This is a genomic window from Bizionia gelidisalsuginis, from assembly GCF_008086185.1.
Classification (GTDB): domain Bacteria; phylum Bacteroidota; class Bacteroidia; order Flavobacteriales; family Flavobacteriaceae; genus Bizionia; species Bizionia saleffrena.
Window position 1 is genome coordinate 1 of sequence record NZ_VSKN01000022.1, and the last position, 40,578, is coordinate 40,578.

At 36.8% G+C, this 40,578-nt stretch carries 40 protein-coding genes and 1 pseudogene; 29 read left to right on the top strand and 12 right to left on the bottom strand.

Annotated elements, in window-relative coordinates:
- Window positions 1-120, top strand: a pseudogene (locus ES677_RS15960) (IS30 family transposase); the annotation flags it as partial.
- Window positions 121-712: 592 nt separating this feature from the next.
- Here ES677_RS15960 and ES677_RS12780 read toward each other — a convergent pair.
- From ES677_RS12780 to ES677_RS12800, 5 genes are read right to left on the bottom strand one after another with little or no spacing between them, the layout of a single operon-like run.
- Entirely contained in the window at window positions 713-1,555 is an 843-nt protein-coding gene (locus ES677_RS12780; RefSeq protein ID WP_148381446.1) for a TPM domain-containing protein, read from the bottom strand.
- An 8-nt stretch (window positions 1,556-1,563) separates the two neighbouring features.
- Entirely contained in the window at window positions 1,564-2,004 is a 441-nt protein-coding gene (locus ES677_RS12785; RefSeq protein ID WP_148370431.1) for a TPM domain-containing protein, read from the bottom strand.
- A gap of 3 nt (window positions 2,005-2,007) precedes the next feature.
- Window positions 2,008-2,607 carry a LemA family protein gene (locus ES677_RS12790; protein WP_148370430.1) on the bottom strand — a complete coding sequence of 200 codons (600 nt, stop codon included), beginning with the start codon at window positions 2,605-2,607 and terminating at the stop codon, window positions 2,008-2,010.
- An 11-nt stretch (window positions 2,608-2,618) separates the two neighbouring features.
- The gene (locus ES677_RS12795) at window positions 2,619-2,948 is read right to left on the bottom strand and encodes a MerR family transcriptional regulator (RefSeq protein WP_148370429.1); all 330 of its coding nucleotides are present in this window, start codon (window positions 2,946-2,948) and stop codon (window positions 2,619-2,621) included.
- Entirely contained in the window at window positions 2,948-3,919 is a 972-nt protein-coding gene (locus ES677_RS12800; RefSeq protein ID WP_148370428.1) for a M23 family metallopeptidase, read from the bottom strand. The genes ES677_RS12795 and ES677_RS12800 overlap by 1 nt, the downstream gene beginning before the upstream one ends.
- A gap of 221 nt (window positions 3,920-4,140) precedes the next feature.
- Between ES677_RS12800 and alaS the strand changes: the two genes are divergently transcribed.
- From alaS to ES677_RS12815, 3 genes are all read left to right on the top strand, one after another.
- Complete coding sequence (alaS, locus tag ES677_RS12805) at window positions 4,141-6,756, top strand: alanine--tRNA ligase (protein WP_148370427.1); 2,616 nt, start codon at window positions 4,141-4,143, stop codon at window positions 6,754-6,756.
- A gap of 18 nt (window positions 6,757-6,774) precedes the next feature.
- Window positions 6,775-7,728: a GSCFA domain-containing protein gene (locus tag ES677_RS12810; protein WP_148381447.1), complete on the top strand. Its 954-nt coding sequence runs from the start codon at window positions 6,775-6,777 to the stop codon at window positions 7,726-7,728.
- 378 nt (window positions 7,729-8,106) lie between these two features.
- A complete protein-coding gene (locus ES677_RS12815; RefSeq protein WP_148370425.1) occupies window positions 8,107-8,733 on the top strand; it encodes a DUF4230 domain-containing protein in 627 nt (208 codons plus the stop codon).
- Here the strand turns inward: ES677_RS12815 and ES677_RS12820 are convergent.
- Window positions 8,728-9,033, bottom strand: coding sequence for a rhodanese-like domain-containing protein (locus ES677_RS12820; protein ID WP_148370424.1), 306 nt, complete (start codon window positions 9,031-9,033; stop codon window positions 8,728-8,730). The two genes, ES677_RS12815 and ES677_RS12820, sit on opposite strands and share 6 nt — an antisense overlap.
- Before the next feature lie 9 nt (window positions 9,034-9,042).
- Entirely contained in the window at window positions 9,043-10,794 is a 1,752-nt protein-coding gene (locus ES677_RS12825) for an aromatic amino acid hydroxylase (protein ID WP_148381459.1), read from the bottom strand.
- Between the two features lie 116 nt (window positions 10,795-10,910).
- Here ES677_RS12825 and ES677_RS12830 point away from each other — a divergent pair, with 116 nt between their 5' ends.
- From ES677_RS12830 to ES677_RS12895, 14 genes are all read left to right on the top strand, one after another.
- Window positions 10,911-11,480 carry a TetR/AcrR family transcriptional regulator gene (locus tag ES677_RS12830; protein WP_148370423.1) on the top strand — a complete coding sequence of 190 codons (570 nt, stop codon included), beginning with the start codon at window positions 10,911-10,913 and terminating at the stop codon, window positions 11,478-11,480.
- Between the two features lie 80 nt (window positions 11,481-11,560).
- Complete coding sequence (paaE, locus tag ES677_RS12835) at window positions 11,561-12,634, top strand: 1,2-phenylacetyl-CoA epoxidase subunit PaaE (protein WP_148370422.1); 1,074 nt, start codon at window positions 11,561-11,563, stop codon at window positions 12,632-12,634.
- Between the two features lie 181 nt (window positions 12,635-12,815).
- On the top strand, window positions 12,816-13,772 hold the full coding sequence (paaA, locus tag ES677_RS12840) for a 1,2-phenylacetyl-CoA epoxidase subunit PaaA (protein WP_148370421.1): 957 nt from the start codon (window positions 12,816-12,818) through the stop codon (window positions 13,770-13,772).
- A gap of 56 nt (window positions 13,773-13,828) precedes the next feature.
- Window positions 13,829-14,116: a 1,2-phenylacetyl-CoA epoxidase subunit PaaB gene (gene paaB, locus ES677_RS12845; protein WP_148370420.1), complete on the top strand. Its 288-nt coding sequence runs from the start codon at window positions 13,829-13,831 to the stop codon at window positions 14,114-14,116.
- A gap of 231 nt (window positions 14,117-14,347) precedes the next feature.
- On the top strand, window positions 14,348-15,103 hold the full coding sequence (paaC, locus tag ES677_RS12850) for a 1,2-phenylacetyl-CoA epoxidase subunit PaaC (RefSeq protein WP_148381448.1): 756 nt from the start codon (window positions 14,348-14,350) through the stop codon (window positions 15,101-15,103).
- A 200-nt stretch (window positions 15,104-15,303) separates the two neighbouring features.
- On the top strand, window positions 15,304-15,801 hold the full coding sequence (paaD, locus tag ES677_RS12855; RefSeq protein WP_148381449.1) for a 1,2-phenylacetyl-CoA epoxidase subunit PaaD: 498 nt from the start codon (window positions 15,304-15,306) through the stop codon (window positions 15,799-15,801).
- 127 nt (window positions 15,802-15,928) lie between these two features.
- On the top strand, window positions 15,929-16,711 hold the full coding sequence (locus tag ES677_RS12860; protein ID WP_148381450.1) for an enoyl-CoA hydratase-related protein: 783 nt from the start codon (window positions 15,929-15,931) through the stop codon (window positions 16,709-16,711).
- Between the two features lie 127 nt (window positions 16,712-16,838).
- Complete coding sequence (locus tag ES677_RS12865) at window positions 16,839-17,993, top strand: 3-hydroxyacyl-CoA dehydrogenase NAD-binding domain-containing protein (RefSeq protein WP_148381451.1); 1,155 nt, start codon at window positions 16,839-16,841, stop codon at window positions 17,991-17,993.
- Between the two features lie 147 nt (window positions 17,994-18,140).
- Window positions 18,141-18,551, top strand: a complete 411-nt coding sequence (locus ES677_RS12870; RefSeq protein WP_148370415.1) for a hotdog fold thioesterase — start codon at window positions 18,141-18,143, stop codon at window positions 18,549-18,551.
- Window positions 18,552-18,695: 144 nt separating this feature from the next.
- Window positions 18,696-19,907: a 3-oxoadipyl-CoA thiolase gene (pcaF, locus tag ES677_RS12875; RefSeq protein ID WP_148370414.1), complete on the top strand. Its 1,212-nt coding sequence runs from the start codon at window positions 18,696-18,698 to the stop codon at window positions 19,905-19,907.
- Between the two features lie 207 nt (window positions 19,908-20,114).
- A complete protein-coding gene (gene paaZ, locus ES677_RS12880) occupies window positions 20,115-22,613 on the top strand; it encodes a phenylacetic acid degradation bifunctional protein PaaZ (RefSeq protein ID WP_148370413.1) in 2,499 nt (832 codons plus the stop codon).
- A 499-nt stretch (window positions 22,614-23,112) separates the two neighbouring features.
- A complete protein-coding gene (locus tag ES677_RS12885) occupies window positions 23,113-23,865 on the top strand; it encodes an enoyl-CoA hydratase/isomerase family protein (protein WP_148370412.1) in 753 nt (250 codons plus the stop codon).
- A 44-nt stretch (window positions 23,866-23,909) separates the two neighbouring features.
- Window positions 23,910-24,509 (top strand): acyltransferase, encoded by a 600-nt coding sequence (locus ES677_RS12890; protein ID WP_148381452.1) that lies wholly within the window; start codon window positions 23,910-23,912, stop codon window positions 24,507-24,509.
- Between the two features lie 11 nt (window positions 24,510-24,520).
- Window positions 24,521-25,861 carry a phenylacetate--CoA ligase family protein gene (locus tag ES677_RS12895; protein WP_148370410.1) on the top strand — a complete coding sequence of 447 codons (1,341 nt, stop codon included), beginning with the start codon at window positions 24,521-24,523 and terminating at the stop codon, window positions 25,859-25,861.
- Window positions 25,862-26,015: 154 nt separating this feature from the next.
- Here ES677_RS12895 and ES677_RS12900 read toward each other — a convergent pair whose 3' ends face one another.
- Complete coding sequence (locus tag ES677_RS12900) at window positions 26,016-26,492, bottom strand: Lrp/AsnC family transcriptional regulator (RefSeq protein WP_148370409.1); 477 nt, start codon at window positions 26,490-26,492, stop codon at window positions 26,016-26,018.
- 200 nt (window positions 26,493-26,692) lie between these two features.
- Between ES677_RS12900 and ES677_RS12905 the strand changes: the two genes are divergently transcribed.
- The 3 genes from ES677_RS12905 to ES677_RS12915 all read left to right on the top strand — a co-directional run bounded on the left by ES677_RS12905 (window position 26,693) and on the right by ES677_RS12915 (window position 31,435).
- Window positions 26,693-27,982: a dihydrolipoamide acetyltransferase family protein gene (locus tag ES677_RS12905; protein ID WP_148381460.1), complete on the top strand. Its 1,290-nt coding sequence runs from the start codon at window positions 26,693-26,695 to the stop codon at window positions 27,980-27,982.
- A 46-nt stretch (window positions 27,983-28,028) separates the two neighbouring features.
- On the top strand, window positions 28,029-29,096 hold the full coding sequence (locus ES677_RS12910) for a branched-chain amino acid aminotransferase (RefSeq protein WP_148381453.1): 1,068 nt from the start codon (window positions 28,029-28,031) through the stop codon (window positions 29,094-29,096).
- A 260-nt stretch (window positions 29,097-29,356) separates the two neighbouring features.
- Complete coding sequence (locus ES677_RS12915) at window positions 29,357-31,435, top strand: alpha-ketoacid dehydrogenase subunit alpha/beta (protein ID WP_148381454.1); 2,079 nt, start codon at window positions 29,357-29,359, stop codon at window positions 31,433-31,435.
- 117 nt (window positions 31,436-31,552) lie between these two features.
- Here the strand turns inward: ES677_RS12915 and ES677_RS12920 are convergent, their stop codons facing one another.
- Window positions 31,553-32,806: a DNA cytosine methyltransferase gene (locus ES677_RS12920; protein WP_148370406.1), complete on the bottom strand. Its 1,254-nt coding sequence runs from the start codon at window positions 32,804-32,806 to the stop codon at window positions 31,553-31,555.
- A 98-nt stretch (window positions 32,807-32,904) separates the two neighbouring features.
- Between ES677_RS12920 and ES677_RS12925 the strand changes: the two genes are divergently transcribed.
- Together ES677_RS12925 and ES677_RS12930 are read left to right on the top strand one after the other, a co-directional pair.
- Window positions 32,905-33,231 (top strand): thermonuclease family protein, encoded by a 327-nt coding sequence (locus tag ES677_RS12925; RefSeq protein WP_211357882.1) that lies wholly within the window; start codon window positions 32,905-32,907, stop codon window positions 33,229-33,231.
- Between the two features lie 58 nt (window positions 33,232-33,289).
- Complete coding sequence (locus ES677_RS12930) at window positions 33,290-33,529, top strand: hypothetical protein (RefSeq protein WP_148370405.1); 240 nt, start codon at window positions 33,290-33,292, stop codon at window positions 33,527-33,529.
- Between the two features lie 62 nt (window positions 33,530-33,591).
- Here the strand turns inward: ES677_RS12930 and ES677_RS12935 are convergent, their stop codons facing one another.
- The 3 genes from ES677_RS12935 to ES677_RS15340 form a co-directional block, all read right to left on the bottom strand.
- Window positions 33,592-34,131: a DUF4136 domain-containing protein gene (locus ES677_RS12935; RefSeq protein WP_148381455.1), complete on the bottom strand. Its 540-nt coding sequence runs from the start codon at window positions 34,129-34,131 to the stop codon at window positions 33,592-33,594.
- Between the two features lie 24 nt (window positions 34,132-34,155).
- A complete protein-coding gene (locus tag ES677_RS12940; RefSeq protein WP_148381456.1) occupies window positions 34,156-36,141 on the bottom strand; it encodes a urocanate hydratase in 1,986 nt (661 codons plus the stop codon).
- A 94-nt stretch (window positions 36,142-36,235) separates the two neighbouring features.
- On the bottom strand, window positions 36,236-36,400 hold the full coding sequence (locus ES677_RS15340) for a DUF5522 domain-containing protein (protein WP_170234451.1): 165 nt from the start codon (window positions 36,398-36,400) through the stop codon (window positions 36,236-36,238).
- Window positions 36,401-36,449: 49 nt separating this feature from the next.
- On the opposite strand from ES677_RS15340, the gene ES677_RS12945 reads away from it, so the two are divergent.
- From ES677_RS12945 to ES677_RS15505, 6 genes are all read left to right on the top strand, one after another.
- Window positions 36,450-36,788: a hypothetical protein gene (locus ES677_RS12945; RefSeq protein WP_148381457.1), complete on the top strand. Its 339-nt coding sequence runs from the start codon at window positions 36,450-36,452 to the stop codon at window positions 36,786-36,788.
- Window positions 36,778-37,689: a 1-aminocyclopropane-1-carboxylate deaminase/D-cysteine desulfhydrase gene (locus ES677_RS12950; RefSeq protein WP_148370401.1), complete on the top strand. Its 912-nt coding sequence runs from the start codon at window positions 36,778-36,780 to the stop codon at window positions 37,687-37,689. Before ES677_RS12945 ends, ES677_RS12950 begins: the two co-directional genes overlap by 11 nt.
- 5 nt (window positions 37,690-37,694) lie before the next feature.
- Window positions 37,695-38,513, top strand: a complete 819-nt coding sequence (locus tag ES677_RS12955; RefSeq protein WP_148370400.1) for a glucosaminidase domain-containing protein — start codon at window positions 37,695-37,697, stop codon at window positions 38,511-38,513.
- A gap of 16 nt (window positions 38,514-38,529) precedes the next feature.
- Window positions 38,530-39,810, top strand: coding sequence for a glutamate-1-semialdehyde 2,1-aminomutase (gene hemL / locus ES677_RS12960; protein WP_148381458.1), 1,281 nt, complete (start codon window positions 38,530-38,532; stop codon window positions 39,808-39,810).
- 101 nt (window positions 39,811-39,911) lie between these two features.
- Complete coding sequence (locus ES677_RS15500; protein ID WP_211357883.1) at window positions 39,912-40,085, top strand: transposase; 174 nt, start codon at window positions 39,912-39,914, stop codon at window positions 40,083-40,085.
- 36 nt (window positions 40,086-40,121) lie between these two features.
- A complete protein-coding gene (locus tag ES677_RS15505) occupies window positions 40,122-40,346 on the top strand; it encodes a hypothetical protein (protein WP_211357884.1) in 225 nt (74 codons plus the stop codon).
- Window positions 40,347-40,578: the final 232 nt, after the last annotated feature.

The window sequence follows — 40,578 nt, forward strand, 5'->3', positions numbered from 1 at the left end:
GTCTCAGTCAAGAGAATAAAAGAAGTAGAAAAATTGCTAAATTACAGACCAATTAGAAAGTTTAATTATAATAACCCTATTGAAGTCCTAAATAATAAGTGTGTTGCACTTATGGGTTGAACTCAGCAACTCTAGAAATATTGAAATTGGAACAAAAAGAATAGACCAGAGACTAACGTTATAAATAATTGATTTTAAGTTTAATATAATTCTTCTTCTGTTTTTTATAAACAATAAAAGCGATTAAAGAGAAGAATATTATGTTTAGAAACAGAAAAGTAAAATGTACAGAAATCGTATTGGTTACTGTAATTCTTAGAAAATCGTCCACCAACAAAAAAGGTAACAAAAAGAATAATGCAGCGACAGTTAAGAATTTAATAGGACTATAGTATTAGCCTCTAAATCCATTCCAGTAATCTGAATGGTAAGATGCTAGGATTTAGTAACTCTACTTTAATGTTTTAAGAAAAGATTGCTCTAATGAAAATATATTATTAATTAAGGCCTCTAAAATTGAAACACTCGAAAGTCTTTTAGTATGGTAAGTTTGTCCGCAATTTGGACAGTGTTTTAATGTTATCTCATAAGAGATAAAGAGCATTTCCTATAATTTGTAATTGGCTTCGTTGCTAAAAGGCTAAATTTTATAGAGCTTTTATTACGCTAAAGAAGTTGAAATAGTGAAATTATTTCTAAAAGGCAATAAGTTTTACCAGCCGCCCGAAGCTCCACCACCACCAAAACCACCACCACCAAAACCGCCACCAAAGCCGCCTCCGCCACCAAGGCCTCCGCCGGAGCTACCACCGAAGCCACCACCGCCAAAGCCGCCGCGTCCAGCGCTGCTTAAAATAATAGCATCGAGAATACTAGGTCTGTTAGAATGGTTTCCACCGCCACCGCCTCTTTTATTTTTAGAAATAGAAGCTATGATGACAATAAATACAATGAATAAGAAAAACATTAAACCAACAGGGAATCCCTCTTTTGAGGCGGTTTCTCGCGTTCCAGTATACTCGCCTTGCATAACCTCAAAAATAGCATCGGCACCGCGGTTTAATCCGCCGTAATAATCGTTGCGTTTAAAGAAGGGTATAATATCTATTTCTATAATACGTCTGGACATTGCATCGGTCATTAAATGCTCTGTCCCTTTTCCTGTACTTATTCCTATTTTACGGTCGTCTCGTGCTAGTAAAATAAAAATTCCATTATCTTTTTTAGCATCTCCAATACCCCATTCTTGAGCCCAATTAGCGCCGAGATAATTAATATATTCGCCTTCAGTAGAGGCAATTATAGCAACCACGATTTGTGTTGATGTGCTATCAGAATATTTAATAAGTTTAGTTTCTAAAGTGCTTTTCTCATTTGGTGATAGTAAATCGGAATAGTCGTAAACACTCGTTTGTCCGCCGTCTTTTAAAGGGGGCTTTTCTGGAATGTCGAACTGTCCAAAAGTGAGTGAGATTGAACATAAAGCAAAGACTAAGAATAGTGCGCTTTTTTTCAATGATTTTAAATGAAATCTACGGGATAGAGAATCGAACATAGTGTTTTTTAACCTTTAGAAATAGAATCTGAGAGTTCGTTTTTATCGGTATCATCCCAAGGGAAATACCCTTGTAACTGCTCTCCTGCTTTTAAAATACCGTCGATTAAACCTTGTTTAAACTTACCATTCTTAAAATGTGTTTGTATACTGTATATGGTATCGTCCCAAAACGTTTCTGTAACGACTGCATTAATACCTTGGTCACCGTAAATCGCAAAGTTTCTATCGTCTACAGCAACATAAATTAGCACGCCGTTACGTTGTGCTGTATTGTGCATTTTTAGTTCGGAAAACACTTCTAAAGCGCGATCTTCAATGGCGCCTTTAGAGGTCTTCTCTATATGTACTCTAATTTCTCCAGAGGTTTGTTTTTCTGCAACCCGAATAGCGGCTACAATTTCTTTTTCTTCACTTGGTGTTAAAAAAGCTTCAGTTGTATTTGGCATATTTTATTTAAAATCAAAATCTACGTCCGGAGCCTTCTCACTTCCTGCTTCAGCTTTGTAGTAATCCATTGGTTCGAAGTTAAAAATTCCCGCTAAAATAGAATTAGGGAAACGTTTAACATGCTTGTTATACGGTTCGATTGCTTCGTTAAAACGATCTCTCGCTACATTAATTCTATTTTCGGTTCCTTCTAATTGCGACTGTAATTCTAAAAAGTTTTGGTTCGCTTTAATATCGGGATAACGCTCTACAGTGACTAATAAGCGCGATAATGCACTACTTACTCCGCTTTGCGCTTGGTTAAATTTTTGCAATTGTTCTGGTGTAATATTCGAAGGGTCGATTGTTACAGAGGTTGCTTTAGAACGTGCATTAATAACAGCTTCTAAAGTGCTTTTCTCGAAATCTGCAGCACCTTGCACTGTTTTTATTAAACTCCCTATAAGGTCGTTTCTACGTTGGTAACTACTCTCTACATTACCCCAAGATTTGGTAGCCGATTCTTTTAAATCGATAGCTGTGTTATTAAAGTTTTTTCCCCAAGAATAGAATACTACAACAAGTACTCCTAAAATAATTACAGGGATAAGCCATTTTTTCATAATAGTTAGTTTTAAAGTTGGTTTTTTAGTTTAATAAGTTCGTTTTTTACACCTTCTAATTTACTAATTATTTCATAAGTCGAAAGTGTTTGTCTGCGTTCATCTTTTATGTGTGTTTTGGCACCTTCAAGCGTAAAACCTCTTTCTTTTACAAGATGATAAATAAATTTTAAATGCTCTATATCTTCGGGTGTAAACTTACGATTTCCTTTGGCATTTTTCTTTGGTTTTAACACATCAAATTCTTTCTCCCAAAACCGAATTAATGAGGTGTTCACCTTAAATGCTTTGGCTACTTCGCCAATGGCGTAATAGCGTTTTTCTGAGAGTTCTATATGCATTAATCTAAAGATTGATTTTCTAATGAAGCGTGCTCGAGAAGTTTATCAAACTCTTCGGCTGTTAAACTGCCATAATAAAAATGAATAGGGTTGATGCGTTCATCATCCTTAAAAATTTCATAGTGTAAGTGTGGGCCTTCAGAGCGACCAGTGCTGCCTACAAATCCAATAATATCGCCGCGTTGTACTTTCTGGTTCTTTCTTACATTGTACTTATACATATGCGCATACAAAGAGACGTATCCATAACCGTGATCTATTCTAATATGATTACCGTAACCTGTTGAGTTATTATCGGCTCTAATCACGACACCATCTCCAGACGCATAAATAGGAGTCCCTCGAGAGGCGGTGAAATCCATACCATAATGAAATTTTCTTGCTTTTGTAAAAGGATCAGTTCTATAACCATAACCTGAAGCTACGCGTGCTAAATCTTCGTTTTTTACCGGTTGAATAGCAGGAATAGTAGCCAGGAATTTTTCTTTTTCTTCGGCTAAAAGTACAATTTCGTCTAAAGACTTGGACTGCACTACAATCTGTTTTTGTAAGACATCTAAACGTTTACTTGTTTCTGTAATTATTTTAGAATTATCGTAACCTTGTAATTTCGAATATCGATTTACACCTCCAAAACCGGCTCTTCGCTGCTCTTCAGGGATGGGGTTAGCTTCAAAATATAATCTGTAAATATTATTATCTCTATCTTCTACGTTAGCGAGAACAGTTTCTGCGTCGTCCATTTTTTTATTCAGTAAATTAAACTGAATCTGCATATTACTTAATTCGCGTTTTAAGGCTTTTTCTTTGGGTGATTCTAAGTACTGACTTCCTATAAAAACAACCACAAAACCGAACAGTGCAGCGGCAAATAAAAAAAACAAGGCATACTTAATTGTACGTCTTTTTTTACGTTCTATTTTGCGATACGATAATGTATCTGAATCATAATAATATTTTACCTTACTCATTATCTAATTTATGCTATTTTTGCAATGCTAATCAATTAAAAAAAAGAGTTTAATTGATTAGTTAACGAACAAACCTACAAAAATATTATCGTAATATTTTTGATATTAGTATAATTGTAGGTTAGCTCCCTTGAAATTTAAGAGATAAATTTAAGGGATAAAAATTAAAAACAATTTACTGTTAATAGTAATTTAACAGAAGTAAGAATACTAAATACATTATGAAATCTCAAGACGTTCGCTCTACCTATTTACGTTTTTTCGAAGATAAAAAACACAGTATTGTGCCATCTGCACCAATGGTTTTAAAAGATGACCCTACCTTAATGTTTGTTAATTCGGGAATGGCGCCTTTTAAAGAATATTTTTTAGGAAATGCAAAACCAAAAAACACCCGCTTAACCGATTCGCAAAAATGTTTACGTGTTTCGGGTAAGCATAACGATTTAGAGGAAGTAGGTTACGATACCTACCACCATACGTTATTTGAAATGCTGGGGAATTGGAGTTTTGGTGATTATTTTAAAAAAGAAGCGATTGCGTGGGCTTGGGAGCTTTTAATAGACGTTTACAAAATAGATCCAGACATACTATATGTTACCGTTTTTGAAGGTAGCAACGATGGCGATGCTCTAGAAATGGACCAAGAGGCGTACGATTTATGGAAAGAAATTATTCCTGAAGACCGTATTTTAATGGGGGATAAAAAGGATAACTTCTGGGAAATGGGCGATCAAGGCCCTTGCGGCCCGTGTAGCGAAATTCACGTCGATATTCGTACCCCAGAAGAAAAAGTATTAGTTTCAGGTAAAGACCTTGTAAATCAAGATCATCCACAAGTGGTAGAAATCTGGAATTTGGTATTTATGCAATACAACCGTAAAGCCAATGGTTCTCTAGAGGTGTTACCAAATAAACATATCGATACAGGAATGGGATTCGAGCGTTTGTGTATGGTGTTACAAGACGTGAAATCTAATTACGATACCGATGTTTTTACGCCTATTATTCGTGAGATTGAAACTATTACTGATACAGAGTATGGTAAAGACGCGGAAATCGATATTGCAATTCGTGTAATTTCTGATCACGTTCGTGCTGTGGCGTTTTCTATTGCCGACGGGCAGTTACCTAGTAATACGGGGGCTGGTTATGTCATTCGTAGAATTTTACGTCGTGCTATACGTTACGGGTTTACCTTTTTAGATAAAAAAGAACCGTTTATCTACAGATTAGTAAGCGTTTTAAGTAAAAAAATGGGCGACGCGTTCCCCGAAATTAAAAGCCAAAGACAGTTAATAGAAAATGTAATAAAGGAAGAGGAAACGTCTTTTTTAAGAACGTTAGATCAAGGCTTAGTGTTGCTAGATAGAATTATTGAGACCACAAAAGGAAAGGAAGTTTCTGGAGATAAAGCGTTCCAATTATACGATACTTATGGTTTTCCGATAGATTTAACCGCTCTAATTTTATCTGAAAAAGGATTGGAATTAGACGAAAAAGGATTTAACGAAGAATTACAAAAACAAAAACAACGGTCGCGTGCTGCCAGTGAAATGTCTACCGAAGATTGGATCATTTTAATAGAAGATGCCGTTGAAGAATTTGTAGGATACGACCACTTAGAAGCCCAAGTTAAACTTACACGATACAGAAAAGTAACCTCTAAAAAAGAGGGAGAGATGTATCAGTTAGTGTTTAATTTAACCCCTTTTTATGCTGAAGGTGGTGGCCAAGTCGGTGATAAAGGATATTTAGAAGACGCCAAAGGTGATGTTGTTTATATTCTTGATACTAAAAAGGAAAATAACGTAATCATTCATTTTTCTAAAAATTTGCCTTCTAATTTAAACGCAGCGTTTACGGCGGCAGTAGATACAAAACAACGCTCTCGCACCGAATGTAATCACACAGCAACACACTTACTACATCAAGGTTTAAGAGAAGTTTTAGGCCTGCACGTAGAGCAAAAGGGGAGTGCAGTACACTCAAAATATTTACGCTTCGACTTTTCTCATTTTTCAAAAGTAACACCAGAGCAATTACGCGATGTTGAAGATTTTGTGAATGCAAGAATTGAAGGTAAATTGGATTTAGAAGAACACCGATCGGTACCAATGGAAAAAGCATTGGAACAAGGAGCAGTAGCTTTGTTTGGTGAAAAATATGGCGATACAGTGCGTACTATTCGTTTCGGACAATCTATGGAGCTTTGTGGTGGGACACACGTAAAAAACACTGCCGATATTTGGCATTTTAAAATAGTATCAGAAGGTGCCGTCGCATCTGGAATAAGACGTATAGAAGCCATTACCAACGATGCGGTGAAAGACTTTTATTCTGAAAATAATCGTGCGTTTTTTGAAATGAAAGATTTGCTTAACAACGCCAAAAAGCCTGTAAAAGCTTTAGAATCTTTGAAAGATGAAAACACGGCGTTAAAAAAACAAATTGAAAGCTTACTAAAAGATAAAGCGAAGAATTTAAAAGGTGAATTAGCGAATGAACTTACAGAAATTAACGGGATTCAGTTCTTGGCAAAAAAAATAGATTTAGATGCCTCGGGAATTAAAGATGTTGCTTTTGAATTAGGAAGTAAACATAAAAATTTATTCTTATTATTCGCAACTGCCGAAGCGGATAAAGCGATGTTAACCTGTTATATTTCTAAAGAATTGGTTAAAGAACGCAACCTTAACGCGGGGCAAGTGGTTCGCGAATTAGGAAAGCTTATTCAAGGTGGTGGTGGTGGCCAGCCGTTCTTTGCAACTGCTGGAGGTAAAAACCCTGCAGGAATTGAGCAAGCGCTTTACCAAGCTAAAAACTATATTCAATAGTTATCATAAAATTAAAAAGTGAAACTTCAAACCCAAATACCAATACAAAAAGCCGATAATCCTATCGATTACGAGTCTAACGTTGTGCTATTTGGGTCTTGTTTTGCCGAAAATATTTCAGAGAAATTTAGTTATTTTAAATTTCAAAATACGTCCAATCCCTTCGGGATTTTATTTCATCCCAAAGCGATTGAAAATCTCATAGTTAACGCACTTCAGCAAAAAGTATATACAAAAGACGATGTTTTTTATTACAATGAACGTTGGCAATGCTACGATGCGCATTCAAAATTAAGTTGCACTTCGGAAGAAGGGGTATTAGCCACTTTAAATGCTAAATTGGAGTTAACCAATTATCAGCTTAAAAAAGCCTCTCATATTATAATCACGCTAGGAACGGCTTGGGTATATGCGTTAAAAGAAAGCAGTTTAATTGTCGCTAATTGTCATAAAGTGCCACAAAAGGAGTTTGAGAAGTGCTTATTAACCATCGCCGAAATCACTAAGAGTTTAGAAACTATTATTAGTAAGGTGAAGGCGATTAATCCTAAAGTTCAGTTTGTTTTTACCGTATCTCCCGTGCGCCATATAAAGGATGGTTTTATTGAAAATACATTAAGCAAATCGCACTTAATTGCTGCTATTCATCACCTTCTAAAAACGGAGTCTAACAGCGATAAAAGAGTCTCTTATTTCCCGTCTTTCGAAATTATGATGGACGAACTTCGCGATTACCGCTTTTATAATGAAGACCTTTTGCATCCTAATATGACGGCTGTGCATTATATTTGGGAGCAATTTCAATCCGCTTGGATTGTACCAAAAGCGACACCTATTATGAAAGAGATTGACGCGGTTCAAAAAGGACTCATTCACAAACCTTTTAACCCGTCCTCTCAAGCTCATTTAAAATTTTTTGAAGATTTACAGCGTAAAATAGCTCATTTACAGTCCTTAAACATTAATTTCTAATGCGTTTTATGAGACTTCGATGTTTATCAATTTAATTAACCGTTTGTCGAATAATTATGGATTGTGCTAATATAAAGTGTACCTTTAAAAGGCTATTAATCAATTAGGAACATCAACACTTAGAGTTTTAATTACTTTTGTATTGATGTTTTTTTTATGTCTTTTTAGTTTTTCTTAATTATAGCCTTTCAACAACTTTTACTGCTGCTTATCGATTTTTTCGTGAGCGGAAATCATAATTTTGTATGTTTATACTGCTATTAATCATATTTATATTTAGGACATCAGTAACTTGCAAGTTTTTAATTGCTTCGTGTTGCTGATGTTTTTTTAGGTCTAATTTATAATGGAAGCTAGAAGTTTTCTTATATTGGTTTTATGCGAAATTTAATTTTTGGCGTTGTTATAACGCTAGTAGTCGTGCTCACCTTTAAATATTGTGGCGACCAGAATGAAGATAAAATTATTTTAAAAGAACATTCTGCACTTATACAAGAGCAACTTAAAAATGTGGGCAAATTGGTGGTTACCGAAGGGTATTTTAGTCAGGTTTTTAATTACAACAAATCTGAAGCATTATTTGGGAACTTTATTAATGTTGAAAAGAAAGCACTCGTTGTTGTAAATGCAGAAGTTACGGTTGCGTACGATTTAAGCAAAATTGAATATAAAATAGATGAAGAAAATAAAACGCTGTACATTTTAAATATTCCCGAAGAAGAAATTAAAATCTATCCCGATTTTGAATATTATGATATTCAAGCCGATTTTTTAAGCCCGTTTGCAGCAAAAGATTATAACGCCATTAAAGATAAAGTAAATAGAGCTTTGATGAAAAAGATTGAAAATTCTGATTTAAAAGCGAATGCTAAAAACAGACTCATTAGCGAACTCTCTAAGTTTTATATTTTAACGCATTCTTTGGGCTGGACGTTGCAATACAACGAAACAATTATTGAAACGCCCGAAAAATTACAAGAAACGTTAAAGGATTTAAAATTATAATTTACTTTTTAAACCGAGCCAACCACCACCATTTGTAGCGCTAATATTATTTAAGTTTAAAAACTTTGCAGCTTTCGACGAGCGCACACCACTAGCACAACACGTAATTATAGGTTTGTTTAGAGCTTTTACTTCTTGGACGCGCGTATTTAACTCGTCTAAAGGAATATGCACCGAATTTGCGATGTGCCCATTATCCCACTCGCGCTGTGAGCGGACATCTAATATTACCGCGTTGTTATCCAGAAAAGCGTGTACTTCTCTTTTTTTTGCTCCAAAAATAAAATCTAAAAGTCCCATAGTGTTTTATTATTTTTTAATTAATGCTACCCCATCTTCAATTAAATGAGTGGCCTTAGGCTTAGCTAATTTAATCATTTCTAAGTGCCCTATAATATTTTCTTTTAATTCTGCGGCTTCAGTTTTATGGAGAAGTTCGTACAATTCAATAGGTAATAGCCAATCTAATGGATGGTTGTCTTTAAGTGTGTTAAATACTGTTTTAATAGTATCTAAGCTAAATGAGTTTTCAGCTCTTAACGTTTTGATTGTAGAATATAAGCTTTCTAATTCTAAAACGGCAGCACTTTTCTCAATTTTCCTAGTTTCGGTAAGCGATACGTGGTAAAGATTATCGTAAGACCTATAATCTGCAGATCCTGCAAACGCAGAGACAATACGCGAGCCTACCGCAAGGCGGAAAATACCATCTTCGGGCGAAAATAAGACGCGCTCTTTATAGGTTACCGTGCAATCTTCAAATTCAATAAGAATCAGTTTTCCGTAGATATTTCTAATTCCTGTAATATTAAGCCCTTCAACTAAAATCCCACTTTCATATTCAAAAGCAATACGTTTTCCATCGTAAAAGTTATACGCTTTTAAATCTCGTGGCCCCATATCTTCAATCGCTAAACTAATATCTTTTAATTTGCCTATAGGAGAACTAAAACCATCAGGGTTTCCTTCGATGCCCAAACCAATTAACTCTTTTTCGCGGTTGGCTAAAGCTGTAGGGCCTTCGGTTTTAAAAAAGACGACGTTGTTGTCCTCATCGGTAATCATTTCGGTAAATATACCCGAAATTTGTAAGCCTGTATTCAATTCAATCGCGCCAATTTTCTTAGAGTCTATAAGTTTCTGCAACCCTCTAAAGCCTCCTTTTCTTAGGGCCATTGTATTCGAGAATTCTTCTAAAACTTGCATTAAATACGCGAAGTCTGGAGTAACGTATAGCTGTGGTTGTGGTTTTGTAATATCGAACTCTTGCTCGGCAGCAGCAATACTATAGCGTTTTTTCTTCACATTATCGGTCATACACCATGTGCTTTCTCCAATAGAAGATAGCAATCCTGCACCGTAAATTTTCGGATTTTCTAAGGAGCCAATCAATCCGTATTCTACAGTCCACCAATGTAAATTTCTAATTTGAGCCATTTCAGAAAGGGGCACCTTTTTATCCTGAAGTGTATTTACTAAATCTTCGGCTTCTTTAATCTCTTCTGCGCTAGACGTGGCAGCTTCCTTTAAAATAGAGAGTTTTCTCACTGCTTCGTACATATCATTGTCGTGAGACGACAAGATTGCTTTCGATCCAATTTCACCAAAACGTCTTAAATATTCTGCATAATCTGGGTTCGCAATAATAGGTGCGTGGCCTGCCGCTTCGTGAATAATATCTGGAGCTGGTGTGTACTCTATGTTTTCTAATTGGCGAATATCCGAGGCTATTACTAAAATTTTAAACGCCTGGAATTCCATAAACGCATTTGGAGGAATAAATCCATCGACAGCTACAGCAGCCCAACCAATATTCTTTAAAATCCTATTCATACCATACATACTTGGCACGTCGTCAATAGAAATCCCCGTCATTTCCAAACCTTTAAGATAAGATTCGTGAGCAATTTTACTTAAATACGACACGTTTTTACGCATTACATAGCGCCAAACCGCTTGGTTTATTGGCGAATAATCAGCGTAATTTTGTGGTTTAATAAATTGCTTTAAATGTGGCGGAAGTTTATCAATTAAGGGATTTGTTTTTATATTGCTGTCCATAACGGTTGTCAATTCTATCATTAAAGTAAGTACACAAAGTTATAAATTAATCTTACGCATAGATTAAGATTAACGTTTGATTATAATCTTAACAAAACAGAGTCATACCTTTTAAAATGAAGCCACAAAACCGAAAAGACGAAATTGTAAAAGCTGCAGCAAAACTATTTAAGAAAAAAGGATATAGTGCGGTAACAATGCGCGATTTAGCAACAGCATTGGGGATTAAAGCGGCTAGCTTATATAATCATATCAATTCCAAGCAAGAGCTTCTTAATACCATTATCATTTCTATAGCCGAAGAATTTACCAATGAAATGAATAGCATTAAAAATGCCGATACCGCTACCGCCCAGAAATTAACCGATATTGTCGAGTTACATATTAAAATAGCCAGCGAAAACACCTATGGTATGGCATCTTTAAATAACGATTGGATGCATCTTGAAGACCAACTAGAGTATTATTTAACCTTGAGAAATGGCTACGAAGAAGATTTTAGAAACATTATTAAAGCGGGCATAAAGCATAAAGAGATTGTAGATGAAAACCCAGAAATTATACTCTTCTCCCTCTTGTCTACTTTGCGCTCGTTATACCTTTGGATTCCTAAAAAAGAAGCATTAGATAAAAATAGCCTATCTAAAAGTCTAAGTCATATTTTAATTAAAGGTATTAACTCGTAAACATTAACAATTAGGTATTAAATAATTTTGTAAATTTGTGCTTAAACTAACAGGTGTTAGTTAAAATTAGTGAATACAATATGGCAGATTTTTACAACATAAAAGTTGCAGATATATATAAGGAGACGAAAGATACAGTGGTCATTACTTTCGATATTCCCGAAGATTTAAAAGAGACTTTTAAATTTAAACAAGGACAGCACTTAACTTTACGAAAAGAAATTAACGGAGAAGACATTCGTCGTAACTACTCTTTATGCTCAAGTCCGTTAGATAATCAATGGAAAGTTGCCGTAAAAACCATTCGCGGCGGCGTGTTTTCTAACTACGCCTTTAACACTTTAAAACAAGGCGACGCGCTACAATTAATGCCGCCTCACGGTGAGTTTTATATAGACTGCGATCCCGCAACGGCAAAAAACTATATTGCATTTGCTGCAGGAAGTGGCATTACACCAATGCTGTCAATTATAAAAACACACCTTGAAAGCGAGCCAAACAGTACATTTAAACTCTTCTATTTGAATAGAACCGTAAAATCCATTATCTTTAAGGAAGAGATCGAACAGCTTAAAAATGAGTATTTTGGAAGATTTCAAGTGTTTTATTTTTTAACTAAAGAGCAACGTGATATTCCGTTTTTAAATGGCCGTTTCGATAAAGAAAAGTTGGCTGTGTTAACCAAAACGTTTATCGATGTTCCAGATACAGATCATGCTTTTATTTGTGGTCCTCAGGATATGATTTTTCTAATTAGCGACGAGTTACAAGCTGCTGGATTACCGAAAGAAAAAATTCATTATGAACTGTTTTTCTCTGGTAGTAGCGAAGAAGAAAATAAACATATCGCCGAAGTTTTAGATAAAAAAGTAGAAGGCACTCAAGTTACAATTATAGATGGCGGAAAAGAATTTCATTTTATAATGGACGACGATTTCGATAACATCTTAGATGGTGCTTTGGCTGCAGGAGCCGATTTGCCATTCGCCTGCAAAGGAGGCGTATGTAGCACCTGCAAATGCCAAGTTAAAGAAGGTGCCGTAGAAATGAAAGTAAATTATGCCCTCGACGATAACGAAGTGGCGCAAAACTACATATTAAGCTGTCAAGCCGTACCAACAACAGATAAAGTGGTAGTCGATTTCGATGTATAAGACCTTAATTATAAGGCATCATAAACTCTAAAATAGTTTGTGATTTTTTTTAAAATAATAATTGGGGCGTTACCTTAAAGGGTCAGGCTTTTCGCTATATCTTTTTTGAGAAAAACAAAAAAGGATGTCGCCGCAATCCTTAACGCAATACCAAGATAATATTCACTAATACTATAATACAATGAGTGAAGAACAAATTAAAAACTTAGAAAAGCAATTCGAAGAGCGCATTGCTAGAGACGAAAAAATAGAACCTAAGGACTGGATGCCGGATAAATACCGTCAAACTCACATTAGGCAAATGTCGCAACACGCACATTCTGAAATTGTAGGTATGTTACCCGAAGGTAACTGGATTTCTCGAGCGCCAACATTGCGTCGTAAAGTCGCTTTGTTAGCGAAAGTACAAGACGAAGCTGGACACGGTTTATATTTATATTCCGCTTGCGAAACGTTAGGTATTTCTAGAGACGCATTATACGAGCAATTACACTCGGGTAAAGCAAAATACTCTTCAATATTTAATTACCCCACAGTAACTTGGGCAGATATGGGAGCCGTTGGTTGGTTAGTAGATGGTGCAGCCATTATTAATCAAGTACCTTTATGTAGTACATCCTTCGGGCCGTATGCTCGCGCAATGGTGCGTGTCTGTAAAGAGGAGAGTTTTCACCAACGCCAAGGTTACGAAATCATGCTAAAATTAACCCAAGGTACACCAGAACAAATAGATATGGCGCAAGATGCACTAAATCGCTGGTGGTGGCCTAGTTTAATGATGTTAGGTCCTACAGATGCCGAATCTGTGCATACCGAACAATCTATGAAATGGAAACTAAAAAGAAAATCTAACGACGACCTACGTCAGCAATTTATAGATCAAACCGTACCACAAGCCGAATTAATTGGTTTAACCATCCCCGATCCCGATTTAAAATGGAACGAAGAGCGTGGAAGTTATGATTTTGGAGAGATTAATTGGGACGAATTTTGGCAAGTAGTAAAAGGTCACGGTCCAATGAATAAAGAACGCATGAAAGCGCGAATTGACGCTTGGGAAGGTGGCGAATGGGTACGCGATGCAGCAATGGCTCACGCCGAGAAAAAAGCAGAACGTAAAATAAAACAAGCAATTTAAATTGTACGATGTCTTTAGCGCTGCTAAAAGAACATTACACAAATAAAAATATAATTATGTCAACAAAAAACTGGCCACTTTGGGAGGTCTTTGTACGCAGTAAAAACGGATTAGAACATCGTCACTTTGGAAGCCTTCACGCTGCCGATGCAGAAATGGCACTTGAGAATGCAAGAGATGTATACACGAGAAGAAATGAAGGGGTAAGTATTTGGGTTGTAGAATCTAAAGATATTACGGCTTCAAATCCAGAGCACAACGGCGAGTTATTCGAGCCTGCTCAAGATAAAGTATATCGTCACCCTACCTTTTACGATCTTCCAGACGACGTGAAATATATGTAATGTAAGCGTGCTTTAAATTACAATTCCCACGAAAATGGGAAACTCACGAATTAAATAAACGTTTTTAGAGGCAATCAAGATCTCGACTGCGCTGGACCAAACATCGAGAAAAAGTCTACTAAGAATTAAAGTGTCTCCGTTAGCGCAGTCGAGAGGTTGTAGTTTAATACTTTAAAATAGGAAGAGAAGTCTCATTCAATAAAAAGAATCCCACGGTCGTGGAAAGCAAATATGAAAAACGAAAACTTATATAATTATATTCTCGGTATCGCAGATAACTCCCTAATTCTAGGACAAAGATTAGGCGAGCTAACAGGGCACGGGCCAAGTTTAGAAACAGATATCGCGTGTACAAATATGTCCTTAGATTTATTTGGCCAAGTAAGAAGTTATTACCAATACGCAGCAAAACTAAAAGGCGGTGATGCGACCGAAGATACCATTGCTTTTCTTCGTAAAGAGCGCGATTATGTAAATGTACTATTAGTGGAGCAACCAGACAGAGATTTTGCTTACACAATGGCACGTCAGTTTTTGTTTGATGTGTACCACTTGTTATTTTTACAAGAGCTTCAAAAGAGTCATGATATTACCTTGACTGCAATCGCTAAAAAATCAATTAAAGAGGTAAGCTATCACCAACGTTTTTCAACAGATTGGATTAAACGTTTAGGAGACGGTACAACCGTGAGTCACGATAAAATGCAAGAAGCTATCGATTCATTATGGACCTACACCGACGAATTATTTCATCAAACGGCGGCCGATAAAGCAATGGTTGCTGAAGGAATTGGTGTCGATGTAACCGCACTCAAAGTTAAATACTATTCGCTAGTTAGCGCTGTTTTAGAAGAAGCGACTCTAAAAATACCTGAATCGAAATGGTTTCAAAAAGGCGGTAAAAAAGGAATTCACACAGAACATTTCGGTTATATCTTAAGCAATATGCAGTACATGCAGCTTGCCTATCCAAATATGGAGTGGTAATTAATTTATAAAGCCTCTTTACATGCCGTCTAGAGGTCGTAGATTAAAGAAGAAGTGTAAATCGCAATGGTAACGAGGTCTTGACTGTTCTCGACTAAACAGTGAGAAAAAAGGGTATAGTAATAATAATGTGGCCTCCGGTACAGTCGAAAGATTATAGTTAAAACGAAAACGTAAAGAGATTATATCTTAAAATAAATATGACAACAGAACAAAATATCGACGAGATTTTAATTCCAATTTTAGAACACGTCTCAGATCCTGAAATTCCTGTTTTATCAATTATGGATATGGGAGTAGTGCGTTCTGCAGTCATAAAAAACAAAATAGTATACGTCGAAATCACACCAACATATAGTGGTTGCCCGGCTATGGACGTCATTGGAGACGATATAAAGACCGTACTAAAAGTAGCGGGATACGATTCTAAAATAGAATTGATTTTGGCTCCAGCTTGGACCACCGATTGGATTACGCCACGCGGCCGGAAAGCTTTAGAGGATTATGGTATAGCAGCGCCTTTGGGTGCAGAAGCAGACAAGGATGTATTGCTAAACGGAAAACGTATTGTAAAGTGTACGAATTGCGGATCTCAAAACACACGTTTAGTGAGTCAATTCGGTTCCACGGCATGTAAAGCACAATTTCAGTGCGACGATTGCCAAGAGCCTTTTGATTATTTTAAATGTTTAAAATAGTAATCTCGCGCAAGTAAAAACCTCATACCTCGTACAAAAAATAACAATTGATACGATTTTCATTTTTTTATTGAGTAGTGTTTCTTCTATAGAAGCACTATTAATTTAAAACAAAAAAATATAAATTATGACAGAAAGCATTCAGCTTAAAATCGAAAATAAAGTAGCGACCATTACGCTAAACAGACCAGAAGTGTTTAACAGTATTAATCGTGAAATGGCCTTTTTATTTCAAGATACATTAGATGCTTGCGAAAAAAATGATGAGGTGCGAGCAATTGTTATCACTGGAAGTGGGAAAGCATTTGGGGCAGGTCAAGATTTAAAAGAAGTTACAGATCCTGATTTAAACCCTGGATTTAAAAAAATATTAGACGAGCATTACAACCCTATAATTACGCGTATTAGAAACATTAAAAAACCAATCGTTGCGGCAGTAAATGGTGTTGCCGCTGGTGCAGCAGCTAACATTGCATTGTCCTGCGACATTATTGTAGCCCACGAAAAAGCAAGCTTTATACAAGCGTTTAGCTTAATTGGTTTAGTGCCAGATAGTGGAGGTACATTCTTTTTACCGCGATTAATTGGTTTTCAAAAAGCATCGGCTTTAGCAATGTTAGGCGATAAAATATCTGCCGAAGACGCCGATAAAATGGGAATGATTTACAAGGCTATTCCGGCGGAACAATTCGAAGAAGAAGTTTCTAAACTCGCTTTAAAATTAGCCAATATGCCAACAAAAGCTTTAGGGTTTATAAAAGAATTGTTTAATAAATCGGTAACAAATACTTTACAAGAACAATTAGCTTTAGAGTCTATATTTCAAATTGAAGCCGCTCAAAGTGATGATTATGCAGAAGGTGTTGCTGCATTTATGGAAAAACGTAAACCAGAATTTAAAGGGAGATAAGTAGTAATATAATAGTTAAGCATCTCATAATAACAAAAAAGAATGTTTTAGAATACGGAATATAAGCACAACTAAGCGTGTGTGATTCAATTTTCTGTATTCAACATTCAAAATTCGATATTAATATATGAACGTAGGAATAATAGGAGCAGGAACAATGGGTTCCGGAATAGCGCAAGTCGCATCGACAGCAGGTTGTACTGTTAAATTATTTGATCTAAACCAATCTGCTTTAGATAAAGCTAAAGCCGCTTTAGAAAAAATATTAACACGTTTAATAGAAAAAGGACGCGTTGATGCCGATGAGAAAACGCGTATTCAATCTAATATCTCTTATGTTAATACTTTAAAAGAATTATCAGATTCTAATGTAACGATTGAAGCTATTGTTGAAAACATAGAGGTTAAAAAGAACGTGTTTATAGAACTTGAACGTTATGTTTCAGAGGACTGTATAATTGCTTCGAACACGTCAAGCTTGTCCATAGCCTCGATAGCGGCATCATTGCAAAAACCAGAACGTTGTGTTGGCATCCACTTTTTTAATCCAGCACCATTAATGAAGTTAGTTGAGGTTGTACCCGCTATTCAAACCTCAAAAGAAGTTTTAGAAAAAGCAAAGCAAACCCTATTAGATTGGAAAAAAGTTGTTGCGGTAGCGAAAGACACACCAGGATTTATTGTTAATAGAGTAGCGCGACCATTTTATGGCGAATCGTTGCGTATTTACGAAGAAGGAATTGCCGATTTTGCAACTATCGATTACAGTTTGAAAACCATCGGAAAGTTTAGAATGGGACCCTTCGAATTAATGGATTTTATAGGTAACGATGTTAATTATACCGTAACCGAAACAGTGTTTACAGCGTTCTATTTCGACCCAAGATACAAACCGTCGTTTACGCAAAAACGATTTGCCGAAGCAGGATATTTAGGAAGAAAATCAGGGAAAGGATTTTATGATTATTCAGAAGGCGCTTTAAACGCAGAACCGAAAGAAGATAAAGTTTTAGCGCAAACAATTTTCGATCGTGTATTGGTAATGTTAATTAACGAAGCAACAGATGCGCTGTTTTTAAATATCGCTTCGGCCGAAGATATTGATATAGCAATGACGAAAGGGGTGAACTATCCAAAAGGATTATTGGCTTGGGCAGATGAAAAAGGTATCAATTGGTGCGTTTCAAAATTAGATGCTTTATACAACGACTATCACGAAGATAGATACCGCTGCAGTCCATTGCTTAGAAGAATGAAAAATGAAAACAAAACATTCTTTTAAATACGTAGTTATTACGATTGCAACGTAGGAATTCTTAAAAAAAAAACTGGGACGATGTTTTAAGTGAAACAGAGGTTTCCTAGAGTGTAATCGAAGGACTGTTTTACTATAAAAAAATAACACCTAATCACTAATACCAAATAGCTAATGCCTACAAAAGGACACCTCATACCTAAAAATATGCTAAGTCTCGACTCCTATAGTACGTGGTTAGGAATAGAAATTCTAGACTCTGAAATAGGACGTTGCAAAGTCGCAATGACGATTAGAAAGGAAATGCTAAACAGTATGGGTAAAGCGCACGGCGGAATAAGTTATTCCCTAGCTGATACCGCTTTTGGTTTTGCCGCAAACACTCACGGAAAATTTGCTGTGTCTATAGAAACCAGTATTAATCATATTGAAGCATTGAACGAAGGCGATTATATTACGGCAGAATCTGTTATAGAATCCGTAAAAAATAAGCTAGGGTTTAATATTATAGAAGTAAAGCGAGGTGACGAATTAGTTGCTTTGTTTAAAGGCGTAGTGTATCGTACAAATAAAGACTGGGAATAAAATGTCTTGTAATACAAAGGTATAAAAGTCCTTAGATTAAAAATATAAAAATAGTATAATGGCAAGATGAGATAAAAGTTAACGAAGCAAATGAGGCTTCAAAAACCGTAATCTAACATCGGCAATTAAAAATAAAATAATAAAATGGAAGCATATATAATAGATGGTATAAGAACGCCAATAGGAAGTTACAAAGGAACACTTTCCGCTGTTCGTACAGACGATTTAGGCGCCTTGGTCATTTCAGAAATAGTAAAAAGAAATCCTAGTATTCCAAAAGAAGCTTACGACGATGTTATAATGGGTTGCGCCAATCAGGCGGGAGAAGACAACCGTAACGTGGCGAGAATGTCGTCATTATTAGCAGGATTACCAGTTACAGTCCCAGGAGAAACCGTAAACCGTTTATGTGCCTCAGGATTGTCGGCAATTATTCACGCTAATCGAGCTATTAAAGCAGGAGATGGCGATGTGTTTATTTCTGGAGGAGTTGAGAATATGACGCGTGGGCCCTACGTAATGGCAAAACCATCATCAGCATTTGGAGGCGATTCTAAACTGTACGATTCTACTTTCGGATGGCGTTTTATCAATCCTAAAATGCAACAGCAATACGGTACAGACGGTATGGGGAATACGGCAGAAAACCTTGTCGAAAAATTCAATATCTCGCGAGAAGATCAAGATATTTTTGCTTATTGGAGTCAGACAAAAGCGACTAAAGCGCAAGAAAATGGCCGTTTAGCAAAAGAAATTATAACCGTCGAAATTCCGCAACGTAAAAAAGATCCTATTAAATTTTCAAAAGATGAGTTTGTAAAACCAACGACCTCTTTAGACATATTAGGAAAACTTCGCCCAGCATTTAAAAAAGAAGGAGGAAGCGTAACAGCAGGAAATTCTTCAGGATTAAACGACGGTGCAGTAGCGACCATTATCGCTTCAGAAGACGCTGTAAAAAAATACAATTTAAAACCACTAGCGCGCATCGTTAGTTCGGCAGTTGTCGGTGTCGCGCCAAGAATTATGGGAATTGGCCCAGTCGAAGCTTCAAATAAAGCCTTAGCAAAAGCCGGGTTGACTATGGACGATATCGATATCATCGAACTTAACGAAGCCTTTGCTGCTCAAGCTTTAGCGTGCACACGTGCTTGGGGATTGGCAGATAACGATCCACGATTAAATCCAAACGGAGGTGCTATAGCCATTGGTCACCCGCTTGGCGTTACGGGTGCAAGACTTGCCTTTTCGGCCGCTATAGAACTGAAAGAACAGAGCAAGCGTTACGCCTTAATTACAATGTGTGTTGGGGTTGGTCAAGGTTACGCCGCCATTATTGAAAACGTAAGCAAGTAGCATTTGGGCGTTACCACAAGGGTCGCGCTTGCACTACTCGCTTCCAGACACAAAAAGTCTGGAGAGCTCAAAACACACCGTTTAATCGCTAACGCAGTAAAACGGTTTAAAATAAACAGATCATTTCGAGACTGTGTTTAGATAAATACAATCGAGATAGATAAATCATAGTTTCCTTTTATTTAGGAAAAGATAAAATAGTAATCGATGAAAAAATTACAGAATTACGTCACAGGGCAATGGATAGAAGGTAATGGAGAAGGTGTGCCAATGCACGACGCCGTTACTGGAGAAATTGTAGCACTATCTGATACCGAAGGCTTAGACTTTGCCGAAATTCTTCAATATGGAAGAACAAAAGGAGGTGAAGTCCTTAGAAAAATGACTTTTCAAGAGCGCGGTAATATGCTAAAATCTTTAGCGCTGTACTTAACGAAAAGGAAAGCCGCTTTTTATGAATTAAGTTACCGTACCGGAGCAACAAAAGTAGATAGCTGGATAGATATTGAAGGAGGTTTCGGAAACTTATTCGCCAATGCATCCTTGCGTAAATTATTCCCTAATCAGTCGTATCACGTAGAAGGCGAACCTATCGATTTATCTCGTGGCGGACGCTTTATGGCACATCATATTCTGGTGCCTAAACGAGGGGTCGCGATTCATATTAATTCTTTCAATTTTCCAGTTTGGGGAATGTTAGAGAAATGTGCAGTTAATTGGATGGCAGGAATGCCGGCAGTAGTAAAACCAGCAACAAATACGTCTTTTTTAACCGAGGCTGTTGTTCGCGAAATTATAGCTTCAGGTATTTTACCAGAAGGAGCGTTACAATTAATAGCAGGTTCTGCACGAACTATTTTAGATGGTGTAGGGTCTCAAGATGTCGTAACGTTTACAGGATCGGCAACTACTGGTCGTTTATTAAAATCACATCAACGTATCATAGACGAATCGGTGCCTTTTACTATGGAAGCCGATTCATTAAACGCTTCAGTTCTTGGAGAAGATGCCGTACCGGGAACACCAGAATTCGATTTGTTTATAAAAGAAGTCCGTACAGAAATGACCGTGAAAGCGGGACAGAAATGTACGGCTATCCGTCGTATTATTGTGCCTCAAAATTTAGTCGAAGATGTTCAGATTGCTTTAGGTAAGGCTTTAGATAAAGTCACTATTGGAGATCCGCGATTAAAAGAAGTGCGAATGGGCGCTTTAGTAAGTAAAGAGCAAGTGGCAGAAGTTCGCGAGCGCGTTCAAGAATTGTCTAAAACAGCAAAAATAGTTTATGGCGATTTAAACCACGTTAAAACTATTGGAGCCGATGCTTCAAAAGGGGCGTTTATCTCACCTATTTTATTACGCGAAGATGACCCTTTTAAAAACTTAGCGGTGCACGAAACAGAAGCTTTTGGTCCAGTAAGTACCATTATGCCGTACAAGAGCTTAGACGAAGCAATAACTTTAGCGCAATTAGGTAAAGGGTCGTTAGTGTCTTCTATCACCACAAATAACGATGCAATTGCTAAAGATTATGTTATCAATGCAGCAAGTCACCACGGAAGAATTTTAGTAATCAATCGTGAGAGTGCAAAAGAAAGCACGGGCCACGGATCGCCGTTACCAAGTTTAGTGCACGGTGGACCCGGGCGCGCTGGTGGAGGAGAAGAAATGGGTGGAATGCGAGGTGTAAAACACTATATGCAGCGTACCGCTATTCAAGGTTCTCCAAGTACATTAACAGAAATTACAGGTATTTATCAGCCTAACTCAAAATATAAGGACGCCCCACAGCATCCGTTTAAATACCATTGGGAAGATATCCAACCGGGGATGTCTTTAAAAACGCACAAAAGAACGTTTACAGATACCGATATCATTAATTTTGCTAATGTCACTTGGGATCATTTTTATGCGCACACCGATATCACGTCTTTAGAGGGCAGTATTTTCGAAAAAAGAACAGCACATGGTTATTTTATAATTTCGGCAGCGGCAGGGTTATTTGTATATCCAAACAAAGGACCGGTTTCTGCTAACTACGGATTAGAAGATTGCCGTTTTTTACGTCCATTATACCATAACGATACCGTTTATGCACGTTTAACATGTAAGCAAAAAGTAGATAGAGATGTTGCTTCGGCAGAACACCCAAGCGGAATTGTTAAATGGTTTGTTGAGGTTTTTGATGCCGAAGACGAACTTGTCGCCGTCGCTACTATTTTAACTATGGTACAAAAGAAACAAGAAACGTTTGTAGAAATTACCGATGAGAAAATAGAAGACTGTTTAAGTATATTAACGGCAGACACAAAACCACAATGGGGTATTTTGACACCTCAACATTTATTAGAACATTTAGAAGAGGGGTATAGAATAGCATCAGGGGAAATCCAGGATTTCAATTGCGTAACGCCTGAGGAAATAGTGGAGAAAGTCCATAATTCATTATATACTTATGATAAGTTTCCTAAAGGAACAGTATTCCCAACTTATAAAAAAGGCGAATTAGAAGATTTAAAACACCCAGATTTCGAAACAGCTAAAGCAAAATTAGTAGAAGCAAGAGACGCATATCTGTTATTCTTCAAAGAAAATTCGGACGTTGTTTTAAAGAATATGGTTTTTGGTGATATGAATAAATACGAATGGTATTTATTAGAGCGTAAACACCTTAATCATCATTTCGAACAGTTCAATTTGCTGTAACAAATTAAACTGTTCGAAACACCCGAGAAGTCGGTTGTCCTAAACGAAAATAGCTTTTGTTTTTTATAGGATGGATAGTTTAAATAGAAAAGGGGTGTTCCATTTGTTGTAATTTTATTAGGATGTCACTGCGCACATATTGCGCAGACGCCTTAATTTATATGAGATGTTTAAAAAGTATTACACATATATTTTAACGCACGACAGAAATCACCTCTTTTAAGTTGGGGTAACAAATAATAGTCAGAGCAGAATTAAATAACATAAAGTAGCTACTTATATAACCCTCTTAGGCCATTATAATATTTAGAAGCTAGTTTACTTCGAAGAGCATACCGCTATAAGGGTAGCTATTAAAAGAGAAAAAAACAGCTAAAAAGTGGAAAAGAGAATGGAAGTAGAATATAATGGCGATGAATCCCGATTGGACACTTTCATAAATTACTAAAGGAAATATTAATACGAATGCGTAACACCTGCGCATTGATATATAAAAAAGATGAACACACCATACGTAACATTAGACATACAAAACGAAGTAGGACATATAGAATTCTATCATCCTGCGCACAATTCCTTACCGGGAGATATTTTAGCAAAATTAGCACAAACCATAACAGAGGCAGGAACAAACGACGCTATTAAAGTTATTGTTTTAAAAAGTGGAAAAGATAGAACGTTCTGTGCTGGAGCTAGTTTTAACGAATTAATAAATATTAATGATGCGGCGACTGGAAAAGTATTCTTTTCAGGATTTGCCAATGTAATTAACGCGATGCGTAAATGTCCTAAATTCATTATCGGACGTGTTCAAGGTAAAACCGTTGGAGGTGGCGTAGGTTTAGCAGCGTCGACCGATTATTGTATGGCAACGAAATTTGCTGCAATAAAGTTAAGTGAATTAAATATTGGTATCGGACCATTTGTTGTCGGTCCAGCAATCGAGCGTAAAATAGGCTTGAGTGCAATGTCGCAAATCGCTATCGACGCCAATGCGTTTTATTCAGCAGAATGGGCACAACAAAAAGGATTATTTGCTCAAGTCTATGATAGCATGGAAGAGTTAGACGACGCTGTAAATGCAACTGCCGAACATTTATGTACTTACAATCCAGAAGCGATAAAAGAAATGAAAGCCGTTTTCTGGAGTGGTACTGAAAACTGGGATGAGCTTTTAGCTGAACGCGCTGCCACTAGTGGTACTTTAGTGCTTTCAGAATTCACAAAAGAAAAGCTTAAAGATTTTAAATAAAATCGGTATTCACCAATCTTTCCCAATCACTAATCATAAATAATATGATATATAAATTTAAAGGGTACACGCCTGTTGTACACGAAAGTAGTTTCGTACACCCACAAGCAGCAGTTACTGGAAATGTAATTATTGGTAAAAACTGTTACATCGGCCCTGGAGCTGCGATTCGCGGAGATTGGGGACAGATTATTTTAGAAGACGGTGTAAATGTACAAGAAAATTGTACGGTGCACATGTTTCCAGGGAAATCAATTATCCTAAAAGAAAACGCTCACGTAGGCCACGGTGCTATCATTCACGGGGCTAATTTGGGCAAAAACTGCCTGATTGGTATGAATTCCGTTATAATGGACGATGCCGAAATTGGTGATGAATGTATTGTTGGCGCTATGGCTTTTGTAAAAGCCGAAACTAAAATACCTAATCGTAGTTTGGTTGTTGGTAATCCGGGAAAAGTGATAAAACAAGTGAGTGATGAAATGATTTATTGGAAAACAGCTGGTACACGATTATATCAACAATTGCCAGCCGATTGCCATGAATCATTAGAAGCAGTTGAACCATTACGAGAAATACCAAAAGACCTACCAATACAAGAAGATTTTTATAAAACATTGCAAGCTTTTAAAAATAATAAATAAAATAGGATACTATGTATAATAAAGAAATAGAGACACTTCCTTTAGTAAAGCTTAGAAAACTGCAAAGCGAACGCCTTGTAACTCTTGTAAATCGCGTGTATAAAAATGTTCCATTTTATAAAAATTTGTTTGATGAAGCTGGTGTAGACGTTTCATCTATAAAATCTATTAATGACATCCATAAGCTTCCTTTTACGAAAAAAACGGACTTAAGAGATCAGTATCCTTTTGGGTTTTTAACCGTGCCTCAAGATAAATTAGCGCGTATTCACTGTTCTAGTGGTACTACAGGAAAGCCTACAGTAGTCGCTTATACAAAGAATGATTTGGATGTTTTTTCTGAAGTAGTAGCAAGGTCTTTGTCGGCAGGCGGTGCTAAACCGGGTATGAAAATGCATAACAGCTATGGTTACGGCTTGTTTACTGGAGGTATAGGTATACACTACGGAGCAGAGAAATTGGGTATGGCGGTAGTTCCTGTGTCTGTAGGAATGACCGATAGACAAATAACTCTTTTGCAAGATTTTCAGCCAGAAGTTATTTGCTGCACACCTTCCTATGCGCAAACGATTGCTTTTGAATTAGAAAAAAGAAACTTAAACATTTCAGATATTAATCTAAAATATGCTATTCTGGGGGCAGAGCCTTGGACCGAAGTTATAAGAAAAGATATTGAGACTTCTTTAGGGGTAAAAGCTACTAATATTTATGGGCTTAGTGAGGTTATTGGACCTGGTGTATCTCAAGAAGCATATAACGAACAGGGTACAGGGAGTTATGTTTGGGAAGATCATTTTTTTCCAGAAATAGTAGATAAAGATACTGGAGAACCACTTCCTTATGGTGAGGAAGGTGTCTTAGTATTTACAACGCTGACTAAAGAAGCGATGCCTTTTTTAAGGTATTGGACCAATGACATTTGTAGTCTATCGTATGATGAAAGTACTTCTAGAACTCACATTAAAATGGGAATGTTAAAAGGGCGTGCAGACGATATGTTAATTATTCGAGGTGTCAACTTATTTCATACTCAAATTGAAGAAATATTTAATGGATACCATCAATTAGCTCCCAACTATCAGTTAATTGTAACTAAAGAAGGGCTCTCGGATCAAGTAGAAGTAAAGGTGGAAACCAATAGTGATTTTCAGGTAGAAATAGGATTAGGAAATGGATTCACTAACGAAGACGTTGTAAAAAATTTAGCATTGATTTCCATATCTAATGCATTGAAAAAGAATATAAAAGATAAAATAGGATTAAGCATTAAGGTCACTTTAAACTGTTGTGGAGCAATACCTAAAAGTGTAGGAGGGAAACTAAATCGTATAATCGATTTACGAAATTCATAAAACTGATATAAACCTATAAGGCGACTGAAGCTACTAAAACCGAAAGACTGACTATTAGTTAAAGCGATTAGGCGTTAGTAGGTTGCCTAAAAGTGTCGATTTAAGTAAAAGGAATCCAAATGTAGTAGACCATACTTTGATTTCTTACAACTATTTAAAGAATCCTACTCAAATCAATCTCATTAGTTTCTTTACTCGTGGATAACGTAATTAAACTCTGCACATTTCCTAAATAAGGAAGTAAAGTCAATTTCGAAATAATAAACGTTTCGTAAGCTTCAATATCTTCAACAACCAGTTTTAATAGATAGTCGAAATTTCCGCTCACACGGTGGCACTCGATAACTTCGGGGAAACTGTTAATCTGAGTCACAAATTTCTCTAGAAAACTTCTGGTATGACCTTGCAAGGTAATACCTATAAACACGGTTTGTTTTAATCCTATTTTTTTATTGTTTAAAACAGCAACATACTTTGTAATATACCCTTCCTTTTCTAATTTCTTAATACGTTCAAAAATAGGTGTCGTCGTCATTCCTAACTCCGTAGCAATACTTTTTGTTGTTCTATTACTGTTGTGTTGCAGCAACGCTAAAATTCGAGTGTCTATTTTATCAAGACCATTCTGCATAAGAAAATTATTTTTTTATACTTACAAATATACGAACTAAAAGAATTTAAAACTAGAAATAGGATTTTAAAAAGATTTATAGTCTTTACGAATTAATGATCCTAGGTTTTAACATTTGTCAGACTATAAATTTAGTACTTTTAATTCTTTAACTAAAACCGATTTTAAGCTTGAAAAATTTTGAATTAATAATGCCTAAAATGGGCGAAAGTATTACCGAAGGAACAATCATTAATTGGTTAGTAAATGAAGGCGATAGTTTTAATGAAGGTGATATTATTCTAGAGGTAGCGACAGACAAAGTAGATAACGAAGTCCCAGCGCCAGCCTCAGGAAAATTAACTAAAACCCTTTTTCAAGCCAAAGATGTTGTGCCAGTAGGTACTGTAATAGCAACTTTAGCACTGTCTGAAGAACTTCATGCTTCTACCGAAGGCAGTAAATCAGCTTCAATTGAAGATAAAAAGCTTCCAAAAAAGGAAAAACAATCAAAAAAGCCAACTAAGAAGCATCAAGCGGCATCACAGCCACAAGTAACAACTGGTGCTTTTTCAACAGCCAATACCAATACATTCTTTTCTCCGCTAATTATAAAAATAGCGAAAGAATACCATATCAGTTTTGAAGAACTAGCACGAATTCCAGCCACAGGAAACGACGATAGATTACGTAAAAGCGATCTGTTTAATTATATAGAGGATGGCAGGCCTTATAAATTTGCTCAGCCCATAACTCAAGATCCTACGGCATACCGAATTCCGCAACTAAACTTCGATAAAGGGAAGGGTAAGGTCATTGAAATGGATAGAATGCGGCAAATGATCGCCGATCATATGGTGTATTCTAAGCATACTGCACCACATGTTACCGCTTACGTGGAAGCCGATTTAACCAATATGGTAAATTGGAGAAATGCTAATAAAGTGGCTTTTCAAGAAAAATACGGTGAGCGCTTAACCTTCACACCATTATTTGTAGAAGCCGTAGCAAAGGCGGTTAAAGACTTCCCGAATATTAATGCATCGGTAGACGGTAATAACATTATTGTAAAAGAAAATATTAATATTGGTATGGCAACCGCACTTCCAAGTGGTAATTTAATTGTGCCTGTTGTAAAAAATGCCGATACGAAAGATTTAAAAACCCTTGCCGAAAACGTTAACGAACTTGCCGGAAAAGCAAGAGAAAATAAATTGGCGGGAGACGATATAAAAGGAAGCACGTTTACAATTTCTAACGTTGGTACTTTTGGTAGCGTTATGGGCACGCCTATTATAAACCAACCCGAAGTAGCCATTTTAGCTTTAGGAATTATTAAAAAGCGTCCCGAAGTTATCGAAACAGAAAATGGAGATGAAATCGCGATACGTAGTATGATGTATTTATCGCTGTCTTTCGATCATCGTGTTGTCGATGGCTTTTTAGGCGGAAGCTTCGTACGCCGGGTTGCCGATTATTTCGAGCAGTTCGATGTCAATAGAAAACTATAATATTTATGTTCTAGATAAGCACTAGAACCGATTAAAACATATCATAATGAAACACAATATAGCAATTACTAAAATTGCAGAATCGAAAGTTAAAGACCTCGATTTTAACAACATTCCTCTAGGGACCACTTTTACAGACCATATGTTTATTTGCGATTATAGCAATGGCGAATGGAGTAATCCAAGAATAGAACCTTTATCCGCTATTCCAACGCATCCGGCAGCAATGGCTTTACATTACGGACAAGCGATTTTTGAAGGTATGAAGGCAACGAAAGACGCCAATGGAAATCCGGTGATTTTTCGTGCCGATAAAAATGCGGCACGCTTAAATGCTAGTGCCGACCGTATGGGAATGCCACATTTTCCCGAAGATTTATTCGTAGAAGGTTTAAAAGCAATGGTGTCTTTAGAACGTAATTGGATTCCGCCAGCCGATGGAAGTGCATTATATTTAAGACCGTTTATGTACGCCGACGAAGCCTTTATTGGTATGCGTGCAGCAACACATTATAAGTTTATAATTATGGCCTCACCAGCAGGACCGTTTTTTAGTAAGCGCATTAAATTATGGGCCGAAAAGCAATACATTCGTGCAGCGCACGGTGGAACGGGAGAAGCTAAAGCCGCAGGTAATTATGCAGGAGCTGTACTTCCGACGGAGCTAGCAAAAGCAAAAGGGTACGACCAGGTGTTGTGGCTCGATGCGGTCGAGCATAAATATATTCAGGAGGTGGGAACAATGAATATTTTCTTCAAAATCAACGGAAAATTCATTACTCCTAAACGCGATGGTTCCATTTTAGATGGCATTACGAGAATGAGTGTTATCGCTATTTTACGCGATAAAGGTTTCGAAGTTACCGAGCGCGCCATTACTATCGACGAGGTGCAAGAAGCTTCAAAGAATGGCACGTTAGAAGAAGCTTTCGGTACAGGTACCGCCGTTGGTATTGCTTACATTCAGGAGATTGGAGTAGACGATGAAGTAGTTCACGTTTCCGACGAAAGTCCGGTTGGTTTAGACGTTAATAATACCCTAGACGCTATAAAAACTGGCCAGACCGAAGATAAATTTAATTGGTTAATTACCTTGAAAAACGAGTTAGCATAGCAGTGTTTGGGCGTTACCACAAGAGTCGCGCTTTCGGCAGTCGCTTCCCGAAGAAAAATCGGGAGCGCTCCAACAAAGCCTCAATCCCTAACGCAGTTTTAAGTTCCGATAGATCAAATTAAAGTAAACGATTAATCGCAATAGCAAAAAAATAAACCGTCAGTTAGCGTAATTATTAAACATAATACAGCAGCGATATTTCAGAAAAAAAGTAACGGCACTGTTATTAAAAACTCGCTAACCGACGAATAGATTTTAATATGAAAAAAGACATTTTAGAAAAAGGATTTTTAAATCTATGCACCGCCAAAGCAATGGCCGAGTTGTACGAAGCGAACTTTAAACAAGTTTCAAAATATGTACACGCTACCTCTCGTGGACACGAAGCGATACAAATCGCATTGGGTATGCAATTGTTACCACAAGATTATGCCTTTCCATATTACAGAGACGATGCGATGTTGCTGTCTTTCGGTTTAAAACCGTACGACTTAATGTTGCAATTATTAGCAAAAAAAGACGATCCGTTCTCTGGCGGACGAACCTATTATGCACACCCGAGTTTAAAGGATCAAGATAAACCTAAAATTCCGCACCAATCGTCGGCAACAGGAATGCAGACTATCCCTGCAACAGGGACAGCAATGGGAATGCAGTATTTAGAAAAACAAGGTTTAGATAATTCAATTCTTGATACATCTACCCAAGCGCAATCTAAAGAACTCAAACCAATTACGGTATGCTCTTTAGGGGATGCCTCAGTAACCGAAGGCGAAATTTCCGAAGCGTTCCAAATGGCCGCTTTAAAGCAAATGCCTATTTTATACTTAGTACAAGATAATGGTTGGGATATTTCTGCCAATGCAGCCGAAACCCGTGCTCAAGATGCCTTCGAGTATGCGCAAGGTTTTAAAGGATTAGAAGCTATTACTATTGATGGTGCCAACTTTACAGAAAGTTACCAAGCCTTAGAAAAAGTAATAGAAACCATCCGTACCGAACGCAGACCGTTTTTAGTACACGCCAAAGTACCGTTGTTAAATCATCATACTTCTGGAGTGCGAATGGAATGGTATCGCGATGATCTAGAGGAAGCAAAAACAAGAGATCCGTATCCAGTTTTAAAACAACAATTGTTGGATAGCGGATTTTCGCAAAAAGATATTGATAAAATAGAAGCGGCGGTAAAAGTGAATGTTCAAGCAGATTTCGATAAAGCACTATTAGCCGAAGACCCAAAACCTGAAGATTTATTTACTAACGATTTTGCACCGACGCCAATTACCGAAGAACGAGGAGAACGCTCTCCAGAATGTGCCGAGAAAGTGGTTATGGTAGATTGTGCGTTATTTGCTGTAGAGGAAATAATGAGAAAGCACAAAGAGTGTTTGTTGTACGGCCAAGATGTTGGAGGTCGCTTAGGGGGTGTGTTTAGAGAAGCAGCAACGTTAGCGCAGAAATTTGGTGATGACCGTGTATTTAATACCGCAATTCAAGAAGCTTTTATTGTTGGTTCCACAGTGGGAATGAGTGCCGTAGGTTTAAAGCCCATTGTTGAGGTTCAATTTGCCGATTATATCTGGCCAGGATTAAATCAATTATTTACAGAAGTGAGTAGAAGTTGCTATTTAAGTAACGGGAAATGGCCTGTAAGTATGATTTTACGGGTGCCAATTGGTGCCTACGGAAGTGGCGGGCCTTACCATTCATCGTCTGTAGAAAGTGTGATTACTAATATTCGCGGCATTAAAATAGCATATCCTAGTAATGGTGCCGATTTAAAAGGACTGATGAAAGCGGCGTATTACGACCCGAATCCTGTGGTTATCCTAGAACACAAAGGTTTGTATTGGAGTAAAGTGCCCGGAACAAAAGGGGCGACGTCTGTCGAGCCTAGCGAAGATTACGTCCTGCCATTTGGTAAAGCGTGGGTATTACAAGAAATATGGAAACAAGACGACTTAGAAACGTTAACCATTGTTACCTACGGAATGGGCGTGCATTGGGCAATGAATGCAAGTGAAGAATTAGGAATGAAAGACCAAATTGAAGTGATCGATTTACGAACGTTATTTCCGCTTGATGAAGACACGATAATGAAATCGGTTAAGAAAACAGGTAAATGTTTAGTCGTTACTGAAGAGCCGTCAAACAACAGTTTTGCCAGAGCATTAGCAGGTAAAATTCAAGAGGAATGCTTTAAATATTTAGATGCGCCAGTACTAACTATTGGAAGTGAAAATATGCCAGCAATTCCCTTAAATTCTACTTTAGAAGAAACAATGATTCCTTCAACAGAAAAAATAAAAGTAAAAATAGAAAGCCTTCTTAATTATTAAAACTTAATTTTTATAATTAAATGCGAAGAAGGGATTGTATCAATAAAATACTATTAAAAAAGAGAAGTTCTAGGGCTTCTCTTTTTTTATGCTTTAAAGTGAAACGGTTATTAGGCCCTATTTTTCGTCATACGATTTTCGAATGGCTAATCCAATCGCCTTTGCTAAAAGTGGCGGTACGGCATTCCCTATTTGTACCATTTGCTTGGATTTCGAGCCTTCAAAAATAAACCAATCTGGGAACGATTGTAGTCGTGCCATTTCTCGAACCGTTATTACACGCGGTTCGATAGGGTGAATATTGACACCGCCATGATTTTCTTTAATAGTGCAACTCGCTTCATTCCACGAGCATTTTTTCCACGAGTCACTATAATTATCGTATAAACTTTTACCTTCGGGTACGGCTGCCAAGCGCGTTTTCATATCCTCGCGATGTTTAGTGCGAACATGATTTATAGAGGGGTTGTCTTTCACCTTAATTAAATCTTTTATGGCTTCTTTTGTGGTGATATAAGTGGCAGGTTCCAATAACGGTGCAGGGTGATAATTAGTTTTATTAATTTTATTAGCGATAAAAATGATACGTTCTCTTTTTTGCGGGACATAATAGTCGGCAGCATTTAAAACGGTAACATTTACGTTGTAGCCTAAAGCTTCAATATCTTTAATTATTTTATTTTCAACTTTGCCTTTTAGCATTGAGCGCAGTCCTTTTACGTTTTCTGCAACAATATACTCCGGATTTAATTCTGAAATAATATCTAACATATCTTTGTACAACGAATTGCGCTCATCTTCTACAATGCGACTACCCGACATACTAAATCCTTGACAAGGAAATCCGCCAGAAAGGACCGTTAATGGTTTGCCGTTAAGTTGTTGTTTAACGGTGTAAATAAATTCTTTTTTTATGGCGTTACTCGTAATATCACCTTCAATATGAGGATGTTTCAAGTTTTTACGATACGATTCCCCAGCTTCCTTAAACCAATCAAGTCCACAAAGAGGAGTAAAACCAGCTAGCTGGAAACCTAGAGCCATTCCGCCAGTGCCACTAAATAAATCTGCTGAGGTGAGCTGTGTAGCTTTCGGGGTATCCCATAAATCACTAATATCAGTCCAATTAATAGTATCTGTTTTTTTAGATTTTAGGTGCTTTGGCTGTTTTTCAGCGCCTTGCTTCTCTATGGTTTCCGATTTAAAAGTGTTTAAAAATTGAAGATAGTCCGCTTCAGAAATACGATGAACACCACCAATTTTTGTCGATTGTAATTTGCCCGAATGTATATGTCTTCTTACTGTTTTTAGGGAAACGTTTAGTTTTTCGGCGATATCACTAATTCTTAAAAGAGGTTTGTTGTTGTCCATATTTTACAAATATAAGAGTTCAATAGATGTGATAATAATTTTATTTTAAGTCTGTAATTATTAAATAGTTGTAAATTAATACCATAAAACAGGATGAGATGTATAATTATAAAGCAAAAATTATTGCTGTTTACGATGGCGATACGGAGACTGCTGTTGTAGATTTAGGTTTTTTACATTTTCAGCAAATGAAATTACGTTTGTACGGTATCGATACGCCAGAAGTTAGAGGAGCTGAAAAAATTGAAGGCAAAAAAGTAAGAGACATTTTAAGAGAAATGATTTTGGATAAAGAAGTTGAAATTATTTCCTATAAAGATAAGCAGGGTAAGTATGGTCGTTATCTAGCAACTATTATTTTAGAAGGAGTAGATGTTAACTTGTGGTTGGTTGCAAATGGTCACGCTACAGTTTATTTCCCTTAATGTATTTGGTTTACAATTAATTAGTATATTTAACTTAAACTAATTAAACATATTTAAAATGAGAAAATTGATTTACACGGCTTTAGCCATAAGTTTTATGACCGTTGCATTTACATCTTGTAGAGATGAAAAATCTCAAAAAGAAGAGTTGATTGAAGAAATGAAAAATGAGGGCGCTGAAATCAAAATTAAAACAGATGGCGAAGACACTAAAATAAAAATGGAAACTGAAGATAAAAAGGTGAAAATTAAAGAAGACGGCGAAGAGACTAAAATAAAAATAAAAACGGACGATTAGTAGCGTCTAAGAGTAAAGAAAAAAGCGATTCAATTTTTAAAATTGAATCGCTTTTTTAAAATTTATTTTTTAGCTTCCGGCGGATACTTCGATAAGATTTCAAAAACGAATTCATTAATTCGTGCTTCTTTTTCATCGATATTTCCCGAGGTGTTTAAATACCCTGAACCTTTACCTTGCCAAATAAGTTCTTTTTTATTGGCATCGATTAAATCAATATACAAACTACCTTGCATAGAAGTACTCACTGTATTGCGGTTATAATAAGGACTCCAGCCCCAGCCGTAACCGTACATTCCGTAACCTCCGTTGTTATACACGTTAACTTCTTGGCGTGATTTTGTAAAAATACTAACGAGAAGATCTGGCGTTTCCGATTTTGTAAACCCTTTTGCCATCATTTCCGATTCTATGGCTCTTAGAATTCTACGTTTGTCTAAGTCGCTAATTTCGGCCTTATCGATTCCTGTTTTAAAGAAAGCAAAGGTTTTGTAATTACTAAAATTAGCATTCTTATCGTAATCCGACTGCACCCGCACCGAACTACACGAAGCAACTACTAAAAGAAGTAGTAATACAGGTAGTGTTTTTATTAATTTCATCTTTTTCAATTTTTATGTTAGTAATTATAAAGCGTCTATAATTTCATCATCTACTAAATTAGGTAAGGTTACTTTTAAATTAGGTTCCATTTCCATAGCGCGTTTTATTGCGAAAACAGCGCCTTTGTTTCTTGCCCAACTACGTCTAGAAATCCCGTTGTTAACATCCCAGAAGAGCATTGATTTTAAGCGCTTTGACGCTTCTTTAGTACCATCAATAACCATACCAAATCCACCATTTATAACTTCGCCCCAGCCAACGCCGCCACCGTTGTGTATACTTACCCAAGTTGCGCCGCGAAAGCTATCGCCAATTACATTTTGTATGGCCATATCTGCCGTAAACCGTGAGCCGTCATAAATGTTTGAGGTTTCACGATATGGGGAGTCCGTACCTGAAACATCATGATGATCGCGACCTAATATAACGGTCTCGATGTCTCCTTTTGCAATTGCTTGGTTAAAGGCTTCGGCTATTTTTGCACGACCTTCTGCATCGGCATATAATATTCTAGCCTGAGAGCCAACAACCAATTTATTAGCTTGAGCGCCTTTAATCCATTGAATATTATCGCTCATTTGCTGTTGTATTTCTTCCGGAGAATGACGTTTTATCTCTTCTAAAACCTCACAGGCAATGGTGTCTGTTTTAGCTAAATCTTCAGGTTTTCCAGAAGCACACACCCAGCGAAAAGGGCCAAAGCCATAATCGAAACACATGGGCCCCATAATATCTTGTACGTAACTTGAATATTTAAAGTCGATTCCGTTTTCGGCCATAATATCTGCTCCTGCGCGCGAGGCTTCCAATAAGAAGGCGTTACCATAATCGAAGAAATACGTGCCCTTTGCCGTATGCTTATTTATAGCGTCCGTGTGAAGGCATAACGTTTCTTGAACTTTCTTTTTAAAGGCCTCTGGATCTTTGGACATCATTTGATTGGCTTCTTCAAAGGATAAGCCCATAGGGTAATAACCACCAGCCCAAGGATTATGAAGTGAGGTTTGATCGCTTCCTAAATCGATGTGGACATTCGCCTCATCAAATTTTTGCCACACCTCTACAATATTTCCTAAATACGCGATAGAAACGGTTTGTTTTTCGGCCTTTGCTTTTTCAACGCGTGCCACTAACTCATCTAAATCGGTAATTTTTTCATCGATCCATCCTTGATCTAAACGTACCTGGGTTATTTTAGGATTTACTTCGGCACACACCGTAATACAACCTGCAATATTGCCTGCTTTTGGTTGCGCTCCAGACATACCTCCTAAGCCAGAGGTTACAAATAGATTTCCTTTTGGCGTTTTATTAATTTTTCTAAAAGCGTTTAAAACCGTAATAGTGGTGCCGTGCACAATACCTTGTGGCCCAATATACATATAGCTTCCAGCAGTCATTTGTCCGTATTGCGTAACGCCTAACGCATTAAATTTTTCCCAATCGTCCGGTTTTGAATAATTAGGAACCATCATTCCGTTAGTCACGACGACTCTTGGTGCTTCTTTATGCGAGGGGAATAATCCCAGAGGGTGCCCAGAATACATAACTAGTGTCTGCTCGTCGTTCATTTCGGCTAAATACTTCAATGTTAAACGGTATTGCGCCCAATTTGAAAACACACCACCGTTACCCCCATAAGTAATTAATTCATGCGGATGTTGCGCAACGGCATTATCTAAATTATTTTGAATCATTAACATAATCGCTGCAGCCTGTTTCGATTGTGCTGGATAGTCGCTAATAGGGCGGGCGTACATTTTATAATCCGGACGCAAACGATACATATAAATACGACCATAAGTATCAAGTTCGTGCTTAAACTCATTAATTAAAGTGTTATGGTGTTTTTTATCGAAATAACGCAATGCATTTCTTAATGCTAATTTTTCTTCTTCGGGAGATAGAATGGTTTTACGCTTTGGTGCGTGATTGATTTCGGTTTCGTAAGGTTTTTTGTTAGGTAATTGATCTGGAATACCTTCTAGAATTTGCGCTTTAAAAGTCATTTTAATATGTTTTTGTAATCAGTAGTGATGGTACATTCCTGCTAATTAAAGAGTTAACGAAAGGCATTGTTTTTTATAGGCTAATGCTTCGGAATTATGTGGTTTTTGTATTTGTTTTTTTATTGAAACCATAAGGGCAATGTCTACATCCGCTTTGGCAGCAATACCCTCTTTTTAAGTGGTATTGTTCTGTAAAACACTTATAACCTTCGGGTGTTAGGTAATAATCACCCTCTTCAATTGGTATAAATTTCTTCATATGTTACAAATATAATGTAAATTGGAGTGGTTTTTGAACGCTTTTAAAAGTGATATTATTTTCTAAATATTTAGTGCCTAAAGGCTATTCTGGTTTAACGATGTATCCGTTTGTGTTTTTAAAGTCGAAAGTTTTAAAAGACGACGCTGTTTTAATTAATCACGAGAAAATTCATTTAAAACAGCAACTCGAGTTGTGCCTTCTTCTTTTTTATATTGTTTATGGTATTGAATTTATTTGCAGATATATTCAGTATAAAAACACCCACAAAGCGTATAAGAATATTTCATTTGAAAGAGAGTCTTATGCGAATGAGTCTAACCTAAACTATTTAAAAACACGTTCGTTTTGGCAATTTTTAAAGTATATTCGTAGCTATGATTTTTAACTTAGAAAACAGCATAAACGAACGCGTTATTTTACGGCATAATGAAGATGTGGAGGTCTATCTTAAACGCGAGGATGCTATACACCCTATTATTTCTGGAAATAAATACAGGAAATTAAAGTACAATGTCGCATTTGCTAAAGAGAATAACGACGGGACACTTTTAACTTTTGGAGGAGCTTTTTCTAATCATATTATTGCAACCGCTGCCGCCGGAAAATCAGCCGGATTAAAGACCATAGGAATTATAAGAGGTGAAGAGCTTGCCAAGAAAACGGTACACAATGAAACGTTGGAGTATGCTAAACGTTGCGGAATGCATTTAAAATTTGTAAGTCGCGAACAATTTAGAGATAAAAGCAATCCGGAGTTTTTAAATGCTTTAGAGAATGAATTCGGTTCGTTTTATGCCGTACCCGAAGGCGGTACTAACGATTTAGCTGTTAAGGGCTGTGAGGAGATCTTAAGTGAAGGAGATAAAAGTTTCGATGTGGTGTGCGCATCTGTTGGAACGGGAGGTACAATCTCTGGGTTAATTAACAGTTCTAACCCTAATCAGAAAATTTTAGGTTTTTCGGCATTAAAAGGAAGCTTTTTACAAGAGGATATTAGTAAATTTGCAAATCGTAAAAATTGGGAATTAATTACCGATTATCATTTTGGGGGCTATGCTAAAATAAAACCTGAGTTGATAACGTTTATAAACCAGTTTAAAGCGCAAAATGATATTCCTTTAGATCCTATTTACACGGGAAAGATGTTATTTGGAATTTCAGATTTAATAAAAAAAGGATATTTTGCTAAAGGAACGAAGATTTTAGCAATTCATACTGGAGGATTACAAGGTATAGCAGGAATGAACGCTATTTTAAAACAAAAAGAATTACCGTTAATACAATAAAATTAATGAAAAAAATAGTTACCATTATATGTTTAAGTATGCTCGTTTTAAGTTGTGGATCGCGTAAAAAGGTGGTTACCAGTAAATCTAAAAATAAAACAGAACGCGTTATACGACAACCTAAAACGAATACGGGAGAGAATGTAATTATTGCTGCCCCTAAAGACAGGGGAGAAGTAAAGTCGGCGACTAAAGTGTATGCTACTGCAACGGAAGCGTATATTGCAAACTATAGCGGTATTGCGAAAGATGAAATGAGAGATTATGGCATTCCTGCTAGTATAACATTGGCGCAAGGTATTTTAGAGTCGGGTTCTGGAAACGGACGTTTATCGGTTGAGGCAAATAATCATTTTGGTATTAAATGTCACCGTGAGTGGACGGGCGATAAAATTTATCACGATGATGATGCAGCGCAAGAATGTTTCAGAAAATATAAACACTCTAAATATTCTTTTAGAGATCATTCATTATTCTTAAAAGAAAGAAAACGTTACTCTACCCTTTTTAATCTACCAATAGACGATTACGAGGCGTGGGCCAAAGGACTAAAAGCGGCAGGTTATGCAACAGACAGAAAGTATCCAGCAAAACTAATTAGCTTAATAGAACGTTACCAATTGTATCATTACGATTTAGAAGTTTTAGGAAAAGAACCAAAACGCTTGGTACAAGACGACACCAAACATACGGTAGTGGCTGGCGATACCTTATATTCATTATCGAGAACTTATAACATGTCGGTGAAAGCACTTCAAGATTTAAATGGCCTTAGATCGAACGAATTAGCGATAGGTCAAATTTTATATATTAAACCATTATAAAAGAGTAAAATATTTTATGATTTATAAACGTAGTAGTGCTTTGTTTGCAAAAGCAGAGCAAGTTATTCCTGGAGGTGTGAATTCTCCAGTTCGAGCATTTAAAGCGGTAGGAGGAACGCCTATTTTTGTAAAAGAGGCAAAAGGGGCTTACCTATACGATGAAGATGGCAACACATTAATCGATTACATAAATTCTTGGGGTCCTATGATTTTGGGTCACGCTTACGAACCGGTTGTTAATGCAGTAATCGAAAAAGCGAGAAAAGGAACCTCCTTTGGGATGCCAACCGAAATAGAAACTCAGATTGCAGAATTAGCAGTTTCAATGGTGCCAAACATAGATAAAATCCGTTTTGTAAATTCAGGAACAGAAGCCTGTATGAGTGCAGTGCGCTTGGCAAGAGGGTATACCGGGAAAGATAAAATTATAAAGTTTGCTGGTTGCTACCACGGACATAGTGATTCGTTTTTAATACAAGCAGGAAGTGGTGCTGTGACTTTCGGGAGTCCGAATAGTCCAGGTGTAACCGCAGGAACAGCAAAGGATACGTTACTAGCAAAGTACAACGATATAGGAAATGTTGAAGCATTAATCGAAGCAAATAAAGGAGAAATAGCGTGTATTATTATAGAGCCTGTTGCCGGAAATATGGGGTGTATTCCGCCAAAAAACAATTTCCTGCAACAATTAAGAGCTTTATGTGATGCCAATGACATCTTGTTAGTTTTTGATGAGGTGATGACCGGTTTCAGATTGGCCAAAGGTGGTGCTCAAGAACTGTATAATGTAAAAGCCGATATTCTATGCTTCGGAAAAGTTATTGGTGGCGGCTTACCAGTTGGTGCTTTTGCCGCAAATAATGCAATTATGAACCACTTGTCGCCTCTAGGCCCCGTGTATCAAGCAGGAACATTAAGCGGGAACCCCTTAGCAATGGCAGCAGGGTTAGCTATGTTAACAGAATTAAATAACGATAAAGAGATTTTTAATCGTTTGGCTGAAAAAACTGAATATTTACACAAAGGTTTATCTGAAGTATTGGTAAATCGCAATATTACTCATACTATAAATAGAGTAGGGTCTATGATTTCTGTGCATTTTGATGAAACTGAAGTCATTGATTTTGAAACAGCAGCAAAAGGAAATAACGAAACATTTAAAATGTTTTTTCATGGCATGTTAAATAATGGTGTTTATATCGCGCCAAGTGCTTTCGAGACGTGGTTTATAAGTGATGCTTTATCCTATAAAGATTTAGATAAAACCATTGCAGCGTGTAACGCCGTTTTTGAATAGATATTAGATAGACATAAAAAAAAAGCGATTGTAAATGTACAATCGCTTTTTTTTATGTCTTGTCCCGTTCTGAAATAGCGATACACTAAAACAATAGTGTAATGAAACGTATAGAAAACACTGGGCACGTAAAGCGTACCCAAAAAGATTACTCACTTTATTTTAAACTACAAATTATTCAAGAAGTTGAACAAGGACTTCTTACAAAAAGTCAAGCACAGACCAAATATGGTATTCAAAGTGACTCCACTGTAACTAAATGGTTAAAAAAATAGGGTAATTTTGATTGGGAAAATCAAACACCCGTTACTATGTCTAAAATACCTGAACAAAGAATACTTGAGCTAGAAGCAAAAGTTAAGTTGTTAGAAAAACAAAAAGCTAGAGCGGAACATTTAGCAGAACGAGCAGACAAAAAGGTTATTATTTTTGATATGTTGGTTGATATGGCTGAAAGAGAGTATGATATTCAAATAAGAAAAAATTACACACCCAAGTTATCGATCAGTACCGAGAGCAAACCAAAGAAAAAATAGTTTCTACTTGCGGATTACTTGGGGTAAATAGACAGGTGTATTACCGAACTAAAAAATCAAAACTGCGTAAGCAAAATTTAGCACAACAAGTCATCGATTTGGTTTGTGTATTAAGAATGAAGATGCCACGTTTAGGTACAAGAAAACTATATTATTTGTTAGAAGAGGATTTAAAAAAGATAAAAACAGGAAGAGATAAGCTCTTTAGAATACTTAAAGCCAATCATTTATT

Bases quoted from the DNA above. Each gene is read 5' to 3' on its own strand.
- ES677_RS15505 (WP_211357884.1), top strand. From the start codon at position 40,122: ATGTCTAAAATACCTGAACAAAGAATACTTGAGCTAGAAGCAAAAGTT.
- ES677_RS12785 (WP_148370431.1), bottom strand. From the start codon at position 2,004: ATGCCAAATACAACTGAAGCTTTTTTAACACCAAGTGAAGAAAAAGAA.
- ES677_RS12940 (WP_148381456.1), bottom strand. From the start codon at position 36,141: ATGACTTTTAAAGCGCAAATTCTAGAAGGTATTCCAGATCAATTACCT.
- paaE (WP_148370422.1), top strand. From the start codon at position 11,561: ATGGCAGATTTTTACAACATAAAAGTTGCAGATATATATAAGGAGACG.
- paaB (WP_148370420.1), top strand. From the start codon at position 13,829: ATGTCAACAAAAAACTGGCCACTTTGGGAGGTCTTTGTACGCAGTAAA.
- ES677_RS12900 (WP_148370409.1), bottom strand. From the start codon at position 26,492: ATGCAGAATGGTCTTGATAAAATAGACACTCGAATTTTAGCGTTGCTG.
- ES677_RS12910 (WP_148381453.1), top strand. From the start codon at position 28,029: ATGAAACACAATATAGCAATTACTAAAATTGCAGAATCGAAAGTTAAA.
- ES677_RS12865 (WP_148381451.1), top strand. From the start codon at position 16,839: ATGAACGTAGGAATAATAGGAGCAGGAACAATGGGTTCCGGAATAGCG.
- ES677_RS12795 (WP_148370429.1), bottom strand. From the start codon at position 2,948: ATGCATATAGAACTCTCAGAAAAACGCTATTACGCCATTGGCGAAGTA.
- ES677_RS12930 (WP_148370405.1), top strand. From the start codon at position 33,290: ATGAGAAAATTGATTTACACGGCTTTAGCCATAAGTTTTATGACCGTT.
- ES677_RS12780 (WP_148381446.1), bottom strand. From the start codon at position 1,555: ATGTTCGATTCTCTATCCCGTAGATTTCATTTAAAATCATTGAAAAAA.
- ES677_RS12825 (WP_148381459.1), bottom strand. From the start codon at position 10,794: ATGGACAGCAATATAAAAACAAATCCCTTAATTGATAAACTTCCGCCA.
- ES677_RS12905 (WP_148381460.1), top strand. From the start codon at position 26,693: ATGGGCGAAAGTATTACCGAAGGAACAATCATTAATTGGTTAGTAAAT.
- ES677_RS12915 (WP_148381454.1), top strand. From the start codon at position 29,357: ATGAAAAAAGACATTTTAGAAAAAGGATTTTTAAATCTATGCACCGCC.
- ES677_RS12885 (WP_148370412.1), top strand. From the start codon at position 23,113: ATGAACACACCATACGTAACATTAGACATACAAAACGAAGTAGGACAT.
- ES677_RS15340 (WP_170234451.1), bottom strand. From the start codon at position 36,400: ATGAAGAAATTTATACCAATTGAAGAGGGTGATTATTACCTAACACCC.
- paaC (WP_148381448.1), top strand. From the start codon at position 14,348: ATGAAAAACGAAAACTTATATAATTATATTCTCGGTATCGCAGATAAC.
- hemL (WP_148381458.1), top strand. From the start codon at position 38,530: ATGATTTATAAACGTAGTAGTGCTTTGTTTGCAAAAGCAGAGCAAGTT.
- ES677_RS12950 (WP_148370401.1), top strand. From the start codon at position 36,778: ATGATTTTTAACTTAGAAAACAGCATAAACGAACGCGTTATTTTACGG.
- ES677_RS12790 (WP_148370430.1), bottom strand. From the start codon at position 2,607: ATGAAAAAATGGCTTATCCCTGTAATTATTTTAGGAGTACTTGTTGTA.
- pcaF (WP_148370414.1), top strand. From the start codon at position 18,696: ATGGAAGCATATATAATAGATGGTATAAGAACGCCAATAGGAAGTTAC.
- ES677_RS12870 (WP_148370415.1), top strand. From the start codon at position 18,141: ATGCCTACAAAAGGACACCTCATACCTAAAAATATGCTAAGTCTCGAC.
- ES677_RS12860 (WP_148381450.1), top strand. From the start codon at position 15,929: ATGACAGAAAGCATTCAGCTTAAAATCGAAAATAAAGTAGCGACCATT.
- paaA (WP_148370421.1), top strand. From the start codon at position 12,816: ATGAGTGAAGAACAAATTAAAAACTTAGAAAAGCAATTCGAAGAGCGC.
- ES677_RS15500 (WP_211357883.1), top strand. From the start codon at position 39,912: ATGAAACGTATAGAAAACACTGGGCACGTAAAGCGTACCCAAAAAGAT.
- ES677_RS12890 (WP_148381452.1), top strand. From the start codon at position 23,910: ATGATATATAAATTTAAAGGGTACACGCCTGTTGTACACGAAAGTAGT.
- ES677_RS12830 (WP_148370423.1), top strand. From the start codon at position 10,911: ATGAAGCCACAAAACCGAAAAGACGAAATTGTAAAAGCTGCAGCAAAA.
- ES677_RS12895 (WP_148370410.1), top strand. From the start codon at position 24,521: ATGTATAATAAAGAAATAGAGACACTTCCTTTAGTAAAGCTTAGAAAA.
- ES677_RS12935 (WP_148381455.1), bottom strand. From the start codon at position 34,131: ATGAAATTAATAAAAACACTACCTGTATTACTACTTCTTTTAGTAGTT.
- alaS (WP_148370427.1), top strand. From the start codon at position 4,141: ATGAAATCTCAAGACGTTCGCTCTACCTATTTACGTTTTTTCGAAGAT.
- ES677_RS12920 (WP_148370406.1), bottom strand. From the start codon at position 32,806: ATGGACAACAACAAACCTCTTTTAAGAATTAGTGATATCGCCGAAAAA.
- paaD (WP_148381449.1), top strand. From the start codon at position 15,304: ATGACAACAGAACAAAATATCGACGAGATTTTAATTCCAATTTTAGAA.
- ES677_RS12800 (WP_148370428.1), bottom strand. From the start codon at position 3,919: ATGAGTAAGGTAAAATATTATTATGATTCAGATACATTATCGTATCGC.
- paaZ (WP_148370413.1), top strand. From the start codon at position 20,115: ATGAAAAAATTACAGAATTACGTCACAGGGCAATGGATAGAAGGTAAT.
- ES677_RS12815 (WP_148370425.1), top strand. From the start codon at position 8,107: ATGCGAAATTTAATTTTTGGCGTTGTTATAACGCTAGTAGTCGTGCTC.
- ES677_RS12955 (WP_148370400.1), top strand. From the start codon at position 37,695: ATGAAAAAAATAGTTACCATTATATGTTTAAGTATGCTCGTTTTAAGT.
- ES677_RS12925 (WP_211357882.1), top strand. From the start codon at position 32,905: ATGTATAATTATAAAGCAAAAATTATTGCTGTTTACGATGGCGATACG.
- ES677_RS12820 (WP_148370424.1), bottom strand. From the start codon at position 9,033: ATGGGACTTTTAGATTTTATTTTTGGAGCAAAAAAAAGAGAAGTACAC.